Below are 57,671 nucleotides of genomic sequence, written 5' to 3'. Positions count from 1 at the left end.
CAGCTATATATGCAATCAACCCGAAGAAAGCTCCACAAGCCAACCCGCTACCGGCCAATACTCTGCGGCGCATCCTGAGACCACAACACCGCCACAAACTCCATATCCGTATGCGTCACCAACCGCCACCAACCCCGATGACCCAAAAAAGCATTCAACTCTCGCTGTACCGCAGCACCCGAAAGATGACTGTCCTCAGGACGCGGCGCCCAATGCACAGCCACGATATCGGTGCACGGGCCACATACCCGATCCAACATCTCCCACGTAGCAGCCCGCTCACCAGCATCTAAGTAATACAAAACCTCACTCAACACCACCAGATCAGGCACCCGCCCACCCAACGCCGAAGGCACCTGCGGCAACCCAGAACGCTCCACCACACACACCGTCGAGCAGTCACCAGCCTGCTGCACCTGCGCAGCAGTCAAAGCACACGCCCGCCCAGCAATATCGGTACACACCAAACGCTGCGCCCGCCCCATCAGCTCACGAGCCAGATGCCCCGTCCCACACGCCGCATCCCACACCAGCCCATACCGCTCCTGACGCAGCATCGCCAAAATCAGCTGCGTCCGCCGCCGCTCATACCAACTCGTAGCCACATCCCACGGGTCAGGATCGTTCCGATAGACGTCCTCAAAATCCGGAGTGATCGTCACCCCCCTAGTGTGCCTCGAAAGCAGCCTCCACCTCCGCCTGCCTCACCTCACTCAACGAACCATGCATCCACCGCGGAGAACGATCCTTATCAACAAGCTGGGCACGAACACCCTCATGAAAATCAGGACAATCCGTAAACCACCTGGCCAACAACGCATCCCGCGCAAGAACCTCCTCCAAACAGGACATCGCCGCAGCCTCACGAAGCGCGCGCAACGCAATATGCACCGCCAACGGAGAACGCGACTCGATCACATCCGCAGCAACACCGGCAGCCTCCACACCACTACTGCGCAGCGCCTGAACAATCGCCACCGGATCCGAACCCGCATAACAACGATCCACCCACTGCGCAGACTCCAACAACGCCGACGGCCCCGGATCATCCCCAACCAGATCCGCTAGAGCACTACGACCAGCACCCAAACGCTCCACCAGCGCATCCACCGCACCACCATCTACCGAAGTATCCACAAACACATCCGCCAACCCCACCGCGATCGCATCCGCAGCATCCATCACATGCCCCGTCAACGCCAGATGCGTCCCCAACTCCCCAGGCGCCGACGCCAACAACCGCGTCGCCCCCACATCAGGGAAAAACCCAATCGTCAACTCCGGCATAGCCACCTTCGAGAAAGACGTCACCACCCGCACATCAGCAAAACCAGATAACCCCACACCACCACCCATCGTGACCCCATCCATCACCGCAACCACTGGCTTGGAATACGAGGCCACCAGCCCATCCAACGCATACTCTTCCTGCCAAAAAGCCAATGCATCCAACCGGCTCGTACCACCAGCCAAGGCCAACTCCCGCTGACGACGCACATCACCCCCAGCGCAAAACCCCCGCTCACCCGCACCACGCAAAACCACCACTTCCACCCGATCATCGCTCTCCCACACCCGCAACATCCCCGTCACCAGGCGCACCATCTCCACACTCAATGCATTAATCGCCTGCGGCCGGTTCAGCGTCACCACCCCACACGCGCCCTGCACTCGACCAAACACCGGCAACACATCGACGCCACCACTCACAGCACACCTCCAACTCACACGAGGACAACAACCAAACCCGGGCCACGCACGTCAGCTGCGCGCCACCGCGCCATGCACCTCAGCAACACTGTTCCGTTACTCAGAAACTCGTAGGCTTCAACCAAGTATTGCGGGCAGGCAGCACAACGCACCCGCCCGGCCCCCCAGAATGCCCCCACTCGAAGGGACCCGCAGTGAGCGCCCTCACACGATTCAGCCTCAAAAACCGTGCACTCATTGCGCTCATAACCCTCTTTGTCTTCCTCGGCGGCATCTTCACCTCAGGGGCACTACGCCGCGAACTCATCCCCTCCCTCGAACTGCCCGTTGTCGCCGTACTGACCCCCGTCCCCGGCAGCAGCTCCAACGTCATCGAAGAACAAGTCAGCCGCCCCCTCGAAGCAGCCATCCTGGCTGTACCCAACATCAAAAAAGTCCAATCAACCTCCGGCGACAGCACCTCCAGCATCCTGGTCACCTTCGAATACGGCACCAACCTGCCCGACACCCAAGCCCGCATCCAACGAGCCGTCCTCGGCGTGCCCAACCTGCCCGAAGGCAGCAGCCCCACCGTCATCACTGGCAGCATCGCTGACTTCCCCATCATGCAACTCTCGGCCTCCGGAGCCCTCCACGGAGATGCCCTCGCCCAACGCCTGCGCGACCACGTCATCCCCACCCTCGAAGACATCCCCGGAGTCCGCTCAGTCACCATCAGCGGTATCGGCGTCCAAAACGTCAGCATCTCCCTGAACAAAAACAAGATGAAAGACGCCGGACTGACCACCGCATCAGTCACCGCCGCCCTCCAAGCCAGCGGCGTGACCATCCCCGGCGGAAACATCACCCAAGGCACAACCGAACTGAACGTGCAGGTCGGCCGCAAAATCACCAGCCTCGACCAACTGCGCAAACTGCCCGTCTCCGATGCCACCGGAGCAGGAGCGCTCACCGGCGCAATGCCCATCCCCGGACGAGGCGGTGGGGGAGCGGCAGCACCCATCCCCGCAGCACCCACCAGCACCAACACCCCCACACCCGAACCCACTAACACCACCGCCCCCAGCACCTCTGCCCCCACCAGCACTGCACCGCAACCAACCCCCACCAACCCACCCACCACACTGCCCACCGGATTCCCCACAGCCTTACCCACCCTGCCCGGCGGCCTGCCATCCATCCCCGGCGGCCTTCCAACCTTTCCCGGAAAATTCCCCCCAATCCCCGGCGGCATACCCCGCCTACCAGGCGGACTGCCATCCATCCCCGGCGGATTCCCCACCAAACCCACACCAACCGCTCCCACCGTCACCCAACTCGGTGACATCGCCACCATCGCCTTCACCCCCAGCGACAACATCAGCATCGCCCGCACCAACGGCAAACCCAGCATCGCCCTATCCGTCGTCAAAAAACCCGACGCCTCCACCGTCGACATCTCCCACGCCATCACCGACAAGCTGCCCCAACTCAGCACCCGTATTCCCAACGGCAGCATGAACGTCGTCTTCGACCAAGCCCCCTACATCGAACAATCCATCGACGACCTCCTCCACGAAGGACTCCTCGGACTGGGCATGGCCGTCCTCGTCGTCTTCACCTTCCTCCTATCCATCCGCCTCACCCTCGTCACCGCCGTCTCCATCCCCGCCTCGCTCATGGTCGCCATGATCGGCCTGAAAGCCAGCAACAACACCCTCAACATCCTCACCCTCGGCGCCCTGACTATCGCCATCGGACGCGTTGTCGATGACTCCATCGTCGTCGTCGAAAACATCGCCCGAAAACTCGACCTCGGCCTACCCCGCATCGAAGCGATCACCACCGCCGTACGCGAAGTCGCCGGCGCCGTCACCGCCTCCACCATCGTCACCGTCGCCGTGTTCCTACCCATCGGGGTCGTCGGCGGACAAGCAGGAGAACTCTTCCGCCCCTTCGCCATCACCGTGGGCATCGCCATGCTCGCCTCACTCCTGGTTTCCCTCACAATCGTGCCCGTCCTGGCCTACTGGTTCATCCGCCCCACCACCGCCCCCCGACGCCGCTGGCTCACCCACCGCCGCACCACACCCGCCACCCCCACCGAATCGCACAACCACGAAAACGGCTGGATGGAACGCCTCTACATCCCCACCCTCCACCTAGCTCTACGCCGACCCATCATCACCATGCTCATCGCCCTATTCGCCCTGGCCACCGCCGGAATAGGAGCCACCGGACTCAAAACCCAATTCATCGGATCCAGCGCCCAAAACTCCATCCAAATCACCCAAACCATGCCCGCCGGATCCACCAACGAAGCCGTCAACACCGCCGCAACCACCGTCGAAAAAACCCTCACCAACACACCCGGAGTCAAAACCACCATGCTCACCATCGGCGGTTCTGGCCTACGCATGCTCGGCGGCAGCGCCCGCACCGCCCAACACGCCCTCACCCTCGAAGAAGGCACCGACTCCCAAACCCTCACTGCATCCCTGCGAGCCAAACTCGACACCCTCAACGACATCGGCGAAATCCGCATCGGTGCCACCGGAGGCCCCACCAACTCCCAAAACGTCGAAATCCACATCCAAGGCCCCGACGACGACACCCTCCACGCCGCCTCCGAAGGACTCCTAACCACCGTGCGCCGCCTCGAAGGCGTCGCCCAAGCACACAGCGACCTCGGCGAACGCGTCCCCAGCCTCCACATCGACGTCAACCGCAGCAAAGCCCTAGCCAAAAGCGTCAACGAAACCCAGATCGGCAAAGCCGTCGCCGACGCCGTCAAAGGCCGCACCATCGGCAAAATCGAAATAGGCGCCGCCGAACACGACCTCATCATCCGCGAAGGCACCGCTCCCACCGACCAGGAAGCCATCGCCAACCTCGTCATCGGAAAAGATCACAAAGGCAAAGACGTCCACGTCGAAGACGTCGCCGACCTCAAACGCGAAACAATCCCCGCAGCCATCCACCGCATCGACGGCAACCGCGCCGTCGTCATCACCGTCACCCCCGCCGACAACGACCTCGGCGCACTCACAAACCGCATCCGCACCGCCTTGAACACCACCACCTTGCCCGCCGGAGCCACCGCCACCATCGGCGGCGCCGCCTCCGACCAAGCCGAAGCCTTCAACCAACTCGGCCTAGCCACCCTGGCAGCCATCGCCATCACCTACGTCGTCATGGTCGCCACCTTCGGCAGCCTCGCCCAACCATTCATGCTCCTCATCTCTATCCCCTTCGCTGGCATCGGCGCCGTCCTCGCCCTCCTGCTCACCGGAACCCCCCTAGGCGTACCCGCCTTTATCGGCATCCTCATGCTGGTAGGCATCGTTGTCACCAACGCCATCGTCCTCATCGATCGCGTTAACCAGCACCGCAACGACGCAATGCCCGTCCGTGAGGCCGTCATCGCCGGCGCCCGCAATCGACTACGCCCCATCATCATGACCGCGCTAGCGACCATCCTTGCCCTGGCCCCCATGGCCGCAAGCGTTACCGGCGGCGGCGCCTTTATCTCCCAGCCCCTCGCCCTCGTCGTCATCGGAGGGCTGCTCAGCTCCACCCTCCTCACCCTGGTCATCGTTCCCGTTCTTTACGTCCTACTCGATGCGCTCCTGACCCGACTCCACCGACAACACGGCAGCGAGAAGAACCAACCAACATCACCCACAACACAAACACCAGAAACCAATCCACCCCGCCACGCCCGGTAGGGTCACCACCATGGGTAAGGCAGCACGACGCGCACGTAAAGAAGCACAAGCCGCACGCACCACCGTGGCCGCGGCACCCTTCATCGCACGCCCCTTCGAGGGCCTATCCGGCGAAAGCGACTGGGTGGCAATGCGCCAACTCCTACCCGCCGCCTTGGCCACCATCACCCTGCGCGACTGCGACCCCATCCGCAGCGCCTTAGGACACGACCCTAGCGAAACCGACCTGAACATCACCATCACCACCCTCCTACCCGGAGCATGGCCCGCACTCCACCGCGACAACGGCGAACGCCTCATCGCCATCCAATCCGTCGGAGCCAGCGGCGACGCATCCCGAGACATCGCCGCCGCAATCCTCGCCGCACTAGCCGCCCCAGCTGGTGCACCAGTAACACACATGCCCCCGGTCAACGCCGACACGCCTCGACTGCAAGACCTCATCGACCCCGCAACCACCTTCGCAGCCGACCTCCGCGCCGGATTCGACTACTGGGTACCCGATGTCAACGCCCTCGACGCCCGCGCCAAAGCCGAACTTGAAGAAGCAAACGCATCCTTGGTTCCCACCACACGCATGCCAGCAGATGCCTGCCCCAAGAACGCCATCGCCTACTGGGGACTCATGGGCGACCGAGCCCTCATTCGCTTGATCCTCACCGACGAGGAAAACCGCGCCACCGACGCCCTCGCCCGACTCCACGCGGCCAGCGCCGACACCCTCCAAGCAGAACAAGGAGCACCTACCCGACTCCTTGGCGCCTTCCGCGCCGACGGCGTACTCATTCCCGTTTGGGACCTCGACCCCGCCCTGGGAGCAGAGGCATACGAAAAAGCACTCGCCGAATTCTCCACCCGCTACACCGCAGCACTCGCATCTGATGCGCCATTGAACCCCGAAGAACGACGCGCCCGATCCGGTTTGCTCAGCCGTCAGTTGACCTTGCGCTAAGCCCCGCGCAAACCTGATCACAACATAAAAACTCTGGCCTTATCGGCTCCACAACGCAATGCTTTTGAGTCGATAAGGTTAGAGTTTCTGTTTTTCACGCGGTTACTGTAAGCCCGCTACTGAGCTGCAGGATAAAAAGTAAGAAGAAGTGTATAGAGCAGGCAAAGTGCTGCAAGTATCGATGAAAAAATATTCGACTTCAGGGATTCTTTAACGCGATACCGGATTACGTATGACATGACGTATGTGGTCCATGCCGCGGCGCACAGGAACAATATGCGCCCTAAAATGGTAAAACCAAGAGTATCCAGAACGAGTCCTATAAACGCTAAAAAACTCGTTATTATCCAGCCTGATCTGGCTGTTTCTATTTTATTTTTATCCCCTTTTTCCGGGCTGTAAGTATCCACTCTAACCTCCTGAATATTTCCTGAGTGAATACTACTTAAATCCCAGGTGGCCATTCGGCACGCGGCACCTTTGTTACTGCTTCGTAATGAAATACTTACTCGGGCAATTGCGCTCAGTGCCTATATGTAGCCAGGGAAAAACTCAACAGCTTTACTGCAACACCACCCCTAGGTGCGAACACGAACAACCAACGCCCCAGGCAAAGAACTCGTATCAAGAGCCCGCGTAAGACCAATCGCATCACCATCAAGCTGAATATGCTGCGGAACCCGAAGGCGCAACTGCATCGACTGAAACCGCGACGTGTGCACCCGCTCACTACCAGCTCGACCCCGCGTCAAAACATGCGTCGCCACAGACAACCAACCCGTCAACGATTTGGGAGTCAACACAAGCGCATCCAACAAGCCATCATCCGGCTCAGCAGGCAAAAGACTGATCCCACCCTGCAACTCAGAAACATTCGCAAACAACACCGTCCGCGCCTTACGCAACACTCCAGGGCCCCCATCAGTCCACATCCGCACCTCAAACCGCTCACCCCGCAAATGCCGCAACCCCGACCACACATACGCCACCGCACCCACCTGCGCCTTCAACTCCTCCGGCGCACCCGCAATCATCGAAGCATCAAACCCAATCCCCGCCATGATGAGAAAAAACTCCTCCACCAGCTGAGCCTGATCCAACGGAACCTGCTCATCACGCAGCAACTCCAACCGCACCCTGCCCACATCAAGCCTGCGATCAACACCCCGCAACGCCACCCGCAACGCCTCCACTGGCGAATCCAACGGCAAACCAAGATTACGAGCCAACAAATTGCCCGTACCCCCAGGCAAAAGCCCCAACGGCACCCCCGTACCAATCAACGCACTGGCCACCGCCCGCACCGTCCCATCCCCACCCAGCGCGCACACCACATCAACACCCTCATCCAACGCAGCCTGAGCCTGACCGCGCCCCGGATCCTCCACCGTCGTCTCCAGCCACATCGGCTCAGCCCACCCCAACCCCACCGCCGCATCCCTCAACTGCCCACGCACCCGAAGAGCATCACCGCCAGAGAATTTAGAAGGATTAACAACAACAGCAACACGCGGACAAGAACCCTCCACAGCAACCCCCGGGAGGCTCTCAGCTGACTGGTACGAGGCGGCCATAAAACGACGTTAGCGCCCCCAACGACTTTCCCCGACGCACCTAGGCCACCGGATGTGCTCTTCCAGCCGACAACAAATCACACCAACCTGACCAATCACCCCTGCACAACCCCCTTCGCGCACTACCATGAAGCACGCAAACCCTGCGGCCGCCATCAGGTGGCCGCTATGTGTGCGGGCACCCCAAGCCCGCCAGGTGGTGAGGAGCTCACATGGCACGGAAAGTGGCCCTGAACTGGCCAGCACTGCTCCAAATCGTCACCGGTGACTTCCTTGGCCGCGGAGCCGCAGTTACCAGCAAAAACACCGAGACGATCCAGCCGCGTACATCCACAGCTGACCGTGTAGTACAAAGCGTCTGCCCCTACTGCGCTGTGGGGTGCGGCCAGAAAATCTTCGTCAAAGACGAAAAAATCGTCCAAATCGAAGGCGACCCAGACTCACCAATCAACCGCGGCCGCCTATGCCCCAAAGGATCCGCCGGCGAACAACTCGTCAACTCACCCCGACGAGTCACCACAGTGCGATACCGCCGCCCGCACGCCACCGAATGGGAAGACCTCGACCTCGACACCGCGATCGACATGATCGCTGACCGATTCATCACCGCACGCGCCAAACACTGGGAAGAAACACACCCCGACGGGCGCGACAACCTCCACCGCACCATGGGCATCGCCTCCCTCGGCGGAGCCACACTCGACAACGAAGAGAATTACCTCATAAAAAAACTGTTCACGGCCGCAGGAGCAATCCAGGTCGAGAACCAAGCCCGCATTTGACACTCCGCCACGGTTCCCGGTCTGGGAGCCTCGTTCGGGCGCGGCGGCGCCACCCAAAACACGCAGGACCTCGCGAACGCCGACTGCATCGTCATTCAAGGGTCCAACATGGCCGAATGTCACCCAGTAGGTTTCCAATGGGTGACCGAAGCCAAACTGCGCGGCGCGCGGATCATCCACGTCGACCCGCGGTTCACCCGCACCTCAGCGCAGGCAGACCGACACATCCCCATCCGTGCCGGATCAGACATCGCGCTGCTCGGCGCACTCATCAACTACGTATTAACCAACGACCTATGGTTCAAGGAATACGTCCTCGCCTACACCAACGCGACCTCAATCGTGCACGGCGACTTCCAAGACACCGAAGACCTCAACGGCCTCTTCAGCGGCTACGACCCCGACAAAAACCACTACGACACCAGCTCATGGGGATACTGCAGCACCGCCGGTGAACCCGTCAGCGGCGGCGGCCACGCAACCGAATCAGGCGTACACCAATCGCACGCCGCACACCCAGAAACAGCAGGATCAGGTGGCCCCACCCTCGAACACGCCCACGTCCGCAAAGACCCCACACTTCAAGACCCCAACTGCGTCCTAAACGTACTTCGACGCCACTACGCCCGATACACACCTGAAATGGTCGAAGAAGTTTGCGGCATCTCAACCGAAGACTTCCACTACCTCGCCGAATCCATCACCGCGAACTCAGGACCAGAACGCACCACCGCGTTCTGCTACGCAGTCGGCTGGACCCAACACACCGCCGGCGCCCAAATGATCCGCACCTCCTCAATCCTGCAACTCCTCCTAGGAAACATCGGACGACCAGGCGGGGGCATCATGGCCCTACGCGGACACGCCTCCATCCAGGGATCCACAGACATCCCCACCCTGTTCAACCTGCTTCCGGGCTACCTACCCATGCCCGTAGCAGGCGTACACGACACACTCACCGACTACATCAACACCGTCGGATCACCCGACCAAAAAGGCTTCTGGGCCTACGCCGACGCCTACACCATCAGCCTCCTCAAAGCCTGGTGGGGCGAACACGCCACCGCAGAAAACGACTTCGCCTACGGGTACATGCCCAAACTCACCGGCCCACACGGCACCTACCAAACCGTGATGCGAATGCTCGAAGGCAACGTCAGTGGCTACTTCGTCCTGGGCCAAAACCCAGCCGTGGGATCAGCACACGCCCGCATGCAACGACTCGCACTAGCAAAACTGGACTGGCTAGTAGTGCGCGACCTGCAAATGATCGAAACAGCAACCTTCTGGAAAGACTCACCCGAAGTCGCCACCGGCGAAATCGTTCCAGAAGAAGTAGGCACCGAAGTGTTCTTCCTGCCAGCGTCTTCCTACGCCGAAAAAGCAGGAACATTCACCCAAACACACCGACTCGTGCAATGGCGACACAAAGCAGTCGACGCCCCCGGACAGTGCCAAAGCGAACTGGACTTCTTCTACCAACTTGGCTGCCGCATCCGCGCCAAACTCGCCGAATCAACAGACCCACGCGACAGGCCACTACTCGACCTGACCTGGGACTACCCCCTAGATGAACATGGCGAAGTCGACCCAGAATCCGTCCTGGCAGAAATCAACGGATTCCACATCGGCGGCGAAGAACACCGCAAACCTCTATCAGCCTTCACTCAAATGAAAGCCGATGGCTCCACCGCCGGAGGGTGCTGGATCTACGCAGGCATCTACGCCGACGGCATTAACCGCGCCGCCAGCCGCGTATCCGACCGCGACGGTAGCTACATCGCCCCCAACTGGGGCTGGGCGTGGCCAGCAAACCGGCGCATCCTCTACAACCGTGCCTCCGCTGCACCCGATGGGAAACCCTGGTCAGAACGCAAAAAATACATCTACTGGGACGAACAAGCTGGCAAATGGTCCGGCCCCGACGTTCCTGACTTCCCCGTAGCCAAACACCCCAACTACCGCGCCCCCCAAGACGCAAGCGGAGTAGAAGCCCTCCATGGCACCGACGCGTTCATCATGCAAGCCGACGGTTTGGCCTGGCTATACGCACCTCGTGGACTCGTCGACGGGCCCCTACCCACCCACTACGAAGCCGCAGAATCACCCGTAGTGAACCCGCTCTACCCCCAACAAGCCAACCCCACCCGCGTCACCTTCCGCCGCCAAGACAACCTCCTGGCCGTCTCCGGGGGTGACCCCGGATCCGACGTATACCCATACGTATTCACCACCTACCGGCTCACCGAACACCACACCGCCGGCGGCATGAGCCGATGGCTGCCCTACCTAGCCGAGCTACAACCCGAAATGTTCTGCGAAATCTCCCGAAAACTCGCAGACGAACGCGGCCTTAAAAACGGCGGCTGGGCAACCATCATCTCCCCTCGCGCAGCCATCGAAACCAGAGTGCTCGTCACCGACCGAGTACAACCCCTACACATCGCTGGCCGCACCGTTCATCAAATCGGCCTGCCCTACCACTGGGGCGTAGGCGAACATGCCGTCGTCAGCGGCGACTCCGCCAACGACCTCCTCGGCCTAGCCCTAGACCCCAACGTCCACATCCAAGAAGCCAAAGCCGGATCCTGTGACATTCGACCAGGGCGCAGACCCCAAGGAAAAGCAGTCCTGGACCTCGTGCAGGAATACCAGCGGCGAGCCCAACTCACCACCGACACAAGCCAAACCCTCGTCGAACAACTCACCCCACGGAAACCAAATCCGCCCACCACGGGCACACGCACATCGACACAGGAGGGCTGATGGGGTTCTGGCGCAACCAGCTATACGGGCCGACCAACCCGATCACCGACTCCGGGTGGAAACCCGAAAACACACGCAAAGGCTTCTTCACCGACACATCCATCTGCATCGGCTGCAAAGCCTGCGAAGTAGCCTGCAAAGAATGGAACCGTGTACCCGCCCGCGGCGAAAAAGAACACGGCAACCAACTCCTCGGATCCTCATACGACAACTCAGGACACCTAGGCGCCAACACCTGGCGACACGTCGCCTTCATCGAACAAGGCCCCGAACAACTCGCCAAAGCCAAAGCCAGCGGCGCCGTAGCACTGGGCATGCCCTCCATCGGAGCGCCACCTGCTGCCACATCTAGCTGCGACAGCAACACCACTACCGACACCAGTCAAAGCACACCACAAGGCCTGCCGGCTGTCCGATGGCTGATGAGCTCAGACGTGTGCAAACACTGCACTCACGCAGGCTGCCTCGACGTCTGCCCCACCGGCGCCCTCTTCCGCTCCGAATTCGGCACTGTCGTTGTACAAGCAGACGTGTGTAACGGATGCGGCATGTGCGTTGCCGCCTGCCCATTTGGCGTCATCGGCCGCCGCGAAAACGGAACCGTCACCGTTCCTACCAGCGACGGAACCACCATCCAAGAAAAAATCCATAACGGCGGCGTCGCCCAAAAATGCACCCTTTGCTACGACCGCATCAAAGACGGACAAAAACCAGCCTGCGCGCAAACCTGCCCCACCACCTCCATCAAATTCGGTGATCACGCCGACATGGTCAAAGCTGCACGCAAACGACTCGCGGACCTGCATGCACAAGGCCGCACAGAAGCACGACTCTACGGCGCTAACCCCCACGATGGAGTCGGCGGCACCGGCTCAGTGTTCCTCCTCATGGACGAACCCGAGGCATACGGACTACCACCAGACCCAGTCGTACCAACCAGACACCTGTCAGAAATGTTCACCAAAGCAGGCATCGCCGGAACCGCCATGATCGGTATCGCACTGGCAGTATTCGCGGGCAACGGGCCACTGAACAAAGGGGCATGAGACGTGACAACAAACCCCTTCGATGAAGTACGCCCACCCACCCTGCAGCACCGAGGCGGCCGCCGGAAAAAACGCCGTGGCGCAGACCCCAACGCCACAGTCCCCGAAGCTCAATTCGGTAGCTACTACGGCCGCAACATCGTCAAAGCACCGCCGTGGAAAAAAGAAATCCCCGCCTACCTCTTCCTCGGTGGCCTAGCTGGTGCCTCCGGACTGATCGGAGCTGGCGCCCACCTGACTGGCCGTTTCGAGCTGCGTCGCAACGCACGCCTAGCAGCGATCGTTGCTGCGGCTGCAGGCGGGGCAGCGCTCGTGGCTGACCTAGGACGCCCCGAACGGTTCCTCAACATGATGCGCACCGTGAAACTGACCTCGCCGATGAGCGTCGGCTCATGGATACTGGTCGGATTTTCCACGTGTGCCGGTGGTGCTGTGATGACCGAGTTCGGCAGGCCAGCTCTGGCCTCGAGCGAACCCAACATGCTGAAATCGCTCATGCAAGCGGTGACCGGTTCAGCCCAATACGCTGCGGAGCACTCCCGTGGCTTCGTTCCCCCCACCGAAGCGCCACTGGTACTGGCCAAGGCGCATGAAAAATCTGTGCTGCTCATGGTGTTGGACTTTTTCGATCCGTTGATGAGTGCCGGAACCGCGTTCTTCTCCCCGCCCCTGGCGGCCTACACGGCCGTGCTGTTGGCTGACACAGCCGTCCCCTTGTGGAACCAGGCGTACCGGGAGCTGCCCTTCCTCTTTGTTGCTTCAGCCACCGCCGCCGGGTGCGGCATGGCCATGGTGACGACCAACCCCGCGCAGACCGCGCCGGTTCGTCAGCTCGCCGCCATAGCTGCGTGCGTGGAAGCTGGCGCCGATGTGGCGATGGAACGCCGCCTCGGTGAAGAAGGGCAGCCTCTCCATGAAGGCAGCAGTGGCCGGTTGCACACAGCAGCCCGGGTTCTCACTGTTGCTGGTGGGATCGGCGCGGTGCTGTTTGGGCGAGGCAGGCTAGGCGCTGCAGTCTCGGGGCTGGTGTTGATGGCAGGTTCGGCATGCACACGTTTCGCAGTGGTCTCAGCAGGGATCACCTCTGCGCAAGACCCCATCTACACGGTGCGCCCGCAGCGTCGCCGTGCCGCCACCAGGCAAACCGAAGGAATGGGTGTCACCCAGCCCGGGCAAGACATCACCATCTAAATTTCAGGCAACAGAACCGAAATTTTCGCCCTCGGCATGACCTGACTGCGTGTTCATGCACGGTGAAACACCTCGGAACCACTCTGCAATAGAGTTCGTTTGACGGGCAGCTCTGCTCGCGGCGAAAGGACACGGCATGACGAAAGCGGACCGAGCGGCCAAAATTGCGGCAGCAGCACCTAAACGACGCGGCCCCGGGCCAGCAGTTATTGTCGCGTTGCTCGTTGTCGCGGCACTGATTGTGGTGGGTGTGTGGCAGGTGAGCAGTGGTTCGCAAGATTCGCAGTCCACAGTGAACAGCGCAGGTGTGCCTAAAGGCGGCGACGCTAATGGCGGATTAAACGCGTTCCCCGGTGTGAAACTTGCCGACGGTGCACCAAAAGTCGAAGTATTCACCGATTTCCAGTGCCCCTTCTGTGGGCATCTGGCGAAATTTAATGGCGAAGCAATGAACAAGCTCGCTAAAGAAGGAAAAATCCAGCTCGTCGAACACCACATGAAATTCCTCGACGAAAACATGCACCGAGGCGAAAAAGGTCCATCCCACGCCGCCGCGAACGCCGCCTACTGTGCAGCAGATGAAGGCGTGTACCCGCAGGTTGCGCACGGTATTTTCGTGAACCAGCCCGAGGTAGAAGGGCAAGGATTCCCCGACGACCTGTTCACCAAGTTGGCCCAAGGTGCCGGTGTCAAAGGTGAAGCCCTCGACCGGTTCGAAAAATGTGTCTCCAAGAAAAAATACGTCGACTACGTCAAAAAGAGTGACGAAATGAGCGCAAGGATGCAGGTGACAAGCACACCTGCGGTGCGTATCAATGGCAAAGATGTCGCTAAAGAAGACATGTCTCAGCTGGTTTCTGCAGCGAACACATTCGAAACGGTGCTGGCTAAATACTGACCGTCATTTCTTTACGCATAGCCACAGCGAAAGAAACTTAGCAGCCCACGATTTCGCAGACTTTGCCAATGACAGGAATGTCACTGGGTTCAACGTCGGGAATCGTGGGCAAATCAGTGGCTCGGGGAACTGAATCACCAAGTTTTCCGAGACGATCACCAAGATTTTTCTGAGTGTCTTGGAGATTTTTGGTCACATTGCTGATTCCGGTCAATGTCGCCGAAACCTGTTGGGCCAGAGCCAAAACAGTGACAGCAACAAAACCAATAATCGCCAACGTGACCACGTGCAGTAGCAAACTGATCACCAGAAGAACCCGGACAAAACGATCTTTACCCGCGCATCGGTGCACGTAAGGAATAGGCGCCTGGGGATCATGAACAGCTGGCTGCATCGGCAACGGGCCGGTCTCCCAGTCAGCGTTGCCGTGATAGTTGCGGTTGTTCATAGAAACCTTCCTGCCGTGCTGAGCCTGTGCTCTGGCACGATACGTAACCGCACAGCCACCAGTCCGGTGGCATAGGTGAATGTTGCACACGAAGTCACGAAGTGCTAATGGTGTTGCCAGTGCGGGGGACAAATTCACCAATGACGGTGGCGCCGGGGATCTCTCCAGCCAAAAGCAGCCCGCCAGATGTTTGGGCGTCCGCCAACATCAGCAGTTCTTCCTCAGGTAAATCGGTGCACAGGTGCGGGCGAACCCAGTCCAGGTTGCGACGACTGCCACCGGGAATGAACCCATCAGCCAAAGACTGTCGCGCACCCTCGAGATAAGGAACCGCGCCGGGGTCGATCCGGGCAGAAACGCCAGAGGCGCGAGCCATTTTGTGCAGATGCCCCAGCAGCCCAAACCCAGTGATGTCAGTCGCTGCGGTGATTCCAGCGGTGAGAGCATCCCTGGATGCTGCGTCGTTGAGCTGCACCATGGCGTCGATGGCGTGAGGAAAAAGCTCCCCAGTGGTTTTGTGACGGTTATTGAGGATGCCAACCCCAAGAGGTTTGGTGATCGAGATGGGAAGGCCAGCTTCGGCGGCGTCATTGCGTAGCAGCTGCTCGCTATTTCCAATACCAGTAACAGCCAGCCCGTAGACAGGTTCGGGATTATCGATGGAGTGGCCACCAGCTAGGGGAGTCCCCGCGCGGTTACACACCTCCAGGCCGCCGCGGAGCACTTCAGTAGCAATATCGGTAGGAAGAATGTCGCGGGGCCAGCCAAGCAAGTTGATAGCCAGGATTGGGGTGCCACCCATGGCGTAGATATCAGACAGAGCATTGGCCGCGGCGATGCGGCCCCAGTCGTAAGGGTCATCGACGACAGGGGTGAAGAAGTCAGCAGTGGAGATCGCGACAGTAGGGCTAGAGGGATCGATCAGGACGGCGGCGGCATCATCACCGTGATCCAAGCCCACGACCAGAGCTGGGTCGGTTTTCCCGATGAGCCCAGCAACCATGGTTTCGAGTTCGTTGGGTGGGATTTTGCAGGCGCAGCCGCCGCCGTGAGCGTATTGGGTTAGGCGTGCAGGTGTGGTGGGGTTCACGTGCTCACTGTAGGAGCCAGTTCACAGCGATTGGCATGGTTTTGGGGAAAGGGAACGAGGTAGATCCACGGCCATCCCGAACGTACCTGACCGGCAGCAGGTACGTTTGGGAATCCTTAAACGGCAACATAACTCGATGAATCTAAGAGTGTCAGGTATTGGTGATGGCCGCTGCCATGCTGAAAGGCATGAAGTTCTCCCAGGTCGTGGCCACATCCCAGCAGATATCTGCCACCCGGTCACGCACCGCCAAAGTCCAAGCGGTTGCACACACCCTGCGCCTAGCCGCGCCAAGGGAGGCACGGCTCGTGGCGCACTACCTGTCAGGGTCGTTACCGCAGCGCCGCACCGGAGTGGGGGCTCGATCGCTAAGTAACCTGCCCGCCCCCGCAGCCACAGACACACTGCACGTGGCCGATGTTGACGCGATCATCGCCGACATCGCTGCCCTCAGCGGGTCCGGATCAGGCACACGCCGTAAAGAAAAGCTGATCGACCTATTCGCACGCGCCACAGACAACGAACAACGCCTGCTGCGTGACTTATTCACCGGTCAGGTACGGCACGGAGCACTAGACGGGGTCCTGCAAACAGCTATCGCTGTGGCCGCGGACGTGCCGGTGGATGCGGTGCGACGAGCCGTGATGCTCGCAGGCTCTTCAGCAGCGGTAGTCGAAGACGCCCTCACTGGTGGGGTGCAGGCACTAGAACGTGTCGGCCTGGTTGTGGGGCGCCCACTGATGCCGATGCTCGCGGCTTCAGCCCCAGACGTGGCTGAAGCTGTGCAGCAAGCAGGCGAGGGCAAAAAGGTCGCGGTAGAACGCAAACTTAATGGAATCCGCCTACAGGCACACAAAAACCGTGACGAGGTGCGGTTATTCACGCGATCCCTCGACGACATCACTGACCGGCTACCCGAGGTCGTTGAGGTCATCGCTGCGATCCCCGCCCAGAAGGCAGTAATCGACGCCGAAGCTATCGCCCTGCGCCCTGACGGGCGACCACACCCATTCCAAGTCACCGCTGCCCGCACCGCCAGCCGTAACGACCCCGCAGCACTAGCGGCCAATACACCCGTGTCAACGTTCGTGTTCGACATGCTCCACCGCGACGGACACGACCTGCTCGACCTACCCGCCAAAGAACGCATCGACCAACTCAACGCACTCATCGATGAAGCACACCTGGTTCCACGCGTGATCACCGACCGCGCCGAAAAGACCGCAGAGTTCTTCGCTGCACAGATCGCAGCCGGACACGAAGGCGTGGTAGTGAAAAGTTTAGAAGCCCCCTATGCAGCCGGACGCCGCGGCGCCGGCTGGATCAAAGTCAAACCCCGGCACACCCTCGAACTTGTTGTTCTTGCTGTCGAGTGGGGCAGCGGCCGCCGCAGCGGAAAACTATCCAATATCCACCTGGGCGCCAGTGACGGAGCTGGCGGATTTGTCATGCTCGGTAAAACCTTCAAAGGCATGACAGGCGAAATGCTGGACTGGCAAACCACCCGGTTCCTTGAATTAGAAACCCACCGAGAAGGCTACGTAGTTCACCTGCGCCCAGAACAAGTAGTTGAAATCGCCTTCGACGGGTTACAACAGTCAACACGCTACCCCGCAGGACTAGCCCTACGATTCGCCCGGGTACTGCGCTACCGCCACGACAAAACAGCCAACCACATCGACACCATCGACACCATCCGCGCGCTCGCTGGCTCCCCAAGCGCTGAGACAGATCAACGACACTAACCCCACGAGACACCCCGAGACAGGTGGGCAAAAACACACATCCCACCAGCCAAAACCCACAAACCTGCACCCCAACGCACAAAACAAAACTGCAACAATCACACCGTGAACGTCACGGGACCTGCCCCCCTGACCCCAAAACCAACCACATGGCCCGCCACCGGACCATGGGCAGCATCCAGCCGCATCCCCTACCTACTGCTATGCCTGTGGGCAGCAGTAGCCATACCGCTATGGATACAGAACGCATCATGGCTGCCATACGGATGGCACGACCACGAAATGATCTTCGCCATGGGATCAGGAGCGCTCGCCTCCTACGTACCAACAGCCCAATCAAGCTGGACAGGCCTAGCCCCCAGCCGCGGCTGGCCCGTAGCAGTACTCGCCGTGCTCTGGGTCACCGCACGCGCAGTGATGTTCGCACCACCAGGGACACTGCCACGCCCCCTTTACGCTGCATTTCTGGCAGCGCCCCTATGGTGGACTCTTGCCCTCGTGGTGCGCGACCTACACCGCTCACGACGCGGCCCACGCCGCATCGGACCATACCCATGCGCTGTCCTAGCCTTCTGTGCCGCCGCCGGAGCAGTCAGCGGATGGTTCGGATCAGCCATCATGACCGGCGAAAAACCCGGAATCCTGCCCGAAATCGCCGTGAGCATGTTTGCGCTGCTCCTAACCGGAGTAGGCGGCCGCATGGTCCCCGCATTCCTCAACTCCGCAGGCCAACGTCTCGGACTGCCAACTATACCACTACCAGCATGGGCCCGGCTGCCAATCCTCATTCCGCTGGGGATAGCTGTCCTGACCACCGGAACCGCTCTTTCGGCAGCCCTGACCTGCCTGGCAGGAATGATACTGGCAGCACACATGACAACCTGGCGCCTGCGCTACGCCCGCTACGACAGCCTCGCCGCGCTCACCCTCATCGCCTACGCCTGGCTCCCCATCGGCCTCATCCTGTGGGGATGGACACGCCTACCAGCCAACTGGCCGCTCCCGCCGGCACCGGTATGGTCCATCACCGCCTCCCACACCCTGACCATGGGGGCACTGACCGGACTGATCGTCACTGTCATGGCTCGTTCCTCAGCCCGCCGCGGTGACCGCCGCCTGCACCCCCGCGCCGCATCCGTGATCGGATTCGCCATCCTCATGGCCGCGGTTCCTGTCCGGCTCGCCGGATTCACCCCCACCTCCGGGATGATCTGGTCCCTCGGATGGGGGGTAGTGCTCCTGGGACACCTACCTCACCTCGTCGGCCCCCTCCAACGCCCTGTTTTCAGCGCCCACCGCACCCCGTAACGAATCTATTGCCGTTTGGGAGTTCAGTGGCGTGCTCCCAGACTTTCCGTATAGTTCGTGTGCCTCGCCCCTTTTACGTTGTGGGGCACCAACAACCCCCTTTTTTCTGTTTGGTGAGGAACTTCATGCCCGCTGCCCGGCCCACAGACCCAGTACCTACCCCGACAGGAACCCTCGCGTCGCTGCGAGCGATCGTGCGCTTCACATCATCGCTGCGGCGGTACTACGTCGTGGTTGTCGTCACAGCGCTGCTGACCGCAGCAGCGGGGATCGCCACACCATTCCTCGTAGGGCGAGCAACAGACGTCATCGTCAACGCAGTCAAAGCTGGCTCAGGTAACGAAGTCATGCCAACCGTCGGGTGGCTCGTAGCCGGGATCCTGGGCACACAACTGCTCGCCACTGTCGCATCGAACATCGGCGGCTACTCCGGTGACCTGCTATCAAACTCGATCCGTGCGCTCATGTCGACGCGCTACCTCGACAAGCTGCTGCGGCTACCGCAGTCGTGGTTCGACTCGGAGATGACCGGCACCATCGTCTCGCGACTGAACCGATCCATCACCGAGATCTCCAACTTCATGAAAGCGATGGCCAACACGTTCTTCGCGATGCTGCTGCAAACCGCGGCAGTGCTCGTGATCAGCGCGATCTACTACTGGCCTCTAGCTGTGCTGCTGGCGATCGTGTTCCCGCTATACGTGTGGCTCACCGGACTGACATCCAAAAAATGGCAGAAACTTGAAGGTGAGAAAAACACACACGTCGATATTGCCGGTGGCCGGTTCGCTGAAGTTGTCGGACAAATCCGGGTAGTGCGCTCCTTCGTGCGGGAAAAACACGAGTTAGCAACCTTCACCGGGCACTTCGATGCCACCCATGCCACCACGCAGGCACAGTCCAAACACTGGCACTGCATGGACCTGCTTCGCCGCGCGGTACTGAACCTGGTGTTCTCCCTCATGTACCTGCTGATTTTCTGGCGCACCCTGCAAAGTCATTTCACCGTCGGTGACATGGTGCTGCTCATCCAACTCATCACCATGGCCCGCACCCCCGTAGAAATGATGAGCTGGGTCCTGGACACTGCCCAACGCGCCGTCGCTGGATCCGAGGACTACTTCCGGGTGATGAACACGCCCGAGGTCGCTTCGCCTGCCGCTCTGCCTGCCGCGCCGCAGCGGTCCGCCGATGCGGCGGTGCTCGAATTCGAGCACGTCCACTTCGGGTACGGCGACGGCCCGGACGTTCTCACCGACGTGACCTTCGACATCAAGCAAGGCGAGAAGGTCGCCCTCGTCAGCGAATCCGGCGGCGGTAAGACAACACTGGTCAACCTGCTGCTGGGGCTGTATCCGCTGCGATCAGGGCACATCCGTCTCGATGGTGTCGACATCGCAGCCATGCCGCACGACGAACTCCGGAAGAAAATCTCGATCGTGTTCCAAGACCCGTCGCTGTTCTCGGACACGGTGGGCGAGAACATTCGGTACGGCCTACCCGAGGCGAGCGAGGCCGACCTTGCACAGGCCACGGCGCGGGCTAATGCGGCGGAGTTCGTGGACAAGCTCGAGGGCAAGTTCGACGCGATGATCGGCGAACGTGGCCTGAAACTCTCCGGTGGGCAAAAACAACGCATCGCGGTGGCACGGGCCATGCTCAAAGACGCCTCCGTGCTCGTGCTGGATGAAGCCACCAGCGCCCTGGACACTCGCTCCGAGCGGGCGGTGCAAGCCGGTCTAGAACAATTGATGGCCGGGCGCACATCACTGGTCATCGCGCACCGACTCTCAACAATCGCCGGAGTGGACCGCATCGTCACCCTCAAATCCGGGCACGTCGACGAGATCGGCACCCCCACCGAACTGGCACAAACCGGCGGTGTTTACGGCGAACTCCTTGCCCTGCAACGCCGCGGCGAAGACTCCTACCTCAACGCCTACCAAACCGCACAGTGACCCATCCCATGCTTGAGCAGGTCAGATCCAGCCGCGCTCTCGGGCGAGGTAGACAGCTTCGTGACGATTCGCGGCGCCGGTCTTGGCTACGGCAGCCGACAGGTAATTCCGCACGGTGCCGGGGGACAAGTTGGCACGGGCAGCGATCTCGTCCACAGGGGCGCCTTGAGCAGCGAGTTCGAGGACATCGGCCTCACGCGGCGACAGCGGGTTAGCGCCGGCGGCGATGGCATCTGCGGCCAGCTCCGGGTCGACGTACCGGCCACCGCCATGGACAGTGCGGATGGCCTCGGCCAGGATCGTCGCCGTGGCAGTCTTGGGCAGAAATCCTCGCACGCCCAGCTCCAGCGCCCGCTTGAGATACCCCGGACGGCCATGACTCGTGACGATGAGACACGCCACCGGCCGCTCCCCACCGAGCAGCGACTCCGCAACCGCGATGCCATCCGCGCCAGGCATCTGAAGGTCCAGTACAGCGACGTCGACCTCATGACTGCAGGCCATGGCGATCGCCTCTGGCCCCGAGGCCGCTTGCGCCACCACCAGCAGATCTTCTTGCAGGCCGAGCAGCGTCGCTAACGCGTCGCGGAACATGTTTTCGTCATCTGCTAACAACAACCGGATCATTCCGACCTCCCAAGCCCGCACCACTCACATGATCGCGGACTCTCTTTCTCGACATCCGAGCAACAAGGGCCAGGATCATCTCGCCTGCGACTCGTCGGTTTGCGTCTGCTCATTTCGACACCGCCGGTGACGATGCCGCCGCTTCGAGCATCTGGGGGATGCGGGCGGTGAGGTGAAACGTGCCATCCCGTGCCTGCACGTGGAGGACCCCGCCGACGGCCTCGATTCGCTCACGCAATCCGACGAGTCCGGCCCCGGTTCCGTTGCCCGTGACACCGCAGGTGTCATTCTCGATGGTGACGCCGCAGCCGTGTTCGTCGGCGAAGAGGTTGATGCGCACCGTCCCACCACGACCGTGTCGGAGAACGTTGGTGAGGCCCTCCCTCACCACCCACGCGAGGGCTTCGGCTGCCTCCGGCGCCAGCCGCGCCGTGACTTCCTCGACCGTGCCCGACACGACCGGCGTCAACCCTGCAGCACGCAAGATGCTTTTGGCACCGGCGAGTTCGTGCTTTAGGTTGATCTGCCGATACCCCCGCACCAGGCCACGGACCTCAGCGAGGGCGGTCTGTGCAACCTCGCGGACGGCTTCCATCTCGGCCACGGCGCGCTCGTCGCCGCGGCGCGCGAATTCTGCCGCCAGCTCACTCTTAATGGTCACCGTTGACAGGGTCCGCCCGAACACATCGTGCAAGTCACGCGAGAATCGGAGACGCTCCTCCGCAACAGCCAGATCCGCAGCCACTTGCCGCGACCGCCACAGACGCCGCACAACGTCGATCATCCACCGCGTCGTCATGGCCATCGGGATGCTGCCGACACAGAACCACACCGTCATTAGCAGCATCGCCACAGTCCCCGGCACGCCCAACTGCGGTGGCCCGAGCACATACATCGCGCCGAGCACCCCCAGCCCCGCGACGGCCACCAGCACGGCACGTCGCCACGAGATGAGCAGCGCCAACACGCCGACACTCGCAGCCAACCCCAACGGCCCCAACCCGATGAGTGTCCCCGCGCCTTCACGGTAGATGCCATCCCGTGGGACTAGCGCCGCCGCACCCACCGTGAACAGCAGCGACACCACCGCCCAGAGCCACAGGATCGGCCTGGGTACCGACCGTTCCCGGCACACCAGGTCGAGAACCACCGAGGAAAACACCGCCCACGCGATGACCGGTCCGACCACTGCCGGCCCCAACAGCGCCCTGCCCTCACCGAACCGTGCTGCAACAGCCATCAAGACCTGCATCGCCGTCACCACGGCGCACAACATCACCATGATGTGCAACGACCAGCGGCAATACGCCTCGAACCGTTGAAGGTCACGTTCGGTGCGGGGGCCGACGAGGTCCGCATCCCGCGACGCCGTCAACGCCCTACCTCGGGCCTCGGACGGTTTCCTCGGCCCGGCCGCCCGCGCCTCTGCATCGGAGGGGCGGGCAGCTGGGATCTTATTGCTGCTCATGGAGTTGATCATGCCGGGAGGCCGCGGTCAGCGGCGCGGCTGCCACTGCAAATAGCGCCGCACTGCCCACCCAGAGAGCACAACCCACCCCAAGAGAATGAGCAACGGCTTGACCGCAGCAGCGAACGTGCCGACGAGGTCGAGCTGAGCTCCGTGAGCGTCGACCCCGGCCACGCCTAAACGCATGAGTTCGAGCACCGGATGCATCGGGGTCAGGCTCGCCAGCATCTGCAGCGCCTCAGGCAGAAACGCCAGCGGAAACGACATTCCGGAGAACAATATCGCGACGAAAATCAGAGGCATTGTTGTGATCTGGGCGTGCTCAACGCTGCGAGTCATCCCCGTCGAGGCAATACCTAACATCGCCCACACGAGCGTGCCCAAACCAATGGCAACTGCGATCAACCCCACGTTGGCAGGCATCCCGACACCGAGGAACACACCCACGCCGAGCACGCCCAGTAATGTCTGCGCCGCCGCGATCAGCGCAAACGGCAGCGCTAACCCGGCCAAGATCGTCACATCCGAGGCCTCGCCTGTCCGCAACCGCTGCAACACATAAGACTCACGCCGTGCCACCAGAGACGTCACCAGCGTGTAGTAGACGACAAACGTCAAAACCATTCCTAGAAGGACCACGGGGGCCATGCACGCTGGCCCCAGCTCCCGCGCTGCTGGTAACGAAGCGAACATAAAAACCAGCAGGCCAGGGGCCGCGGTCGTGTTGATAAGCGCCACCTTGTTCCGCAGCAGCAATCGCCATTCCGATCCGGCTAGCGCGAGCATCTGCCGCCACGGCGAGGCCAACGTGCTTTGGTGAAAATGCTCCGAAGGCAGCGCCGGGCCATTTGAAGCCCCGCAGGTGTTGGAAGTCATGATCTTGTCTCCTGAAACGAGTCGTGGGTAAAGCGAATACGGTGTTGAATCCCCAAGGTTTTGCCGTGAGGTCGATGGCTGTGCCCCCGCATCGGTGTCGCAGCAGCACACCGATGCGACTTACCCAAGGCGGTGAGTGCATGCCGGTGGGGCCTAGGCGGCTTCCTCATGGAGAGGCGAAGAGGCAGAACCAGCGATGGTGAGGAACGTCTGCTCCAGCGATGCCGCACTAGCACGCAGATCCTCCAAGACGATGTCCTCACCGGCCCACGCGAGTAGGCGGGCAAGATCAGGCTGTAGGGCATGTGTCCGCAGCACCGTGCGAGGCCCGTCCACAGACATGTGGACGCCAGCGAACTGCGGCACCGCCACTGCCGGGGTGCGGAACGTGATGGTGGCGGGCTGGTCGGCGACGATTTGCGCGAGGGTGCCAGTCGCAGCGATCTGCCCGGCATGCATGATCGCGATACGGTCCGCGAGCCGCTCGGCCTCTTCCAGATAGTGGGTGGTCAACACCACCGATGTTCCACCGTCGACGAGTCGGGTAAGAACATCCCATGCCCGGTGGCGGCTCTCTGGGTCCAGGCCAGTAGTCGGCTCGTCGAGGAACAACAGCCGCGGGCGCCCCATGATCGCCAGGGCCAGGTCCAGACGCCGCCGTTCACCACCGGACAAGCTCTGTACCAGGACTTCACGGCGATCCAACATGTCAACCAGGGCTAGCGCCTCGTCAATGGGCCGTGGGGATGCCATCGTTCCGGCCCACATGCGGGCATGTCTAGCTCACGGTTAGGTCACCGGAAAACCCCGCGTTTTGCAGGACGATCCCCACGTGTGGCCGCAGACGTCGGCGCTCGGTGAAAGGGTCAAGCCCTGCGACGCGCACTGTCCCAGCACAGGGACGAGCCATACCTTCAAGCAGCTCCATCGTCGAGGTCTTCCCGGCCCCGTTGGTGCCCAAAAGCGCGAATATTTCACCCGGATCGACGTGTAGATCGACACCGCAGACAGCTTCGAAACCGTTGACCGGGTGGCCATAGCGGCGACGGAGTCCAGTGGCGGTGAGCAGCGGCGTTGTCATGCCTTCACCGTAGGCTCAGCTTCGCTGCCGCACCGGTGAATCTACGCACCGATACCGCTGAGGCCTGCACCTTTTGGTCATGACATCTGTCATCTTCACTGACAACTGCCACGGCGCCTCGCCCAGGGGAGCAGCCAGCCCAAATTAGATAGTGACTGGACCGTTCGGAGTCTCGAAAGTCACTGACATCAGGCCAGCGTTGCCGTGAGGGGCGATGAACTCAAAATCAATCACCGTGGATGTTTGATCCGCGGGCAACCCCAGCCAGTCGTGGACCCGCTGCGGATCCCCAGCAATAGTGAGCTTAGAGATACTCACCTTCGGGTTAGTTAAATCACGGATCGCGCCCGAGGGGTGAAGTTCGGGGTTCTGGAAACAAATAAAGAACGGCAACTGCGGGTCATTGAGCAGACCGTTGTAGCCGATCTGAGTCCAGTGCAGTTCACGATTGTCAGGGAAACGACGATGCGCAGGCTCAGGGATACGCCCCAGACGCTGCGCCACAGGCAACATGTCATCAACCCGGATACCCCACCCAAGCCAGCCGCCACCACGCTCAGTGCAGGTACGCACCGCTTGCCCATACGGCTCTTTCAACGAAGCCGGGTGATCCAGGGCTTCAACCACCTGGAAAAACTGGTCATTGCCCAACGGGACGATCATGTTACGGGTCCCGTAATTGGGGTGGACACCCCCGTTAACAGCCTGAACACCCAGCTGCTCGGCCAGCCGCTCCGCCGTAGCCTGCATACCGTCATGCTCGGCCGCATAAGTAACGTGGTCCACTCGCATGCGCCCATCGTGGCACAACCCCGAAAAACCCCCGAATCCGATAGACGCCTACCCCCGCCCACACCAAACCCTACGAACAACCCACCCTCCTCATCTCCCTAGCCCTTCCACAAAGAAACCGCGGCTGCTAACCCCGGATGTGGGATGCTGCCGCTATGTCTTCGCGCAGGTCACCACTGCCGCAACGCGACGGTCTGGACCCAGTCTGGGTACGCACCCCCGCCCGCGTACGAAACGAACCACTCCCATGGGCCACAGTCGCTGAATTCCTCCGAGAGCGCCTGCCAGCAGTCAACATCGACGACTGGTTAAAAAACCACCGATTCGTCGACGAAACCGGCCACCCACTCACCGGGCAAGAACCCTGCCAGCCCGCACGATTCATCTGGTTCCACAAAGACCCGCCCCCACCCGAACGCCCGGTGCCCGGCGAGCTAACCATCCTCCACCACGACGAACGCATCATCGTCATGGACAAACCACACTTCCTGGCCACCACCCCACGCGGCAGCCACATCCGCGAAACAGCACTCATCCGCGCCCGACTCACCCTAGGACTGCCCCACATCGCCCCCGCGCACCGCCTCGACCGACTCACCGGCGGCATCCTGCTGTTCACTACCGAACCCCGCTGGCGCCGCCCCTACCAAACCCTTTTCGAAACCGGCGCTGTCACCAAAACATACGAGGCGCTCGCGGTACCGCTTGCCGGGGCGGGGGAGGGGTTTGAGGTGCGCAGCAGGATCATCAAACCGCGGGGTTCGTGGCAGGCGATTGAGGTTGAGGGGGAGCCGAACGCGCACACGCGGGGACGTCTGCTGCAGACGTCTACCGGCCCGGGTGGGCAGGTGGGGCGATATGAGCTATGCCCAGTGACGGGTAAAACCCATCAGCTGCGGGTGCATATGTCTTCTCTTGGTGCCCCGTTGCTGAATGACCCGCTGTACCCGGTGGTGCAAGAAGAGCTGCTAACCCCGGCGGGGGAGAGGTTTGATCAGCCGTTGGGGCTGGTGGCCCGAACGTTGCGGTTTATTGACCCGGTGGATGGCACACCGCGCAGTTACACCTCCGGCATCCAGCTGTCCTTACCCTCAAGAGACCTCTGAAGTGGGCTTGCCGGTAACGCAAGGGAGCGCCGCCCCCTCAGAATTGGGGTGCGGCGCTCCCGCGCTGACAAGGGACTGTCAGATACTGAAGCGGTTGACCAGTAACTGCAGATCCGAGGCGCGTTGAGAAAGCTCACCGGCGGCCTGCACGGTAGCTTCAACAGAGCTGCTGGTTTCTGCAGCAGCAGCCGACACATCGGCCACACCACGAGAGATCTCTACAGCACCGCCAGCGGCGTCACCGACGCTACGGCCCATCTCGTTGGTGGTTGCGGTCTGCTCTTCCACCGCTGAAGCGATCGTGGCCTGGGTGTCGTTGATCTGAGCAATGATGCTGGAGATCTCACCGATCGCAGCCACAGCAGCTTCGGTGTCCACTTGGATGGCCTCGACACGGCGGCCGATGTCCTCGGTGGCCTTGGAGGTTTCCTGAGCCAGATCCTTGACCTCGTTAGCAACAACCGCGAAGCCTTTACCAGCCTCACCGGCACGGGCTGCCTCGATCGTGGCGTTCAACGCCAGCAGGTTGGTCTGCTCAGCGATGCTGGTGATGGCCTTAATGACCTCACCGATTTCCATCGAGCTCGTGCCCAGCTTGGCCACAGTCGAGTTGGTGCGGTCTGCGACCTCCACGGCCTGAGCGGCGATACCAGCAGCGTCGTTAGCGCTCTTAGAGATTTCACGGATTGAAGCGGTCATCTCTTCAGTACCCGCAGCGACAGTCTGCACGTTCTGCGAAACCTCATTCGCGGACTGGGAGGCAGCATCCGCGCGGTCAGCGGACAACTGTGCAGAGCTACCCACCTGGGTGGCGGTGGCGTTCAGTTCTTCACTGGCTGCAGCAACCGAGGAAGAAGCGTTACCGACCTCACTGATAACGTCCCGCATCGAAATCCGGGTGGCCTCAACAGCGCGGGCCATGTCGCCGATCTCGTCATTGGTGCGGGCTTGCGTAGGAACACGCAGGTCACCGTTCTGCATAGCGGTCAGCGAGGTCAGCACCTCGTGCACCGAAGCAAGGATCTGCTTGTTGATCTTCATCGAGATAATCACGACCGCTGCAATAACAGCGAGCAGTGTTACTAGAGCAATGATGATCGCGCTTGTTTTGGCCTGGGTCGCTTCATCCTGCGCATCCTGGGTCCGAGTCGTGGCAGCCTCCCGGAGTTTCTTAATCGAGGCTTTCATCTGATCCATGATGTCCGAAGCGTCTTCGATGGCGAGTCGAGAAGCTCCAGTTCGGCCAGCGGCCGTGCCCCGGTTCAAAGCCTCGACAACCTTGGCGTCTGTGGCTTCCCAGTTGGGAATGATGGATTTCAGCTCAGCGATAGCTGCCTTGCCTGCTTCTGTGCGAGCTCCAGCTTCCATCTGATCGACAGTTTTCTTGAAACTGCTTAACCGGTCTAGGTAGTCCTTACGGGATCCCGCATTGTCATTAACTTTCCCGGCACCGGGGCGACCAGCCTCCAAAACGTACCCATTTTGTTGGCCGTTCAAGTCATTGATCAGGCTCTCGGTCTTACCGAGAAGAACATTCATTGCACCGCTAGAGGTAATAGCCTCAGTGGCGGTGCTCATTGAGTTCAGCGCCCACACATTGCTCAAACCGAGAATGAGAGCACCAATCACGCCAAGCATGCCCACCGACATGATCTTCAGCCTGATACCCAACCGCCTGCCAGGCTCTGATGAACCGCCAGCAGCCGAACTGCCAGCGTGAGAAGTGAACATGGACGTCATGGATCCTCCGGTCGCAAGGAAACGAATTGTGTTGCGTTTACCGGACCCCCATCGGCGCGGAAAAACCAAAACTGAATCTCTCCACCACAGAGCGTCACCTGCCCCCCACCACAACGGCCACAACACACCCGGCACCACCCTTAAAAAGCGCCCTCAATGAGAGAAGAATCACCACCCCCACTATGGTTAGCAACGGAGGGGTACGAGCTCCTGGTGGACTCCCCGGTCTTCAAAACCGGTGAGGCCGAGCATCTCGGCCTGGCGGGTTCGATTCCCGTCCCCCTCCGCCACCCTTCATCGACGAGGAGACCCTGTGAGCGACCCCCGGCGCCGCATCCCACGCACCGACGCCGCCATGGCCGCACCAGAACTAGCCCAAGCGCTCACCACCCACGACCACGCCACCGTCAAAGCAGCCATCAACCGGGCACAACACGCAGCACGCACCGGGCACATCACCCCCGAAGAAGTCATCCCCACCGCCGCCAACGACCTGCCTCCCCTGTGCTCCCTGACCCCCATCCTCAACGCCACCGGCATCATCATCCACACCAACATCGGCCGCGCCCCGCTCTCAGCAGCAGCCCAACACGCCCTGACCATCGCCGCCGGAACCACCAACCTCGAAATGTCCCTGCACACCGGCCGCCGATCCCGCCGCGGCACCGGAGCAGAAAACGCCATCCTCAACGCCCTTGACCCCGACATCACCACCGGAATCTCCGTCCTCCTGCTCAACAACGGTGCCGCAGCCCTCTCCCTAGCCACCACCGCACTGACCACCCCCACCACCCCCGACATCATTATCTCCCGCGGCGAAATGGTCGAAATCGGCGCCGGATTCCGCCTCACCGACCTCATCACCGCCACCGGCGCCCACCTCAGCGAAATCGGCACCACCAACCGCACCCACCCCAGCGACTACAGCCAAGCCATCACCCCAACCACCGGCTGCATACTCAAAATCCACCCCTCCAACTTCCGCATCAACGGATTCACCAGCACCGTCCCCACCGCCACCATCGCCGACCTCATCACCACCACCAGCCCCACCCGCCACATCCCCCTCATCGTCGACGTCGGCTCAGGGCTCCTACGCCACGACCCAACCCTGCCCGAAGAACCCGACCTGTCCACCGCCATCCGCGACGGCGCCGACCTCGCCCTAGCCAGCGGCGACAAACTCCTCGGCGGCCCCCAAGCAGGCATCCTCATCGGCCGCACCGACCTCATCAACCAACTCCGCAAACACCCCCTCGCCCGCGCCTTCCGCATCGACAAACTCGCCCTCGCCGCCCTCGAAGCCACCCTGCGCGGACCCGAACCACCCGTCACCCGCGCCCGCAAACTCACCCCCACCGACCTACACAAACGCACCACCACCATCGCCACCACCATCGGCGGCGACACCATCACCACCACCGCACACATCGGCGGCGGAGGCGCACCCGAACACCCCATTCCCAGCCTGGCCATTGCCCTACCCACCCCACCCCACCACACCCCCGAAAGCCTCGCCCACGCCCTACGCACCGGCACCCCCGCCATCCTCGCCCGCATCAACGACAACCGCGTACTCATCGACCTACGCTGCATCGACCCCACCAACGACACCACCCTCACCCACGCCATCCACACCGCCCTCACCCATCCCGCCCCACACGAAACGGAACCCCACACATGAGGGTGATCGCCACCGCCGGACACGTCGACCACGGAAAAACCACCCTCGTCGCCGCCCTGACCGGCCACAACCCCGACCGGTGGGCCGAAGAACACCGCCGCGGCCTCACCATCGACCTGGGCTACGCATGGACCACCCTGCCCACCGGCCACACCATCAGCTTCGTCGACGTACCCGGCCACCAACGCTTCATCGGCAACATGCTCGCCGGAATAGGCCCCGCACCAGCAGTCATGCTCATCATCGCCGCCGACGAAGGATGGCGCGAACAAACCACCGAACACCTCGACGCCATCAACGCCCTAGGCATCACCCACGGCATCATCGTCATCACCCGCACCGACCTCGCCGACCCCACCCCCACCATCACCGACACCCGCGCACACCTCACCGACACCGGCCTGGCCAACGCCCCCATCATCACCTGCTCGGCCCGCACCGGAACCGGACTCAACCAACTACGCGCCGCCCTAGCCACCCTCTGCGACACCCTCCCAGCCCCCACCACCAACAGCCGCATCCGCCTATGGATCGACCGCGTCTTCACCATCCACGGCGCCGGTACCATCGCCACCGGAACCCTCGAATCCGGAACCATCACCATCGGCGACACCCTCACCGCCCACACACCCACCAGCCACCACACCACCACTGTCCGAGGCATCCAAACCCTCGAAACCGACCGCGACACCGTCCCAGCCGTAGCCCGCATCGCCCTGAACCTACGCGGCCTAACCACCACCGACCTCCACCGCGGCGACCTACTCCTAACCCCCCACACCTGGCACACAACCACCACCACCGACATACGCCTGCACCCCATCAACAACACCACCGAACTACCCGAATACCTCATGGCCCACGTCGGCACCCACGCAGCACAAGTACGCATCCGCCCCCTAGACCACACCACCGCACGCCTGACCTGGCCCCACCCCCTACCACTAGCCACCGGCGACCGACTCGTCCTACGCGACCCCGGCCGCCGCGCCATCACCGCAGGCGCCACCATCCTCGACACCGACCCACCCCCACTCACCCGCCGCGGAGCCGCCCGCGCCCGCGCCCAACAACTCACCCAAGCCACAACCACCTTCGACCTCACCACCGAAGTCACCCGCCGCGGCTACCTCACCGAAACCGACGCCCGCGCCCTCGGCGCCACCGACACCGACATCACCACCAACAACCCCCACCTCATCCACACCTGCGGACTACTCATCTGCCCCACCCAATGGGACACCTGGATCACCCGACTGACCGAAACCGTCAACCACGCCATCGACACCGACCCCCTCCAAGCCCGCACCCCCGCACCCGCAGCCGCCCGCGCCGCAGACCTACCCACCCCACAGCTCATCCCACACCTGATCGCCACCACCGACACCCTCAAACTCACAGACGGCTACCTCCACATCCCCGGACGCGGCCCCAACCTAGGTGCAGCCGAACCCGGACTCGCCCACATCGAACACCGCCTAGCCACAAACCCCTTCGCCGCACCCGAACGCGACGAACTCACCGCCAACCACCTCAGCCCCAAACACATCGCCGCCGCCGTGCGCCTAGGCCGCCTCATCGACCTCGGCGACAATATCGTCCTGACACCCCGCGCACCCGCCCTAGCTATGCGCGAACTAGCCACTCTCCCGCAACCCTTCACCACCAGCCAAGCCCGCCAAAAACTCGGCACCACCCGCCGCGTCATCATCCCCCTACTCGAAGAACTCGACCGCCGCGGCTGGACCCGCCGCATCGACGCCGGACACCGCGAAATCATCCGAGGCAACAACCGATGAACCGCATCACCCGCCGCCAAGCCATCACTGCATACGACCCCGCCCACCCCCAAGGCATCACCCGCCGCGACACCCTCGCCGTCGAAGAACCACTCGAAATCCGCATCAACGGCACCGCATACACCCTCACCATGCGCACCCCCGGCCACGACTTCGAACTCGTCCACGGACTCCTAGCCGCCGAAGGCATCATCAGCGACCACAACGACATCGCCACCATCCGCTACTGCGCAGGAGCCATCACCGACGAAGAAACCCAAACCCCCCGCAACACCTACAACGTCCTCGACGTGCGCCTAACCCCCGGCCTCACCCTCCCCGAAAACAAAATCCGCGCATCCATCACCACCTCCGCCTGCGGAGTCTGCGGAACCGCCTCCATCGAACAACTCACCAGCGAACAACAATTCGACCTACGCGCAGATACCACCACCGTCACCGCCAGCTGCATCCTTGACCTACCCGAAAAACTCCGCCACACCCAACGCGCATTCGAGACCACCGGTGGCCTACATGCCTGCGGTCTCTTCACCGCCGAAGGGCAACTGCTCGTCGCCCGCGAAGACATCGGCCGCCACAACGCCACCGACAAAGTAATCGGCTGGGCCATGCAAAACCGGATCCGCCCAGCCCGGGGCCACATCCTCATGGTTTCTGGAAGAACAAGTTTCGAACTAGCCCAAAAAGCCGCACTAGCCGGGATCCCCATCCTCGCGGGCGTCTCAGCACCCTCATCCCTAGCCGTTGACGTCGCCGAAGCAACAGGACTGACCCTGGCCGGATTCGTTCGCGGAAACCGCATGAACATCTACGCCGGAAAAGATCGCATCCTTCCCTAACCCCACCCCCCAAACCCGCACGATTAAGCAGCTACATCACATGTAGGCCTCGAAAACGTCCCAGAGCATCTGCCACCTCAACGTGCGCGCTAGGGTAACAGGGTGATCGACATCAAGTTCCTCCGCGAAAACCCCGACGCCGTCAAGCGGTCGCAGCACGCCCGAGGCGAGGACGAGAGCCTGGTCGATCAGGTCCTCGCCGCCGACGTGACACGCCGCGAGTCACTCCAAGCTTTCGAGCAGGCACGCGCAGAACAAAACCGTGTCAGCAAAGAACTCGGCCCCCTCATGGGCAAACTCAACAAAGCCAAAAAAGCCGGCGAAGACACCACCGAACTCCAAAACCAAGCCGACGCAGCCCGCGCCAAAGGCGCCGAAATCGCCGCACGCGTCAAGGAACTCCAAACCGCGGCCGACACCGCACAAACAACACTGGACGAAACCCTCCGCCGCGTAGGAAACGTCATCATCGACGGCGTCCCCGCCGGCGGCGAAGACGACTACACCGTCCTGGAACACCGCGGCCCACAACCACGTGACTTCGCCGCCGAAGGATTCGAACCCAAAGATCACCTCGACCTGGGCGAACACCTCGGCGCCATCGACACCGGACGCGGCGTCAAAGTCGCCGAATCCCGGTTCTACTACCTCGTCGGACAAGGCGCCCGCCTAGAACAAGCCATGCTGAACCTGGCGCTCGACAAAGCCTACGAATTCGGGTTCACCCAGCTACAAGTCCCCACCCTGGTCAACCCACGCACCATGGCCGGAGCCGGGTTCCTCGACGCCCACGCCGACGAGGTATACCGCCTCGCCGCCGACGACCTCTACCTCACCGGCACCTCAGAAGTCGCGCTCGCCGGATTCCACACCGATGAAGTAATCGACCTGTCCGCAGGGCCAAAGCGCTACACCGCCCAATCCACCTGCTACCGCCGAGAAGCAGGAAGCTACGGCAAAGACACCCGCGGCATTCTGCGCGTGCACCAATTCCAGAAGATCGAAATGTTCGTTTACTGCCGCCCCGAGGAAGCAGAAGCCGAACACACCCGACTCCTGGACTGTGAAAAAGCAATGCTCGACGCGATGGAACTGCCCTACCGCGTCATCGACGTCGCCGCAGGTGACTTGGGCGGCCCCGCGGCACGCAAATTCGACTCCGAAGCGTGGGTTCCCACCCAAGGCCGGTACCGCGAACTGACCAGCACCTCAAACTGCACCACCTACCAGGCGCGCCGCCTCAACATCCGCAGCAAAGGCGAAAACGGTAACGAAGTGGTGGCCACCTTGAACGGAACATTGGCAACAACCCGCTGGTTGGTCGCGATCCTAGAAAACCACCAGCAAGCCGACGGTTCTGTGCGAGTCCCCGAGGCGTTGCGGCCCTACATGCACACCGACGTTCTCACCCCAGGGCAACGCTGACCTGAAAATATTTCTGCACAAACAAACGGGCTGGGTGGTTTTCAACAAACAAAGCATTTGTTGAAAACCACCCAGCCTGAAATATCTGTGGCTCGGTCCTCACATGAGAGACATAGCGCCCTCCACAGCAAGCACCGACAAAGCCGCACCCAAAGCCACACCCATGAGACTGCGGCGAGCCAACGCCAACGCCACAGCGACAACAAGAGCAGTCACCCCAGAGACGGCAGTGTTGGTGGCGGTGACCACGGCAGGGATAGTCATCGCGGTCAAAACAGCTGACGGAACATAGTGCAGAAAGCTCAAGATCCACGTGTTCGTGATCCGGCGGCGGACAGTGATGAGCGGGATAGCACGCAAAAGGTACGTCACCCCGGCCATAGCGACAACAGCTCCCAGAGGGGTCATGCGTGGATCTCCTTGATGGAGCCGGGATCAGTAGGCAAGTCAGGTTCAGGATCAGGACAAGGCGCGAAAGTCGCAGCGATAGCAGAAACCACGATGGTCACGATGATGGTGCGCCACCCGGCATCCAAACCCGGAAGGTAAGAAAGAACCACGCTCAATGCCGCAGCGCCAAGAACCACAGCAAGCATGGGGCGGGAGCCGTGGGTGGTGGGGATGACGATCGCCACGAACATTGCGTAAAGAAGCACGCCAGCTGCTGAGGTCAGCAGCGGAGGAAGGCTCGCGCCAACAAGGGATCCCACGATGGTGCCAGAGGTCCAGCCAAGAATCGGCAGCACCATCGAAGCGACATAGTCCAGGAAACCTACCTGGCGGCGGGCCATACCCAGGGCGTAGATCTCATCGGTGATGCCCCACGCCATGAGAATGCGATGTCGGATTTTGACCTCGGGGCCTAAACGCTGGCCCAAAGAGATAGCCATGAGGACGTAGCGCAGATTGACGAGGATGACACCGATGGCTAGCTGCAGGTAGGTGCCGTTGGTTTCCAGCGTGTTCAGGCCCGCGAATTCTCCAGAAGAAGAGAGCGTGAAAGCGCTCATAAACCCCGAAAGTAGGGTGTCCATGCCGACTTGGTCGGCGTAAACACCCAAGGCCAGGGATACGGTGAAGTAGCCCAGCCCGATGGAGATGGAGTCACGGATTGCGGCGGTGGCGGTATTGGCGTGGGGTGGGTGTGCTTGCGTCATGACGGTGCAACTGTACGGCCGTGTGGCGGCCGCCGTCGCGGGTTAATGGGGATGTGTGTGTAATTGGCGTGTAGGCGTCAGTGGCGCTCACGGTGGAGGTGGCCAAACTCGCCGGTGGCGGGCGGGTTACGTATGAGTCCGGGCTTATCAGGCCGGGGGAGTGGACACCAGAAATTGCTGGGGTGCAGCGATGAAATGCCTGCGGCCTTGCCGGTGGCAGGGTAGAAGGTATGCCGAAGCACAGTGCCGGGCTGCTGCCCTACCGCGTCGATAACGATCAGCTGTGGGTGTTTATCGCCCATCCGGGGGGTCCTTTCTGGGCGCGTAAAGATGAAGGTGTGTGGTCCATCATCAAAGGCGAATACGACCCTGCCTGCGAGGATGCCCGCGCAGCTGCTGGACGTGAATTCACCGAAGAAACAGGGGCTCCTGCCCCCGGTAACCCGCAAGCATGGATTGATCTGGGGAAAGTGCGCCAGAACCCTTCCAAAATTGTTCACGCCTACGCTGTCCACGCGCCCGCCACGTTGATGTTCGTTGCCAGCAACACCTGCCAAACCGAACATCCTCGCGGCTCAGGACGCATCATCACTGTTCCTGAAGTGGACCGTGCTGAATGGATGCCATGTGAACAGGCCCGAGCGCGGCTTTTAGCTGGGCAGCGAGAATTTCTCGACCGGCTGCCACGCACCTAACACCCCGCACATCTACTCGATGACCAGGGCCTACCCCTCAGCTGTATCGCCCCGCCGGGACCTGCCCGGATCGTGCTCATCCGCGTGGGGGAGTACACACCTGACTTAGCTGCTCGACAGCTCGAAAATCCTCCCCGTGATTCCACCAACAGAGAGATCCCAGGCAGGTCACCTCGCCATATCGTGAAAGCGCCCACAAAGCACCTCGCCTTACCTACCGGCAAGCACTCAAAACCACTAACTAAACAACACCAACTGGACCCTCCCATCGCCCCTGTTCACAGAGCACCCCGCCCCGGCTGCTCTGTGAACAGGGGCGATTCGCCGTAAATTCACCACCCCGACACCCAAAAAACACGCGCTTGACGCATCCGATCTTGCGGAACCACACCCACCTCACCCAGTGTTGAAAAAACGCAAATAAAAGGACACATGCCCACACGCGGCCACCACACAGCACAGCCACGCCGCACCAGAAGACGGGCACACAAGGGAGAAACACACGTGAACACTTACCAACCCACCCACCAGCAACCCTGCACCTTGCCCGCCCAGCTTCCCCTGCCCGCAGGGAGCCACCTCATCGCCCTAGACATCGACGGCACCACCATCGGCCACGACGGAACCCTCACCAACCGCGTCCGCGACGCCATCCAACGCAGCAACACCAACGGCCACCACATCATCATCGCCACCGGACGATCCATCCTGTCCGCAGCCCCCATCATCACCGCACTTGGCCTCCAGCGCGGATACGCTGTCACCTCTAACGGAGCCGTCACCCTCCGGCTCGACCCTGACCTACCCCACGGCTGGGAAATCATCGACCAACGCACCTTCGATCCCGCCCCCATCCTGCACACCCTGCGCCGCGAATTCCCCACCGGCGCACTCGCTGTCGAACGAGTCGGAGTCGGATTCGACATCCACGGCGACTTCCCCCGCAGCGAACTCGACGGACAGATCCACACCGTTGCTTGGGAAGACCTCTTCACCCACCCCACCACCCGCGTCACCTTCAACGACCCCGAAGCCGACGTCGAACACTTCACCGACCGGATCGGCAAAATGGGGCTCCACGGAGTCAACTACGCCATCGGATTCACCGCATGGCTCGACATCACCGCCACCGGAGTCTCCAAAGCATCCGCCCTAGAAAACATCCGCACCCACCTAGGCATCGACCCCACCCACACCCTGGCCGTTGGTGACCAACGCAACGACATCGAAATGCTCACCTGGGCGGCATGCGGAATCGCGATGGGTAACGCCCCCGACGAAGTCGCCGCCATCGCCGACTACGTCACCGCACACGTCGACAACGACGGCCTCGCCGACGTACTTGACCTCCTACCCAACGCATAAACCCACCCACATGCATGCAACCACCCCATTCATGGACGTCTGACACAAAAACCATCAACCAAACCGAAACCCCCGCCACCACAACGCTGCACGCCAACAAAAACCCTCCAGGGCCGGGCGTCCAACCCACACAGCCCGCCACATTTCACCTGTCCAGCTTCATACTTCCCGCCACAGCCCAGCCGATTCACCTGATGTCGCGCTCGAGGACTGAGCGGGCTGCCGCCCCCGCGACAGCACACAGACAGGAAAGGACTCCACCCCCATGACTGCAGCACACGCCGAACACCCCCTCGGCCACAACAACACCCCCGACCTGGCCACAAACCACCGCCTCATCGCCACATACCTCGAAAGCTGGGCCAACGCCCTCGTCAACGACATCACAGACCGGCGCGAACCCCGCAGCGAAACCGACTTCATGCTCGGCTACCAACGCGCACTACGAGACCTCGCCTCCCACCTCGCCGACGGCGACGCCCTACCCGGCGGGCCACTAGCCGTACCCGTGGCCTAACACCACCCCCCTCCTGCACCTACGATGGGGCAAACCCCACGTCCCCCTCGGAGAGTGCCGTGCCAGAACTAACCATCACCAGCCCCTCAAACCCCCGCCTCAAACACGTCAACGCCCTACGCCGACGCCGCGAACGCGACAACAGCGGACTGACCCTCATCGACGGATTCGAAGAACTCTCCCTAGCCATCCACGCTGGCGTCCACCCCCGCACCCTGTTCTGGTGCCCCGAACTCATGGCCCCTGAAGCAACCAGCATCGTCTCCGACGCACGCGCAACCGGCGCAGAAACAATCCGCCTCAGCCGCAACGCATTCGAAAAAATCGCCTACCGTGAAGGACCCGACGGAGTACTCGCCATCGTCCCTGGCCTGCACCGAAACCTCACCGACCTACACCCCACCAACACCACATTCACCCTCATCGCCCAAGCAGTCGAAAAACCCGGCAACCTCGGCGCCATGCTCCGCACCTGCGACGCAGCCGGAGTAGACGCATTCATCGCCGCCGACCCCGTTACCGACTGGGGCAACCCCAACCTGATCCGCTCCTCCAAAGGCACCGTGTTCTCCGTACCCGTGGCCGCCGACCCCACCGAAGCCACCCTGGAATGGATCACCGAGAACAACATCGCCCTCATCGCCACCACCCCCGACACTGACACCCTCCACACTGACATCGACTACACCGGCCCCATCGCCATCGCCGTCGGCACCGAAAAAACCGGCCTCGACCAACGCATGCTCGCCGCCGCCACCCACCGCGTACGCATACCCATGCACGGCCACGCCAACTCCCTCAACGTCTCCACCTCCGCCGCCATCGTCATCTACGAAGCAGTCCGCCAACGCGCCGCCACCCACTAGCCACACAGCGACGCGCCCACAGCACGCATATATCCGACAACAACACCCAAAACCTTCATCGTTTTCCCATAACCACCACACCTGCTCCCCTGGGGCAGAAAAGTGAAGGAAAACGACATGAAAGCTCTCCCCATCGTCGCCGGATGCCTCACCGCCGCCGCCCTGGCAACAACAGTCATCATGACCGCCCCCACACCCCACACCCCCGCAGAAACCCCCACCACAACAACCGAAAACACCCCCACCCACGCCAACGAAAAAACAACCCTCCCTCAAAAACCCGCATTCACCTCCGCGCCCTCCCTAGGAACCGTCGAGGAATACCTCTCCCGCTCCGTTGAAGAAAACGCCCAACTCATCTCACAACTATCAAAAGAGCAACGCGAAGCCCTCAATAAAGAAATAGATCAACAAAACGCAAAAAACACCCAATAAACACCCCACCCCACAGCAGAACTACGCCGCAACCGCCTCCCGCTCACGCGCATAAGCACGCAACCGCAGAGAATTCATCACCACAATCACACTCGACGCGGCCATCGCCCCACCAGCAAACATCGGATCCAACTCACCGAACGCCGCCAACGGAATACCCACCACGTTATACGCGAACGCCCAAAACAAATTCTGCTTAATAATCATCAACGTCCGCCGCGACAAACCAATCGCATCAGCCACCGCAGCAACCTCTGTGCGCATCAACACAATATCGGCTGACTCTCGCGCAACATCAGTTCCCGAGCCCATCGCCAAACCCAAATCAGCCTGAGCCAACGCCGCCGCATCATTAACACCATCACCCACCATCGCGACAACCTTGCCCTGCCGCTGCAACCGCTGCACCACCGCATGCTTCTGCTCCGGACGCACACCTGCAATCACATTGCTCGAAGCAATACCCGCCTCCGCCGCAACCGACTTCGCCGTGAACTCGTTATCACCAGTCAGCAGATACGTCTCCAACCCCAACTCATGCAACCGATCCACACCCGCAGGCGTACTCACCCGCATTTCATCAGTGACCGTCACCGTCGCACGAGCCTTACCGCCCCACCCCACAAACACTGTCGTGCCAGCCACCCCAGCACCCACATCAGCCAACTCATCGGGCACCACATCAAACAAGCCAGGCTTACCAACCAGCACCTCCGTGCCCTTGATAACCGCCCGCGCACCCGCACCCGGCAACGCCGTGAAATCACAAGCCGCAACCGGAGAAACCCCACGCTCCTTAGCCGCCTCCACAATCGCCACCGCAACCGGATGCTCACTACCAGCCTCCACCGACGCTGCAGCCTGCAAAGCAGCCGTCTTCGTCAATTTCCCCGCAGTCTCCACAGCCGTTACATGCATCGACCCAGACGTCACCGTCCCGGTCTTATCCAACACGACCGTATCCACCGCACGCGTGCTCTCCAGAATCTCTGGACCCTTAATCAACACCCCCAACTCAGCGCCACGCCCCGTACCCACCAACAACGCCGTCGGTGTCGCCAAACCCAACGCACACGGACACGCAATCACCAACACCGACACCGCAGCCTGCAACGCCTCCGTAAACAGGTGCCCCGTACCAAGCCACCCCAACAACGTCACAACCGCAATTACCAACACTGCCGGCACAAACACCGACGACACCCGATCAGCAAGACGCTGAACCGGAGCCTTACCTGTCTGCGCCCGCTCCACCAAACGCGTAATCGCCGCCAACGTCGTCTCCGACCCCACCCGCGTAGCCCGCACAACCAGCGTCCCCGAGGTATTCAACGTCCCACCCGTCACCTCGTCACCACCAGCCACATCAACCGGCATCGACTCACCCGTCACCAACGAGGCATCCACCGCACTACGCCCATCAACCACCACACCATCGGTGGCGACCTTCTCACCCGGGCGAACCCGGAACAACATCCCCGGCTTCAACTCAGCCACACCCGCACGCCGCTCGGCATAACTGCCCGCCCCATCAGGAACCAACAGCGAAACCTCACACGCACCCAACTCCAACAACGACCGCAACGCAGACTGACCACGATGCTTGGCCTTCTGCTCCACCGACCTACCCACCAACAAAAACGCCGTCACCACCGCAGCAGTCTCAAAATACATATGCTGCGTTCCACCCGAGAGCGTCGCCACAAACGACCACCAAAACGCCGCACTAATACCAATCGACACCAACGTGTCCATCGTCGTCCCACCATGACGAGCATTAACCACCGCCGAACGATGGAACGGGAACGCCGCCCAGAAATACACCGGCACCGTCAACAACAACTCCACCCACGGACGCACCCCACCCAACGCCGCCATCACCGGCGGCACCATCGCAATCACCACCACCGGAATCGCCAACACCAACGCAACCACCGCACGCGTCTGCATCGACGGCTCCACAAACAACCGCTTCCACACACTGCCACCGGGGGCAATCAACATGCCCGCCGAAACATCAACGGGCGCGCCCTGCCCCACACCAGCAGAATCACCCACCTGGCCATCAGCATCCCCAGAAAGCAAAGTCGCTGAATAACCAGTCTTCTCCACTACCTCAATCAGCTCCTCCACCGTCACGCCCTCACCGAACGTGACATGAGCCCTCTCCGTAGCGAGGTTTACCGAAGCCTCAACCCCATCAAGCTTGTTCAGTTTGCGCTCCACGCGAGAGCTGCACGACGCGCACGTCATCCCTGCGATGGCGAACTCCGCCTCCCTGGGAGTGGTCTCGACAGACACGGGCGATTCCTTTCTCACTGTTCAGGGGTTGCGTTTACAGAACACACACGGCCAGAGACACCCACGCCCTGCCACGGCGCCCGCGTGGAGAGCAGCACGTCAGAACGACACCGAATAATCCCCGGCCTCAGCCACCGCCGCGCGCACCGCACCCTCATCAAGAGAGCCCTCATGCGTGATCTTCACCGACGAATCACCACCAGCAACCAAAACAATATCCACCCCGCTGATGTTCTCCACCTCCAGCAACTCACTCGTAACCGCCGACGTGCAATGGCCACACGTCATACCCGAAATCGTGATGTCAGTGGTGTTCATCAAAACTCCATTCACAGGTCGACTACAACGACACCGTATACCCCAAGGGGGTATCAGTCTAGGAGCCTGCATATACGCCAGAAGCGGGCCCGCACAACGCAAAGCCCGCCTCAAGCAACCTACGAGCGAGACCTACCCCACTCATCAAAACCTATGCCCCTCAGGACAAATAGTCACCAACCAGCTGCGGCGCCAGCCCCACATACTTCTCCGGAGTCAACGCCAACAACTGCGCCTCCACCTCAGCAGGCAACCCCAACCCCTTCACAAAAACCGCGATCTCCTGCGCACCCACCCGATGCCCACGCGTCAACTCCTTCAACCGCTCATACGGATTCTCCATACCCGCAGTACCCGCAGCAGCCAACGCCCGCATCACCGTCTGAATCGGCTCAGCCAAAACCTCCCAGTTAGCGTCAAGATCAGCCAACATCGCTTCCGGAACCGCATCCAAACCATTCAAACCGCGAAGCACATTATCCAAAGCCAAAACACTGTGCCCCAATGCAGTACCAATATTGCGCTGCATCGACGAATCCGTCAGATCCCGCTGCAAACGCGACTCAATCAACGTCGAACTCAACACATTAAGAAGAGAATTCGACACCTCAAGATTCGCCTCAGCATTCTCAAAACGAATCGGATTCACCTTATGAGGCATCGTCGAAGAACCCACCGTTCCCTGACCACGCACCTGCGCGAAATACCCCTTCGAAATGTACGTCCACACATCCACACATGCCGCATGCAGAATCGTGTTAAAACGCGCCACATCGTCATACAACTCAGACTGCCAATCATGCGACTCGATCTGCGTCGTCAACGGATTCCAGGTCAACCCCAAAACACCCTCAACAAACGAACGCGAAACCTTCGGCCAATCAGCCCCCGGCACCGCAGCCACATGCGCCCCATACGTCCCCGTAGCGCCATTCAACTTACCCAAATACTCCGCCGCCTCAATACGACGCAACTGACGACGAAGACGATGCGCAGTAACCGCAATCTCCTTACCCATCGTCGTCGGCGTAGCCGGCTGACCATGCGTATGCGCCAACAACGGCTGATCCGACAACCCATCAGCAAGAGAAGCCAACAAGTCCACCAACTCATTAGCCTTCGGCAACCACACATTCGACATGGCACCACGAACCATCAACGCATAACACAAGTTATTGATGTCTTCACTCGTGCAACAGAAATGCACAAGCTCACCCAACCGTGCCGCCTCATCAGCGCCACCTTCCAAAATCTCCGGAAGCCGACGCTTAATGAAATACTCCACCGCCTTCACATCATGAACAGTTTCACGCTCAATCTCACCCAACTCCGCAATATCCACCGCAGAGAACTCATCAACCAGAGCGCGCAAACCATCACGTTCCCCCGCACTCAACTCACGAGTACCCGGAACAACACGATCAGCAAGTAAATGAATAAACCACTCCACCTCAACCTGCACCCGCGTGCGGTTCAACGCCGCCTCCGACAGGTAATCAACCAAAGGCGCAACGGCAGGACGGTAACGACCGTCAAGAGCTCCAAGAGCAATGGGCGGGGTGATCGAGGCCAACGACTGCATACGCACATCCTGCCACGTACACGCACCCCCAACCGATGCCAACCACCCTCACACCCCCACTACCGTTCCTTTCTCGAAGCCACCCACGCCGCGACATCAGCCACATTGCAGAAAAACTCCAACACCAACCTCATCAAAGCCCCACCCAAAACCACCATCGCCAACCCCACCACAACCGTCACACCCGTACCCAAAAGACCACTACCCGAAGCCGCAGCATCCATCGCAGACACATACACACTCACCACAAAAACACTCACCAACACCACCAACGCCGCCACATACACCACCGGCGCCAAAGCACGCGTCGAACGCACCTGAAAAGACAAATCCGTCAACGCCCACACACCAGCCTCATCACCCGCCGGCACCGAATCCTCAACCGGAACCGACACACCAGAACGCTGACCACCAACACCCTTCCCATACACAAACGGATCAGCCCGCGGACGCAACCACCCCGACGACGCATTCACACCCCACCCATCACCACCAGAAGGCAACGGCGCACCACTCAAATGCCACAACGTCGCCCCATCAGAAACCCCCCGACCCTCAGCTCCACTAGGCTCAACCACCACATCACCCTCCCCACCAGGAGCAGGCCCCGACCCCTCCACACCACCAGGGGCAGCCCAACCCGAAGCCTCAACACCACCCTCAGACACCGAAGACGAACCCGACACACCCTTACCCGCCCCCGAAACATCCGAAACCGAACCCAACGACACACCACGCTGCGAACGAGCCTTCTCACCCTCAGACGGAACAGCCATCAGGACCTCCCAACACACAACGACAAACCCAACAACCCAACGCAACTACCAACAACAGCCAACAACCAAAACGCCAGCAACCAAAACCCCCAAAAACAGTGGGTATATACAAAGCTACGAGCCGTACACAATCCAAAACAACCACGCACACCCCAAGGAGGTGACATGCCAACCCCACCCAAAAACCACACCACACTCACCGCCGTACTCATCGCCACCACACTCACCACCCCCATCCTCGCACCCACCCCACCCCCAAACCACCACACACCCACCATCGCCCACCCCACCACCTGGAACCACTACACCACCCAAAAACCCAACTGGAACCCCAACAACTGCACACCCATCACCACCCAACCCACCACCAACCTCCACATCGAATGCGCCAACATCCGCACCCCCCTCGACCACACCAACCTCACCAAAGGCCCCATCACCATCCACCTCACCCGCGTCCGCAGCACCCAACCCCCACCACCCCCTAACCACACCCGCACCCCCACCGAACTGCTCAACCACCCCACACCCCCCAAACGCACCCTCATCGTCAATCCCGGAGGACCCGGCGCACCCGCCGCATGGCTCGCCCCAGCCCTAGCCACAAAACACCCCAACCTCCTCACCACCCACGACATCATCGCCATAGACCCCCGCGGCAGCGACAACAGCACCCCCATCCACTGCCCCACCATCGACGACGGCTACACCGAACTACGCAACGCACCACCCACCCAAATCACCAACATGCAAAAAGCCGTCCGCACCACCGTCCACCTCTGCAACCAACAACAAGGCCACCTCTTAGCACACCTATCCACCACCGCCACCGCACACGACATCGACCTCACCCGCCGCATCCTCAACACACCCACCATCGACTTCTACGGCATCTCCGCCGGAACCTGGCTCGGCGCCACCTACGCACGCCTACACCCCCTCACCACCGGCCGATTCATTCTCGACGGCAACACCCAATTCACCACCACCTGGCGCAACAGCTTCGCCCAACAACCCCGCGGCTTCCAACGCCGCCTCGAACAGCAATTCCTCCCCTGGCTCGCCCGCCACCACACCACCTACCACCTCGGCAACACCCCCCACGCCACCAAAACCACCTACACAACCATCCGCACAGCCATCGCCAACGGACACATCCCCAACACCACCGCCCGCGCCTTTGACCAACAAACCATCACCAACCTCTACTCCAACGAAGGCTTCCTCAACCTCGCCCAACAACTCACCAAACTCAAAGAACACACACAAAAAACACCCGCCACCCCCACCCCTATCCCACCCCCACACCCCACCCAACGACCCGCCACCCCCGAAGACACCCTCTACAACGCCATCCAATGCAACGACACCCCCCACCACGACAACGAAAACTCCTACGCACACGAAGGACAAACCCTCGGCCGCGCCTACCCCCTCATCGGCTGGGAATGGCTCACTAATCCCTGCGCCTACTGGCCAACCAGCCCCACCCCCACCCCAAACACACCCCTACCACCCCTGCTCATGATCCAAGCCGAACTCGACCCAGCCACCCCCCTCGAAGGAGCCCTCACCGCCCACCGCGCCGAACCAGCCACCCGCATGATCGGCATCGAAGACGAAGGAAGCCACGGCACCTACCTACAAGGCAACCCCTGCGCCACCCCCCTCATCAACACCTACCTCACCACCGGAAAACTCCCCGCCACCGATATCGTCTGCCCAGGAACCCCCCTACCCAACGAAAACCGTCTCTACCCCGTCCTCGGCGACCTCCACAACGACCTCAACCCCTAACCCCGCACCGCCCCCAACTCCAACTGCGCATCAGCCTCAGCAACGCCCTCACTCCTATGCGAGACAAGAACCACGGTCTGATCCTTTTGAGCAGCACGAACATCAGCAAGCACCGCCACCGCAGTCGGATGATCAAGATGAGCCGTCGGCTCATCAAGAAGCAACAACGCACGCCCCGAAGCCAACGCACGAGCAATACCTAAACGAGTACGCTCCCCACCAGAAACACCCTGGCCACCAGTGCCAAGACGCGTATCAAGCCCCTCAGGAAGCCCCTCAAACCACACACCAAGCCCAGCCCGACGCAACGCATCAACAAGCGCCACATCATCAGCACCCGGGCACGTGAAACGAAGATTCTCACGCAAAGTGCTAGCCAAAATATGGGTCTCATCATCAACAACAGCGATAGCCGCACGCGTTGCCGCCAAAGGCAGCCCAAGAACATCCGAACCGTCTTGCAAATACACACCAGACGAAGGATCCAAATGACGAGCCAGAACCGCTAGGAAAGTAGATTTACCAGAGCCATTGGGCCCGGTGACAGCAAGAAAAGTACCCGGAGCAACAGAAGTCGTCAGCGCAGGCAGAGCAGTGCGCTTGCCATCCCAACTCGCGGTGAGATCACGGACTGCCAACGAAATACCTGCCACATTACGTACAGGCGCCACATGCTCCTCGTGGCTACTTCCTGCTTTCTCAGCCGCCAGCGCAGTTTCTTCTGCAGCAACAGCCGGAGTTTGGTTCAAAATCACCCCGAGGCGGGCTCGGGCAGCTTGTGCTCGGGCAAGGGCACCCATCGCATCGGGAATGGCTCCTACAGCCTCACCCAAAGCGATAGGGATCAACACCAACAGCGCCGCTACAGGTGTAGGCAGGCCCCGATCGATGTAAGGCGTAACCACATGCGCCATAGCGATAGCCCCAACGACCGTGATGACGGGGGCAAAACAAGCCCCCACAGCACGACCAGCTGCCTGGGCCCGCAGCGCGAATGTGAGGCGGTCTTCAGCTTGCCGTAAGCGAGTGAGCATCGCGCCGGTACCGCCGATGGCGGTGAGCTGATCGGCGTGAGTGGTGATGGTGGTAGCTAGCTCATAGACACGGGCGCGAGCAGCCACGACAGAACCCTGGGTGCGTTTTTCAATGAGGTGATCCAGGAACCCGACGAGGGCGCACGCAACCACAGTACCCACGACCACAGCAGCAGCAGAAAAAAGAAACACAGCGCCCACCAGCGCAGCGACAGCTCCAGTGACGAGCAGCGACACAATAGGCACCACGACGCGGATCTGTGCCATCACGACGTCATCAAGATCCTCAACGATGCTGGCGAGGATGTCACCTCTGCCACGTCGCCCTAGCCGTGCGGGGGTCAGCGGAATGAGGGATCGATACGCGCGGGTGCGTTCTTCGGCAAGTTGGGCCAAAGCGGCGTCGTGACTACGGATACGTTCGACGTATCGCAAGAGTGGACGGGCGATACCGAATGCGCGCACAAGCACGATGACGGCCAGGAGCGTGAGGATGGGAGGCTTGAAAGACGCAGCCACGATGAGCCACCCGGAAGCGGCAGTCAGCGCGAGCCCGCTGCTGAGGGCGAGACCACCAGTGAATGCTGCGCCGGTGATGCCGGGGACGATACGGCGGTTCATGGGGTTTTCTCCGTGGTGGCCGGGGTGATGTCGAGGGTGTGCTGGGCCAAGTTGACGAGCCCATCACGGTGAGTGACAGCGACGATGATGCGATCCGCGGCGAGGCTGACGATGGCGTCGTGGGCGTACTTTTCAGCGGTCGCGTCGAGATGGGCGGTGGGTTCGTCAAGGAGGATCAGCGGCGCGGTGGATAGCAGAGCTCGGGCTAGAGCAATTCGAGCGCGTTGTCCGGCGGACAGTCCGAAACCGTCATCACCGATGGTGGTGTCCAGGCCGCAGGGGAGTGAGCTGAGTAGGTCTGCGAGTCCGACAGTGTGTAGAGCTGTGTGTAGTTCATTGTCGGTGGTGGTCGGTGGGGTGCCGAGAAGCAGGTTGTCGCGCAGGCTTGCGTTGATGAGGAAAGGGCGTTGGGTGACTAGATGTGCTGGTGGTGCGGTTACGGTGCCGCTGGTGGGGCGGCGTAGTCCTGCGAGGAGTTCGAGCAGGGTGGTTTTTCCTGCGCCGCTGGGGCCGGTGATGACGGTCAGGCCGGTGGGGAAAGTGGCGGTGATGTTGCTGACAACGGTGGGTAGGTGGGGGGCGTACCGGTAGGTGAGGGCGTCTGTGTGGGCAGCGGTGGAGGTGTTGGTGGTGGGGGTGTTGGTGGTGTTGTCGATGAGGTGAGCGATGGTCTCGAGGGCTTTGGCGCCATCGGCGGCGTTGTGGAATTCGGTGCCGACTCGGCGGATGGGCCAGTAAGCCTCGGGGGCGAGTTGGATGAGTGGAAGAGCGATGGCTAGTTCCATGCGTCCGTCGGCCAGGGCGATGCCGGTCCAGACGGCGACGATGGCTACCGAGAGGGTGGCAAGTAGTTCGAGGGCGGCGGAGGAGAGGAAGGCAATTTTGAGGGTGGCGATGGTGGCGCGGCGGTTGTTGTGGCTGACGGTTGAGATGACGTCGGCTTGGCGGTGGGCGCGGCCGTAGGTGACCAGGGTGGGCAGTCCTCGCATGACGTCGAGGAAGTGTCCTGAGAGGCGGGAGAGGGTGGTCAGGCGTGCGTTGGTGGCTTCGGCGGTGGCGGCGCCGATGAGGGCGGCGAAGAGGGGTAGGAGGGGAAGGGTAAGGATCGGTATGAGGGCTGTTTGCCAGTCGAGCCAGAGCATGGCGGCGATGGTGGCTACGGGCAGGATTGTGGCGTTTACCAGTGAGGGTAGGTAGCGCGCTACGTAGGGTTCGATAGCGGTGACGCCGTTGGTGGAGTGTAGGAGCGCGGTGGCTGGGTCGGGTCGGTCGTCGGCGGGTTGAGTGAGCAGTGTGGCCAGGAGGCGGTCGCGTAGGTGGGTGGAGGCGGTGGATCCGGCGTGTGCTGCGAGTAGTTCGGTGGCGCCGGTGGCTAGGCCGCGGGTGGCGAAGGCGAGGGCTACCCATAGTGAGGCGGTGCCGATGTCGCTCCAGCTGTTGTGATCGCGGACGACGGCGAGGATGAGTCCGGCGACGGTGAGTGCTTGGGCGATGGCGGCGAGGCCGTTGATGAGTCCCAGGAGGATGAGGCCGAGGATGGGGCCACGGACGGCGGGTGCCAGTCGTAGTAGGCGTGGGTCGAGGGGGCGCATCCGCAGTTCCTTCTCCGGCGTGGTGGACTGGGTTATTGGGGGAGTATGTGTGGAATCGGCGGTTGGGTGATGTGTCTGAGGCCCGCTTCGCCTGTGTAGGACAGGTGGAGCGGGCCTCAGCGCTAGATGGTGCTCAGTAGGTTGCTGCGTGTTCGGGTATGTGCGCGGTGGTGATGCGCTTACGGAACACCCAGTATGTCCAGGCTTGGTAGGCCAAGACGATGGGCACGAAGAGTACCGCTGCTCCGGTCATGATGACCAGGGTGTAGTGGGAGCTGGCGGCTTTGGCAGCTGTGATGGACCACTCTGGGTTGAGGGTGGAGGGCATCACGTCGGGGAACAGCGCCACGAACAGGCTGGCAACGGCCGTGAGGGTTGTGACGGTGGTGCCGATGAATGCCCAGCCTTCGCGGCCTTTGAAGTTGCAGGCGAGTGCGGCAACAAGGGCGAGTGCGGCGATCACGGTCAAAGCCCAGGAGGCGGCGTTGCCGGTGTTGAGGTTAGTCCAGGACAGGAAGATGACTGCTAGGACTGCGGTGGCGATGCCGGTTTTGGTGGCTAGTGCGCGGGCATCGTGGCGGATCTGTCCGTCGGTTTTGAGGGAGACGAAGATGGCTCCGTGGGTGAGGAACAGGGTCAGGGTGGTGAGGCCGCCGATGATGCCTAGGGGGTTGAGCAGGGTGAATAGGTTGCCTGTGTACTCCATGTTTTCGTCGATGGGGGTGCCGTTGACGATGTTGGCGAAAGCGACGCCCCACAGGAATGCCGGGACGAAGGAGCCGATGGTGATGCCTAGATCCCAGTTGCGGCGCCAGGTGTCGGTGGAGCCTTTGCCGCGGTATTCGAAGCCGAGGTTACGGATGATCAAGGCTACGAGGATGAGGAGCAGGGCGAGATAGAAGCCGCTGAACAGGGTGGCGTACCAGTGGGGGAATGCTGCGAAGGTGGCGCCTCCGGCGGTGAGGAGCCATACCTCGTTGCCGTCCCAGTGGGGGCCGATGGTGGTCAGCAGGACGCGTTTGCGGCGTTCGGTGTCGGCTTCGTCTTCGCCTTTGCTGAGGAAGGGAAGGAGCATGCCGACGCCGAAGTCGAAGCCTTCGAGGACGAAGTAGCCGATCCATAGGACGGCGATGAGGATGAACCAGAGTGTCGAGAGTTCCATGGCGCTTTCTCCGTGCCTTTTAGTAGGCGAAGACGAGCTGGTCGTCGTCGTTGCGGTCGGTGATGGCGGCGGGTTCTCCGGCTGCTTCGGCGCCGAGTTTTGTGTATTTGAGGAACAGCTTGACCTCAATGACCGCGAGGGCTCCGTAGAGGAGTGTGAAGACGATCATCGAGATGAGAACGGATGTGGTGGTGACGCTGGGGGATACGGCTGACCCGGTGGTCATGAGTCCGTAAACGGCCCAGGGTTGGCGGCCGATTTCGGTGAAGAGCCAGCCGAAAGAGTTAGCGAACAGGGGGGATAGAGGCATCAGGACTGCGGCCCAGACCCACAAGCTGTTCGCGAAGGTGTTCGGTTTGGCTTTGTTTCGGGTGGCCCAGAGTACGACGAGGGAGAAGAAGGTGCCCACGAAGCCCAGCCCCATCATGAGGCGGAAGGTCCAGTAGGTGACGGGGACGTAGGGCGAGTAGCTGCCGTTGGGCGGTGTGGTGATTTTGTTGCCGCTGTACTTGTGCTCCATCTCTGCTTGGAGGTTGTGGATGCCTTGGATTTGGGCGTTGAAGTCGCCTTTACCGAGGTAAGACAGCAGGCCGGGGACCTGGATCCAGTGTGTGGCGTTCATGCCGGACAGGTCGCCGGTGCTGAACACGGAGAAGGGGGCGTGGGATTCGGTTTCGTAGAGGGCTTCGGCCGCGGCCATTTTCATGGGCTGGACGTCGGTCATGACTTTGCCTTGCAGGTCGCCGGTGATCATGACGCCCAGGGAGGCTACGAGGGTGATGACGGCGCCGATGCGGGCTGCGCGGCGGTAAAGGCCTGCGTCGCGGTTGCTGTTGGCTTCGACGGTGTGGCGGTGCAGGTGGTAGATGCATACGCCCATGACGACGGCTCCGCCGATCATGTAGGCGGCGAAGATGACGTGGGGGAAGGTGACGAGCTGGACTTTATTAAGCAGCACGGCCAGGAAGTCGGTGAGTTCAGCCCGGTGAGTTTCGGGGTTGAAGCGGTAGCCGACGGGGTGCTGCATGAAGGAGTTGGCGGCGAGGATGAAGAAAGCGGACATCATCGTGCCGATGTGGACGAGCCACATGGATAGGGCGTGGATTTTTTCGGGGATGCGGCCCCAGCCGAAGATCCATAGCCCGATGAAGGTGGATTCGAGGAAGAAGGTGAGGAGTGCCTCGAATGCTAGGGGCGCGCCGAAGATGTCACCGACGAATCGGGAGTAGTCCGACCAGTTCATGCCGAATTGGAATTCCTGCACGATGCCAGTGACTAGGCCCAGGCCGAAGTTGATCAGGAAGAGTTTCCCGAAGAACTTGGTGAGTTTGTACCACTGGGGGTTGTGCGTGCGTACCCAGGCAGTGTGGAACGCGGCCACGATCCCGGACATGCCGATCGTGATCGGTACGAATAGGAAGTGGTAGACGGTGGTGATCGCGAACTGCCATCTCGCGAGGTCGAGTACGTCCATGCCGGCTCTTTCTCTTCGGGTGCCTGAACGGCGACATCGCGCGGGCCGGGGGTGCGGCGGCGCTTGACGCGTGTTCTTGCGTATTGTTCGGCAATCGCCTGGCGTGGGTGAGGGTCGTTAGGGGGTACTGAACATGTGTCATGACACATGTGGTGTTTGTGTTGACGTGCAGGTCAGTTTGCGTATGGACAGCGTTCGGCTCACTGGATTGTTATCGCATTGAAACCAACGTCTAAAACGCCTGACCTACAAGGATTTAAGAGAGTGTTTTAGAGGGGTAGGTAGCGCTGGCGAGGTGAATGCCCATAGGGCACGCGAGGCCTTATTGTCTCCAAAAACACAGAATGTGAAACGCGTCACTTGACAGTTGCAGCGCATATTTATGAGGCGTTGTGGGCATCACGGAGCGTCCTGATTCTCAGGAAAGATCTCGCTCCATGGACGTAGCAGGGCGCACGACAATCCGGGTCCACGCTCCAAGCCACACACGATCATCAATATCGATCTCGACTTTGCGGCCCGCGGGGATCGCGTTTTCCGGCGGTGTGCCGGTGGCGTCGCCGATGAAAGTGCCGTTGGCTGAGTCAAGATCTTCAAGCCACCATCGTCTGCCGTCAGTGGTGAGTTTGGCGTGAGAGCGACTGACGGCTGTGTCGACGCCGCAGTCAATCTCTGGGTGGATTCCACGTGAGGCCGAGGTGCGTCCGATCATCGCGGTGGTGTTGCGCAGCGAGACGATTGTTGGTGGCCCTGGTGATGGGGCTACTCCTTCGCCTTCTTGCAGCGCAAACCAGGCCGGGTCAACCCAAACCTCGGCAACCCAGTCGCTGCGGCGGGGCGCAGGTTGGGTGTTCGGGGGGCGGAAGGCCGGGCGGCGGACATGCGTGGTGGGTTCGGGGTCAGGCGGGGCGGGCTGGGGCGCGATCTGTTCAGGTGCTGATGGTGGTTGCGGCGCTGCTGGTGAGGAAAGCGTGGGTTGAGGCGGTTCTGGTGCGGCTTCGCGCGCTCCTGATGGCTGTGCAACAGAAGCAGGTGAGGGAGTTGCTGGTGTGTTTTCTGCCTGGGGGAGCGTAGTGGGTAGCGAGCCAGTGGTGAAGTCGTAGCCGCAGTGTTTGCAGAAGAAATCGGCAGCATGGTTGCTGGTTTTGCAATGGGGGCATGTAACGGTCTGCGGTGCGCTGCACGTGGCAGGGGCAGTAGGTGGCGCAGCAGTTGTTGCTGATTGATGCACGACTCGCATAGGGCAGCCGCAGGTGTCGCAGTAGTCGGTGGAGGCTGACTGGTGGCCAGCTGGGCAGGAGGTCATTTTCTGACCCTGACGGTGCGGGTGGAGGCGGTGTCTAGTGCCATTTCGTCGAGCTTGTTGACGCTGCGTTTGAGACGGACTCGGCCAGTAGCCGCGTCGTCAATATCGACTACGCGGGAAAGGCGTTCGGCGGCTGCGGCATCGCCGGACTGTTCGGCGAGCTGCACTGCGCGACCTAGGCGAGTGACTGCGGTGTGGTCATCTCCGATGGATTTGGCTGCCAAGCCCTGCTGAATGGCTGTGGCCATCTCGGTTTGGCCGGTGTAGTGAGCGACTTCGGGGTTGATGTGAGTGGTGAGGGTGTTGTCGGCAGACCAGCGAGCTTTGACCAGGCCTTGGGTGGCGATGGTGCCACCGATGGCGATTTGGACGCGGGCGGCGAGTTGTTCGGCGCCGATGGCTTTGGCAGGCAGACGGATGGCGACGTGGTAGTCGCGGCTTTCATCGCCCCAGGCACCGGTGGGGTATTCACCGGTGAGGGGGTTGATGCTTTCACGTCGGTTGGTGAGTTCTTCCAGAGTTGGGGCGACTTGGCGGACGAACAGGATTTCCGCTCCCTGTGGGGCCCAGAGGCGTAGACGGGCGTCGGCGACTCCGCGGTTCATGGAGGTGCGCATGAGCTGTTCGAATTCGGTTGCCATGTCGTTGTAGTGGGGAATGAGGTCGACAGTGCCCATGAGTGCGCTGGCGATGCGTCGTAGTTCGTCAACGACCCAGGCTGCGCCGAGGCCTCGGGCATCGACTTGGAAGCGGCCGCGTACCAGGTCGATGGCATGGGTGAGTTGTTCGGGGGTTTCGTGCTGGTTTTCGCCGTCGGTGAGTAGAAGCACATGGCGTTGGGTTAGGGCGGGCACGGTGTCGAACAGTTGTGCTGCGGCTAGGAGCCAGGTGCCCATGGCGGTGCCGCCGTCGGCGTAGAGGCGGGCGAGTGATTGTTTGGCGGCGGCGCGGGTGGTGGGGGTCATTTGCACCATGGCAGCGCTGTGGCCGTCGGGGTAGCACAGGCGGGCTTGGTGGTTGCCTGCGACGATGGCGAACCAGACGCCATCGAGGATTTGGTCGATGGCGGCTGCTGCGGCGATGCGTGCGGCGGCCACACCGGTTTCTTCCATGGAGCCGGAGGTGTCAACGACGATGACTTCGCCGGCATCGCCGCTGCCGGTTTGTCCGGCTGCTCCTGCGTTGGCGCAGTTGACGGTGACGATGGCGTGGACATCGGTGCCGTGCTCGGGAAGGAATTCGTTTTGGTAGACGGTGCAGGTGAATTCAGCCACAGTGGTTCCTTCCTGGGCGGGTGTGGTGGGGTGAGTCCCGGCAGGGCGCTAATGCCGGGAGGGGTGGTTTCAGCAGTCGATGCGGGCCAGAGCGACAGTGATGTTGTCGTGTCCTCCGTGGGCGTTTGCCCATGCCACGAGTGCTTCAGCGATGTCCACGGGTGCGGCGTCGTCGGAGAGTGTGTTGGTCGCGTGGCGTAGGGCTGCGTGGATGTGGCGAGGTTCGGCCGCGTAGTTCCATAGTCCGTCGCTGCACACGATGAGCCATCCGGATGATTCGAGGGTGAAGTGGGTGACGGCGAGTTCGATGTCGGGTGCGTCGAGTCCGAGCCAGGCGGTGATGGTGTGGGCTTGGGGGCCGCGCATGGCTTCTTGGGGGGACATGCCTCGGCGGATTTGTTCGTTGGCGAAGGAGTCGTCGGTGGTGAGAAGGGTTGCTTCTTCTTCGTTGTCGTCGTTGATGTCGGGCAGCCAGTAGGCGCGGCTGTCGCCAATGGAGCTGGCTGCGACGTGGTTGCCTTCGACGACGACGGTGACCAAGGTGCAGGCGGGTTCGCCGATTTTGGGGATGTTGGATAGTTCAGGGGAGTCGTCGATGTTGTGGCTGATGGTGGCCACGGCGTCGGATGCGGCTTGGGCTGCGTCGGTGAGTCGGTGTTCGAGTGCGTCGGTGAATGCGGCGTCGAGTTCGCCGACTCCAAGAGAGCTGGAGTTGCGGAGTACGTCGATGGCCGCGTTGACGGCTGCTTCGCTGGCTCGTTCGGATCTGCGTGCGGTGGATACGCCGTCGGCAACGACCATGGCGATGCGGCGGTTGCCGTCGTCGTCGATGTGGCTCCAGGCGGCGACTGCGTCTTCGTTGGTGAGGTGTCGAATACCGCGGTCGCAGGCTGCTGCGACGCCGTTACCTGCATTGATGGTGTAGTGCATGCGGTCGTCGGGTCGTGCGGTGCCGCAGGTGTTGCAGTATTCGTCCTCGTATGCGCCGTCGCATTCGTCACAGTCTTCTTGTTCGAGGACGGGCAGGGGTTCAGTGGGTGCGCATCCGTCGAGGATGGGCATTTCGGTGTTTTCGTTTTCGGTGGTGTTGTCGTCTTGTTTGTTCAGATTAGGGTCCATGGACGTACCTCGTTAGCGGTGTCAATGAGTGCGGCGCGTTCGCGCTCGTTGGGTGTGAGGGTCGCCAGCCTATGGTAGGCATCCGATAGAGCGAGGCGGACTGCTCGTTTGGTTATGCGGATTCCGTCGAGGGTTTCTTTGGGTTTTTCTCCTGTGCTGGTGATGCGTTGGAGAGCTGTGTTGAAGAGGTGTACGCGGAATCGGGCGCGTTCGATGGGGGTGACGGGCAGGTTTTCGGTGCTGCGCCACGCGTGGTCAAGGGCGTCCCCTACCGCCGGCATCGGGTACTGGTGCACGGCCGGGTTTGTCCGCCCGCAAGGGCCGCAACACCTATCTGCTGACAGCTGGACACTGCGCTGGGCGCGAATGTTGCGGCAGGGGGTGCCGGCCGTGCCGAGTACGGACATAGTCAAACATCTGGAAGAGTGGAGAGCGGTGGTCCGAAGTACTCTTGATGTGCTCTACAACACGGCGGAGTTGACCCCCGTCGGCGCGGTCCTCCTCGCTGAAGTTGATGACGCGCTTGAGGCCTCTAAGGACTGGTGATCGTGGGCGTGGGCGAACGCATGACTACTAGGTCACCAAACGGAAAGCGAGCATTTGCGTTTCCGGGTTTTCGGTGGCTCTGGTCCGGGCAGCTGGTCGGGCTCCTCGGGGATCAGCTCTTCCCGATTGCCATGGTGGCGGTCCTATCGCACCGTGATGAAACTCCGATGTCTCTGGGCGTTGTGTTCGGCGCACGCTTCTTGGGGCTCAGCTTGCTTATCGTCGCGGCCGGAGTTGTAGCGGATCGGCTGAGTCGCGTGCAGCTGCTGATGGTGAGCGATGCGATTCGCGCAGCGGCCATCCTTGGTCTCCTGGCGATGGGCTTAGACGCTCCCTTGTGGGTGCTGGCAGTCATGACGTTTATCATGGGCGCCGGTGAGGCCATCTTCGAACCGGCTTATGACTCGTTCATTCCCGAGCTAGTGGCTGATCCTGCGCTTGCATCGGCAAATGCGTCGAGTAACGTGCTGCGTGGTACGGGGCAATTCGCTGGGCCGGCGCTGGGTGCTGTGGTAGTCACTGAATTTGGGGTTAATGCTGCATTGACCATCGACGCAGCGACGTTCGTGGTGTCCACTTTGGCGGTATTGATCGCAGGTAGGCATCGTCTGGAGGTTCTGGCCGAATCGCGAGGGGATAAACCCGTCTCCATGGTCAGAGAAGCGCTCGATGGCCTCCGAGTAGTGATTGATCTGAAATGGCCAGGGGTTCTCGAGCTCATGGCTCTGGTCCATGTCCTTCTCGCCGTCGGCCCGTGGATGGTTCTCCTGCCGTTTGTTGCAGCGGAAGGAGGTGGAAATCTATACGGTTATGGGGCGACACTCTCCGCTTTCGCAGTGGGGGGTCTGGCTGGTGCCCCCCTCGCCGGAGCGATCGTGGATCGACTTCGAAGGCCCGGGACCTGGGCTGTCGTGGCAATCGGGCTTTTCTCGCTCGCATGCTTCGCCCTGGCTGGTGGGATGCCTTGGTATTTCGTCCTGGGCATGAGCTTCGTTGCTGGCGCTGGTACCCAGTTCTTCGACGTCGTCACACGGACAGCCATCCAGCGGCAGGTGCCGCGGTCCCACCTGGGGAGGGTCTTCGCGATCGATTTCTTCGCCTCATTCGCGGCGATGCCTGCGG

At 61.4% G+C, this 57,671-nt stretch carries 48 protein-coding genes and 1 tRNA gene (1 of these 49 cut by a window edge); 22 read left to right on the top strand and 27 right to left on the bottom strand.

What is annotated here, in order from left to right:
• Positions 1 to 47: 47 nt before the first annotated feature.
• A complete protein-coding gene (locus CKV89_RS00930; RefSeq protein ID WP_028327397.1) occupies positions 48 to 662 on the bottom strand; it encodes an SAM-dependent methyltransferase in 615 nt (204 codons plus the stop codon).
• 4 nt (positions 663 to 666) lie between these two features.
• A complete protein-coding gene (locus CKV89_RS00925; protein WP_051277584.1) occupies positions 667 to 1,710 on the bottom strand; it encodes a 3-hydroxyisobutyryl-CoA hydrolase in 1,044 nt (347 codons plus the stop codon).
• A gap of 194 nt (positions 1,711 to 1,904) precedes the next feature.
• Here CKV89_RS00925 and CKV89_RS00920 point away from each other — a divergent pair, with 194 nt between their 5' ends.
• Positions 1,905 to 5,417 (top strand): efflux RND transporter permease subunit, encoded by a 3,513-nt coding sequence (locus tag CKV89_RS00920; RefSeq protein ID WP_169714594.1) that lies wholly within the window; start codon positions 1,905 to 1,907, stop codon positions 5,415 to 5,417.
• A gap of 10 nt (positions 5,418 to 5,427) precedes the next feature.
• Positions 5,428 to 6,369 carry a DUF5926 family protein gene (locus CKV89_RS00915; RefSeq protein WP_028327399.1) on the top strand — a complete coding sequence of 314 codons (942 nt, stop codon included), beginning with the start codon at positions 5,428 to 5,430 and terminating at the stop codon, positions 6,367 to 6,369.
• Positions 6,370 to 6,485: 116 nt separating this feature from the next.
• Here the strand turns inward: CKV89_RS00915 and CKV89_RS11560 are convergent, their stop codons facing one another.
• Positions 6,486 to 6,833 (bottom strand): hypothetical protein, encoded by a 348-nt coding sequence (locus tag CKV89_RS11560; protein WP_154657661.1) that lies wholly within the window; start codon positions 6,831 to 6,833, stop codon positions 6,486 to 6,488.
• Positions 6,834 to 6,947: 114 nt separating this feature from the next.
• Positions 6,948 to 7,943, bottom strand: a complete 996-nt coding sequence (locus CKV89_RS00910) for a diacylglycerol/lipid kinase family protein (protein ID WP_084441109.1) — start codon at positions 7,941 to 7,943, stop codon at positions 6,948 to 6,950.
• 212 nt (positions 7,944 to 8,155) lie between these two features.
• On the opposite strand from CKV89_RS00910, the gene fdh reads away from it, so the two are divergent.
• The 4 genes from fdh to CKV89_RS00890 all read left to right on the top strand — a co-directional run bounded on the left by fdh (position 8,156) and on the right by CKV89_RS00890 (position 14,626).
• Positions 8,156 to 11,491, top strand: a complete 3,336-nt coding sequence (gene fdh / locus CKV89_RS00905; RefSeq protein ID WP_095068406.1) for a formate dehydrogenase — start codon at positions 8,156 to 8,158, stop codon at positions 11,489 to 11,491.
• Positions 11,491 to 12,537 carry a 4Fe-4S dicluster domain-containing protein gene (locus CKV89_RS00900; RefSeq protein WP_034401239.1) on the top strand — a complete coding sequence of 349 codons (1,047 nt, stop codon included), beginning with the start codon at positions 11,491 to 11,493 and terminating at the stop codon, positions 12,535 to 12,537. The genes fdh and CKV89_RS00900 overlap by 1 nt, the downstream gene beginning before the upstream one ends.
• A 3-nt stretch (positions 12,538 to 12,540) precedes the next feature.
• Positions 12,541 to 13,728 carry an NrfD/PsrC family molybdoenzyme membrane anchor subunit gene (nrfD, locus tag CKV89_RS00895; protein WP_034401240.1) on the top strand — a complete coding sequence of 396 codons (1,188 nt, stop codon included), beginning with the start codon at positions 12,541 to 12,543 and terminating at the stop codon, positions 13,726 to 13,728.
• A 136-nt stretch (positions 13,729 to 13,864) separates the two neighbouring features.
• Positions 13,865 to 14,626: a DsbA family protein gene (locus tag CKV89_RS00890; RefSeq protein ID WP_084441113.1), complete on the top strand. Its 762-nt coding sequence runs from the start codon at positions 13,865 to 13,867 to the stop codon at positions 14,624 to 14,626.
• A 37-nt stretch (positions 14,627 to 14,663) separates the two neighbouring features.
• Here CKV89_RS00890 and CKV89_RS00885 read toward each other — a convergent pair whose 3' ends face one another.
• Positions 14,664 to 15,074, bottom strand: coding sequence for a hypothetical protein (locus tag CKV89_RS00885; RefSeq protein WP_028327404.1), 411 nt, complete (start codon positions 15,072 to 15,074; stop codon positions 14,664 to 14,666).
• A 94-nt stretch (positions 15,075 to 15,168) separates the two neighbouring features.
• Entirely contained in the window at positions 15,169 to 16,164 is a 996-nt protein-coding gene (gene selD, locus CKV89_RS00880; protein ID WP_034401241.1) for a selenide, water dikinase SelD, read from the bottom strand.
• Positions 16,165 to 16,352: 188 nt separating this feature from the next.
• On the opposite strand from selD, the gene CKV89_RS00875 reads away from it, so the two are divergent.
• The 3 genes from CKV89_RS00875 (at position 16,353) to CKV89_RS00865 (ending at position 21,175) form a co-directional block, all read left to right on the top strand.
• Entirely contained in the window at positions 16,353 to 17,909 is a 1,557-nt protein-coding gene (locus CKV89_RS00875; RefSeq protein WP_028327405.1) for an ATP-dependent DNA ligase, read from the top strand.
• A gap of 105 nt (positions 17,910 to 18,014) precedes the next feature.
• Positions 18,015 to 19,217 (top strand): NnrS family protein, encoded by a 1,203-nt coding sequence (locus CKV89_RS00870; RefSeq protein WP_028327406.1) that lies wholly within the window; start codon positions 18,015 to 18,017, stop codon positions 19,215 to 19,217.
• Between the two features lie 125 nt (positions 19,218 to 19,342).
• The gene (locus tag CKV89_RS00865; RefSeq protein ID WP_028327407.1) at positions 19,343 to 21,175 is read left to right on the top strand and encodes an ABC transporter ATP-binding protein; all 1,833 of its coding nucleotides are present in this window, start codon (positions 19,343 to 19,345) and stop codon (positions 21,173 to 21,175) included.
• Between the two features lie 21 nt (positions 21,176 to 21,196).
• Here the strand turns inward: CKV89_RS00865 and CKV89_RS00860 are convergent, their stop codons facing one another.
• From CKV89_RS00860 to CKV89_RS00840, 6 genes are all read right to left on the bottom strand, one after another.
• Positions 21,197 to 21,802, bottom strand: coding sequence for a response regulator transcription factor (locus tag CKV89_RS00860; RefSeq protein WP_028327408.1), 606 nt, complete (start codon positions 21,800 to 21,802; stop codon positions 21,197 to 21,199).
• 109 nt (positions 21,803 to 21,911) lie between these two features.
• Positions 21,912 to 23,270 (bottom strand): sensor histidine kinase, encoded by a 1,359-nt coding sequence (locus CKV89_RS00855; protein ID WP_051277587.1) that lies wholly within the window; start codon positions 23,268 to 23,270, stop codon positions 21,912 to 21,914.
• A 27-nt stretch (positions 23,271 to 23,297) separates the two neighbouring features.
• Positions 23,298 to 24,146 (bottom strand): ABC transporter permease, encoded by an 849-nt coding sequence (locus tag CKV89_RS00850; protein ID WP_051277588.1) that lies wholly within the window; start codon positions 24,144 to 24,146, stop codon positions 23,298 to 23,300.
• A gap of 153 nt (positions 24,147 to 24,299) precedes the next feature.
• Positions 24,300 to 24,899 (bottom strand): ATP-binding cassette domain-containing protein, encoded by a 600-nt coding sequence (locus CKV89_RS12430; RefSeq protein ID WP_267879288.1) that lies wholly within the window; start codon positions 24,897 to 24,899, stop codon positions 24,300 to 24,302.
• Between the two features lie 25 nt (positions 24,900 to 24,924).
• On the bottom strand, positions 24,925 to 25,227 hold the full coding sequence (locus CKV89_RS12425) for an ATP-binding cassette domain-containing protein (RefSeq protein WP_267879289.1): 303 nt from the start codon (positions 25,225 to 25,227) through the stop codon (positions 24,925 to 24,927).
• A 144-nt stretch (positions 25,228 to 25,371) separates the two neighbouring features.
• Positions 25,372 to 26,019: a VOC family protein gene (locus tag CKV89_RS00840; RefSeq protein ID WP_028327410.1), complete on the bottom strand. Its 648-nt coding sequence runs from the start codon at positions 26,017 to 26,019 to the stop codon at positions 25,372 to 25,374.
• A 155-nt stretch (positions 26,020 to 26,174) separates the two neighbouring features.
• On the opposite strand from CKV89_RS00840, the gene CKV89_RS00835 reads away from it, so the two are divergent.
• Complete coding sequence (locus CKV89_RS00835; RefSeq protein ID WP_028327411.1) at positions 26,175 to 27,125, top strand: pseudouridine synthase; 951 nt, start codon at positions 26,175 to 26,177, stop codon at positions 27,123 to 27,125.
• 78 nt (positions 27,126 to 27,203) lie between these two features.
• Here the strand turns inward: CKV89_RS00835 and CKV89_RS00830 are convergent, their stop codons facing one another.
• Positions 27,204 to 28,865: a methyl-accepting chemotaxis protein gene (locus CKV89_RS00830; protein ID WP_051277589.1), complete on the bottom strand. Its 1,662-nt coding sequence runs from the start codon at positions 28,863 to 28,865 to the stop codon at positions 27,204 to 27,206.
• A gap of 194 nt (positions 28,866 to 29,059) precedes the next feature.
• Here CKV89_RS00830 and CKV89_RS00825 point away from each other — a divergent pair.
• The 5 genes from CKV89_RS00825 to serS all read left to right on the top strand — a co-directional run bounded on the left by CKV89_RS00825 (position 29,060) and on the right by serS (position 34,612).
• A tRNA-Sec gene (locus CKV89_RS00825) sits at positions 29,060 to 29,155 on the top strand.
• Positions 29,156 to 29,178: 23 nt separating this feature from the next.
• Complete coding sequence (gene selA, locus CKV89_RS00820; protein WP_034401242.1) at positions 29,179 to 30,549, top strand: L-seryl-tRNA(Sec) selenium transferase; 1,371 nt, start codon at positions 29,179 to 29,181, stop codon at positions 30,547 to 30,549.
• Positions 30,546 to 32,348, top strand: a complete 1,803-nt coding sequence (selB, locus tag CKV89_RS00815) for a selenocysteine-specific translation elongation factor (protein WP_028327413.1) — start codon at positions 30,546 to 30,548, stop codon at positions 32,346 to 32,348. Before selA ends, selB begins: the two co-directional genes overlap by 4 nt.
• Positions 32,345 to 33,187, top strand: a complete 843-nt coding sequence (gene fdhD / locus CKV89_RS00810; protein ID WP_028327414.1) for a formate dehydrogenase accessory sulfurtransferase FdhD — start codon at positions 32,345 to 32,347, stop codon at positions 33,185 to 33,187. Before selB ends, fdhD begins: the two co-directional genes overlap by 4 nt.
• A gap of 102 nt (positions 33,188 to 33,289) precedes the next feature.
• Complete coding sequence (gene serS / locus CKV89_RS00805) at positions 33,290 to 34,612, top strand: serine--tRNA ligase (RefSeq protein ID WP_028327415.1); 1,323 nt, start codon at positions 33,290 to 33,292, stop codon at positions 34,610 to 34,612.
• A 99-nt stretch (positions 34,613 to 34,711) separates the two neighbouring features.
• Here serS and CKV89_RS00800 read toward each other — a convergent pair whose 3' ends face one another.
• Positions 34,712 to 35,020, bottom strand: a complete 309-nt coding sequence (locus CKV89_RS00800; protein ID WP_028327416.1) for an AzlD domain-containing protein — start codon at positions 35,018 to 35,020, stop codon at positions 34,712 to 34,714.
• A complete protein-coding gene (locus tag CKV89_RS00795; RefSeq protein ID WP_051277590.1) occupies positions 35,017 to 35,769 on the bottom strand; it encodes an AzlC family ABC transporter permease in 753 nt (250 codons plus the stop codon). The genes CKV89_RS00800 and CKV89_RS00795 overlap by 4 nt, the downstream gene beginning before the upstream one ends.
• 230 nt (positions 35,770 to 35,999) lie before the next feature.
• Between CKV89_RS00795 and CKV89_RS00790 the strand changes: the two genes are divergently transcribed.
• The 5 genes from CKV89_RS00790 to CKV89_RS00770 all read left to right on the top strand — a co-directional run bounded on the left by CKV89_RS00790 (position 36,000) and on the right by CKV89_RS00770 (position 39,647).
• Positions 36,000 to 36,464 (top strand): NUDIX domain-containing protein, encoded by a 465-nt coding sequence (locus tag CKV89_RS00790; RefSeq protein ID WP_028327417.1) that lies wholly within the window; start codon positions 36,000 to 36,002, stop codon positions 36,462 to 36,464.
• A 504-nt stretch (positions 36,465 to 36,968) separates the two neighbouring features.
• Positions 36,969 to 37,829 (top strand): Cof-type HAD-IIB family hydrolase, encoded by an 861-nt coding sequence (locus tag CKV89_RS00785; protein WP_231935406.1) that lies wholly within the window; start codon positions 36,969 to 36,971, stop codon positions 37,827 to 37,829.
• Between the two features lie 265 nt (positions 37,830 to 38,094).
• Positions 38,095 to 38,346, top strand: a complete 252-nt coding sequence (locus CKV89_RS00780; protein ID WP_028327418.1) for a hypothetical protein — start codon at positions 38,095 to 38,097, stop codon at positions 38,344 to 38,346.
• 59 nt (positions 38,347 to 38,405) lie between these two features.
• The gene (locus tag CKV89_RS00775) at positions 38,406 to 39,212 is read left to right on the top strand and encodes a TrmH family RNA methyltransferase (protein ID WP_028327419.1); all 807 of its coding nucleotides are present in this window, start codon (positions 38,406 to 38,408) and stop codon (positions 39,210 to 39,212) included.
• 117 nt (positions 39,213 to 39,329) lie between these two features.
• Positions 39,330 to 39,647, top strand: a complete 318-nt coding sequence (locus CKV89_RS00770; protein ID WP_028327420.1) for a hypothetical protein — start codon at positions 39,330 to 39,332, stop codon at positions 39,645 to 39,647.
• 21 nt (positions 39,648 to 39,668) lie between these two features.
• On the opposite strand, the gene CKV89_RS00765 is transcribed toward CKV89_RS00770, so the two are convergent.
• The 4 genes from CKV89_RS00765 to CKV89_RS00750 all read right to left on the bottom strand — a co-directional run bounded on the left by CKV89_RS00765 (position 39,669) and on the right by CKV89_RS00750 (position 44,624).
• Positions 39,669 to 41,948, bottom strand: a complete 2,280-nt coding sequence (locus CKV89_RS00765) for a heavy metal translocating P-type ATPase (protein ID WP_034401243.1) — start codon at positions 41,946 to 41,948, stop codon at positions 39,669 to 39,671.
• A gap of 99 nt (positions 41,949 to 42,047) precedes the next feature.
• Entirely contained in the window at positions 42,048 to 42,266 is a 219-nt protein-coding gene (locus CKV89_RS00760; protein ID WP_028327423.1) for a heavy-metal-associated domain-containing protein, read from the bottom strand.
• 160 nt (positions 42,267 to 42,426) lie between these two features.
• Complete coding sequence (purB, locus tag CKV89_RS00755; RefSeq protein WP_028327424.1) at positions 42,427 to 43,848, bottom strand: adenylosuccinate lyase; 1,422 nt, start codon at positions 43,846 to 43,848, stop codon at positions 42,427 to 42,429.
• Positions 43,849 to 43,907: 59 nt separating this feature from the next.
• Positions 43,908 to 44,624, bottom strand: a complete 717-nt coding sequence (locus CKV89_RS00750) for a DUF4282 domain-containing protein (RefSeq protein ID WP_084441120.1) — start codon at positions 44,622 to 44,624, stop codon at positions 43,908 to 43,910.
• A gap of 165 nt (positions 44,625 to 44,789) precedes the next feature.
• On the opposite strand from CKV89_RS00750, the gene CKV89_RS00745 reads away from it, so the two are divergent.
• Entirely contained in the window at positions 44,790 to 46,421 is a 1,632-nt protein-coding gene (locus CKV89_RS00745; protein WP_095068404.1) for an alpha/beta fold hydrolase, read from the top strand.
• Here the strand turns inward: CKV89_RS00745 and cydC are convergent.
• The 8 genes from cydC to CKV89_RS00705 all read right to left on the bottom strand — a co-directional run bounded on the left by cydC (position 46,418) and on the right by CKV89_RS00705 (position 56,299).
• Entirely contained in the window at positions 46,418 to 48,076 is a 1,659-nt protein-coding gene (gene cydC, locus CKV89_RS00740) for a thiol reductant ABC exporter subunit CydC (protein ID WP_034401244.1), read from the bottom strand. The genes CKV89_RS00745 and cydC overlap by 4 nt on opposite strands.
• On the bottom strand, positions 48,073 to 49,668 hold the full coding sequence (gene cydD / locus CKV89_RS00735) for a thiol reductant ABC exporter subunit CydD (RefSeq protein ID WP_034401245.1): 1,596 nt from the start codon (positions 49,666 to 49,668) through the stop codon (positions 48,073 to 48,075). The genes cydC and cydD overlap by 4 nt, the downstream gene beginning before the upstream one ends.
• 133 nt (positions 49,669 to 49,801) lie before the next feature.
• Positions 49,802 to 50,830, bottom strand: a complete 1,029-nt coding sequence (gene cydB, locus CKV89_RS00730) for a cytochrome d ubiquinol oxidase subunit II (RefSeq protein WP_028327428.1) — start codon at positions 50,828 to 50,830, stop codon at positions 49,802 to 49,804.
• Between the two features lie 19 nt (positions 50,831 to 50,849).
• On the bottom strand, positions 50,850 to 52,304 hold the full coding sequence (locus CKV89_RS00725) for a cytochrome ubiquinol oxidase subunit I (RefSeq protein ID WP_028327429.1): 1,455 nt from the start codon (positions 52,302 to 52,304) through the stop codon (positions 50,850 to 50,852).
• Positions 52,305 to 52,722: 418 nt separating this feature from the next.
• On the bottom strand, positions 52,723 to 53,610 hold the full coding sequence (locus CKV89_RS00720) for an FHA domain-containing protein (RefSeq protein ID WP_028327430.1): 888 nt from the start codon (positions 53,608 to 53,610) through the stop codon (positions 52,723 to 52,725).
• On the bottom strand, positions 53,607 to 54,884 hold the full coding sequence (locus tag CKV89_RS00715; protein WP_028327431.1) for a VWA domain-containing protein: 1,278 nt from the start codon (positions 54,882 to 54,884) through the stop codon (positions 53,607 to 53,609). Before CKV89_RS00715 ends, CKV89_RS00720 begins: the two co-directional genes overlap by 4 nt.
• 69 nt (positions 54,885 to 54,953) lie before the next feature.
• Complete coding sequence (locus CKV89_RS00710) at positions 54,954 to 56,003, bottom strand: PP2C family protein-serine/threonine phosphatase (protein WP_051277591.1); 1,050 nt, start codon at positions 56,001 to 56,003, stop codon at positions 54,954 to 54,956.
• Positions 55,988 to 56,299 carry a tetratricopeptide repeat protein gene (locus CKV89_RS00705; RefSeq protein ID WP_157728060.1) on the bottom strand — a complete coding sequence of 104 codons (312 nt, stop codon included), beginning with the start codon at positions 56,297 to 56,299 and terminating at the stop codon, positions 55,988 to 55,990. Before CKV89_RS00705 ends, CKV89_RS00710 begins: the two co-directional genes overlap by 16 nt.
• A gap of 270 nt (positions 56,300 to 56,569) precedes the next feature.
• Here CKV89_RS00705 and CKV89_RS00700 point away from each other — a divergent pair, with 270 nt between their 5' ends.
• Positions 56,570 to 57,671: the 5' portion of an MFS transporter gene (locus CKV89_RS00700; RefSeq protein WP_154657542.1), read on the top strand. The gene runs 152 nt beyond the window's last position; 1,102 of the gene's 1,254 nt are visible here — the first part of the coding sequence; the start codon lies at positions 56,570 to 56,572; the stop codon falls past the right edge of the window.

Source organism: Dermatophilus congolensis (assembly GCF_900187045.1).
In the GTDB taxonomy this organism is placed as follows: domain Bacteria; phylum Actinomycetota; class Actinomycetes; order Actinomycetales; family Dermatophilaceae; genus Dermatophilus; species Dermatophilus congolensis.
This window is presented reverse-complemented; position numbering and strand designations above follow the sequence as displayed.

What these genes read in the sequence shown, in the direction of transcription:
- CKV89_RS00915 (WP_028327399.1), top strand. Translation starts at nt 5,428, where the DNA reads ATGGGTAAGGCAGCACGACGCGCACGTAAAGAAGCACAAGCCGCACGC.
- CKV89_RS11560 (WP_154657661.1), bottom strand. Translation starts at nt 6,833, where the DNA reads ATGGCCACCTGGGATTTAAGTAGTATTCACTCAGGAAATATTCAGGAG.
- CKV89_RS00910 (WP_084441109.1), bottom strand. Translation starts at nt 7,943, where the DNA reads ATGGCCGCCTCGTACCAGTCAGCTGAGAGCCTCCCGGGGGTTGCTGTG.
- CKV89_RS00900 (WP_034401239.1), top strand. Translation starts at nt 11,491, where the DNA reads ATGGGGTTCTGGCGCAACCAGCTATACGGGCCGACCAACCCGATCACC.
- CKV89_RS00890 (WP_084441113.1), top strand. Translation starts at nt 13,865, where the DNA reads ATGACGAAAGCGGACCGAGCGGCCAAAATTGCGGCAGCAGCACCTAAA.
- CKV89_RS00885 (WP_028327404.1), bottom strand. Translation starts at nt 15,074, where the DNA reads ATGAACAACCGCAACTATCACGGCAACGCTGACTGGGAGACCGGCCCG.
- CKV89_RS00875 (WP_028327405.1), top strand. Translation starts at nt 16,353, where the DNA reads ATGAAGTTCTCCCAGGTCGTGGCCACATCCCAGCAGATATCTGCCACC.
- CKV89_RS00865 (WP_028327407.1), top strand. Translation starts at nt 19,343, where the DNA reads ATGCCCGCTGCCCGGCCCACAGACCCAGTACCTACCCCGACAGGAACC.
- CKV89_RS00860 (WP_028327408.1), bottom strand. Translation starts at nt 21,802, where the DNA reads ATGATCCGGTTGTTGTTAGCAGATGACGAAAACATGTTCCGCGACGCG.
- CKV89_RS00855 (WP_051277587.1), bottom strand. Translation starts at nt 23,270, where the DNA reads ATGAGCAGCAATAAGATCCCAGCTGCCCGCCCCTCCGATGCAGAGGCG.
- CKV89_RS00850 (WP_051277588.1), bottom strand. Translation starts at nt 24,146, where the DNA reads ATGACTTCCAACACCTGCGGGGCTTCAAATGGCCCGGCGCTGCCTTCG.
- CKV89_RS12430 (WP_267879288.1), bottom strand. Translation starts at nt 24,899, where the DNA reads ATGGCATCCCCACGGCCCATTGACGAGGCGCTAGCCCTGGTTGACATG.
- CKV89_RS12425 (WP_267879289.1), bottom strand. Translation starts at nt 25,227, where the DNA reads ATGACAACGCCGCTGCTCACCGCCACTGGACTCCGTCGCCGCTATGGC.
- CKV89_RS00840 (WP_028327410.1), bottom strand. Translation starts at nt 26,019, where the DNA reads ATGCGAGTGGACCACGTTACTTATGCGGCCGAGCATGACGGTATGCAG.
- CKV89_RS00835 (WP_028327411.1), top strand. Translation starts at nt 26,175, where the DNA reads ATGTCTTCGCGCAGGTCACCACTGCCGCAACGCGACGGTCTGGACCCA.
- CKV89_RS00830 (WP_051277589.1), bottom strand. Translation starts at nt 28,865, where the DNA reads ATGACGTCCATGTTCACTTCTCACGCTGGCAGTTCGGCTGCTGGCGGT.
- selB (WP_028327413.1), top strand. Translation starts at nt 30,546, where the DNA reads ATGAGGGTGATCGCCACCGCCGGACACGTCGACCACGGAAAAACCACC.
- fdhD (WP_028327414.1), top strand. Translation starts at nt 32,345, where the DNA reads ATGAACCGCATCACCCGCCGCCAAGCCATCACTGCATACGACCCCGCC.
- CKV89_RS00800 (WP_028327416.1), bottom strand. Translation starts at nt 35,020, where the DNA reads ATGACCCCTCTGGGAGCTGTTGTCGCTATGGCCGGGGTGACGTACCTT.
- CKV89_RS00795 (WP_051277590.1), bottom strand. Translation starts at nt 35,769, where the DNA reads ATGACGCAAGCACACCCACCCCACGCCAATACCGCCACCGCCGCAATC.
- CKV89_RS00790 (WP_028327417.1), top strand. Translation starts at nt 36,000, where the DNA reads ATGCCGAAGCACAGTGCCGGGCTGCTGCCCTACCGCGTCGATAACGAT.
- CKV89_RS00780 (WP_028327418.1), top strand. Translation starts at nt 38,095, where the DNA reads ATGACTGCAGCACACGCCGAACACCCCCTCGGCCACAACAACACCCCC.
- CKV89_RS00770 (WP_028327420.1), top strand. Translation starts at nt 39,330, where the DNA reads ATGAAAGCTCTCCCCATCGTCGCCGGATGCCTCACCGCCGCCGCCCTG.
- CKV89_RS00760 (WP_028327423.1), bottom strand. Translation starts at nt 42,266, where the DNA reads ATGAACACCACTGACATCACGATTTCGGGTATGACGTGTGGCCATTGC.
- purB (WP_028327424.1), bottom strand. Translation starts at nt 43,848, where the DNA reads ATGCAGTCGTTGGCCTCGATCACCCCGCCCATTGCTCTTGGAGCTCTT.
- CKV89_RS00750 (WP_084441120.1), bottom strand. Translation starts at nt 44,624, where the DNA reads ATGGCTGTTCCGTCTGAGGGTGAGAAGGCTCGTTCGCAGCGTGGTGTG.
- CKV89_RS00745 (WP_095068404.1), top strand. Translation starts at nt 44,790, where the DNA reads ATGCCAACCCCACCCAAAAACCACACCACACTCACCGCCGTACTCATC.
- cydC (WP_034401244.1), bottom strand. Translation starts at nt 48,076, where the DNA reads ATGAACCGCCGTATCGTCCCCGGCATCACCGGCGCAGCATTCACTGGT.
- cydD (WP_034401245.1), bottom strand. Translation starts at nt 49,668, where the DNA reads ATGCGCCCCCTCGACCCACGCCTACTACGACTGGCACCCGCCGTCCGT.
- cydB (WP_028327428.1), bottom strand. Translation starts at nt 50,830, where the DNA reads ATGGAACTCTCGACACTCTGGTTCATCCTCATCGCCGTCCTATGGATC.
- CKV89_RS00725 (WP_028327429.1), bottom strand. Translation starts at nt 52,304, where the DNA reads ATGGACGTACTCGACCTCGCGAGATGGCAGTTCGCGATCACCACCGTC.
- CKV89_RS00720 (WP_028327430.1), bottom strand. Translation starts at nt 53,610, where the DNA reads ATGACCTCCTGCCCAGCTGGCCACCAGTCAGCCTCCACCGACTACTGC.
- CKV89_RS00710 (WP_051277591.1), bottom strand. Translation starts at nt 56,003, where the DNA reads ATGGACCCTAATCTGAACAAACAAGACGACAACACCACCGAAAACGAA.